General features: G+C 33.3%; 50 protein-coding genes (2 of these 50 cut by a window edge). 20 read left to right on the top strand and 30 right to left on the bottom strand.

The features are described from left to right. Nucleotides 1-261: the 3' end of a transcription termination factor Rho gene (gene rho, locus FEM21_RS03255; RefSeq protein WP_035657734.1), read on the top strand. It extends 1,539 nt beyond the left edge of the window; the window shows 261 of its 1,800 coding nt (coding positions 1,540-1,800); its start codon lies off the left edge, out of view; its stop codon occupies nucleotides 259-261. Nucleotides 262-352: 91 nt separating this feature from the next. Here the strand turns inward: rho and FEM21_RS03260 are convergent, their stop codons facing one another. The 4 genes from FEM21_RS03260 to FEM21_RS03275 all read right to left on the bottom strand — a co-directional run bounded on the left by FEM21_RS03260 (nucleotide 353) and on the right by FEM21_RS03275 (nucleotide 6,704). Continuing rightward, on the bottom strand, nucleotides 353-1,567 hold the full coding sequence (locus tag FEM21_RS03260) for an RsmB/NOP family class I SAM-dependent RNA methyltransferase (protein ID WP_035657736.1): 1,215 nt from the start codon (nucleotides 1,565-1,567) through the stop codon (nucleotides 353-355). A 224-nt stretch (nucleotides 1,568-1,791) separates the two neighbouring features. Then, a complete protein-coding gene (locus FEM21_RS03265) occupies nucleotides 1,792-2,679 on the bottom strand; it encodes a dienelactone hydrolase family protein (protein ID WP_035657739.1) in 888 nt (295 codons plus the stop codon). A gap of 128 nt (nucleotides 2,680-2,807) precedes the next feature. Then, a complete protein-coding gene (locus FEM21_RS03270) occupies nucleotides 2,808-5,123 on the bottom strand; it encodes a TonB-dependent siderophore receptor (RefSeq protein WP_035657741.1) in 2,316 nt (771 codons plus the stop codon). Nucleotides 5,124-5,303: 180 nt separating this feature from the next. After that, a complete protein-coding gene (locus FEM21_RS03275) occupies nucleotides 5,304-6,704 on the bottom strand; it encodes an alpha/beta hydrolase family protein (protein ID WP_035657744.1) in 1,401 nt (466 codons plus the stop codon). 176 nt (nucleotides 6,705-6,880) lie between these two features. Here FEM21_RS03275 and pafA point away from each other — a divergent pair, with 176 nt between their 5' ends. After that, nucleotides 6,881-8,494, top strand: a complete 1,614-nt coding sequence (gene pafA, locus FEM21_RS03280; protein WP_035657746.1) for an alkaline phosphatase PafA — start codon at nucleotides 6,881-6,883, stop codon at nucleotides 8,492-8,494. Between the two features lie 57 nt (nucleotides 8,495-8,551). Here the strand turns inward: pafA and lysA are convergent, their stop codons facing one another. The 3 genes from lysA to gltB form a co-directional block, all read right to left on the bottom strand. After that, complete coding sequence (lysA, locus tag FEM21_RS03285; protein WP_035657747.1) at nucleotides 8,552-9,772, bottom strand: diaminopimelate decarboxylase; 1,221 nt, start codon at nucleotides 9,770-9,772, stop codon at nucleotides 8,552-8,554. A gap of 202 nt (nucleotides 9,773-9,974) precedes the next feature. Next, entirely contained in the window at nucleotides 9,975-11,435 is a 1,461-nt protein-coding gene (locus FEM21_RS03290) for a glutamate synthase subunit beta (protein ID WP_035657750.1), read from the bottom strand. Nucleotides 11,436-11,439: 4 nt separating this feature from the next. Then, the gene (gene gltB / locus FEM21_RS03295) at nucleotides 11,440-15,954 is read right to left on the bottom strand and encodes a glutamate synthase large subunit (protein ID WP_035657752.1); all 4,515 of its coding nucleotides are present in this window, start codon (nucleotides 15,952-15,954) and stop codon (nucleotides 11,440-11,442) included. Between the two features lie 423 nt (nucleotides 15,955-16,377). Between gltB and sucC the strand changes: the two genes are divergently transcribed. The 3 genes from sucC (at nucleotide 16,378) to FEM21_RS03310 (ending at nucleotide 18,914) form a co-directional block, all read left to right on the top strand. Next, a complete protein-coding gene (sucC, locus tag FEM21_RS03300) occupies nucleotides 16,378-17,571 on the top strand; it encodes an ADP-forming succinate--CoA ligase subunit beta (RefSeq protein ID WP_035657754.1) in 1,194 nt (397 codons plus the stop codon). A 333-nt stretch (nucleotides 17,572-17,904) separates the two neighbouring features. Further along, nucleotides 17,905-18,243, top strand: coding sequence for a hypothetical protein (locus FEM21_RS03305; RefSeq protein ID WP_035657756.1), 339 nt, complete (start codon nucleotides 17,905-17,907; stop codon nucleotides 18,241-18,243). Nucleotides 18,244-18,575: 332 nt separating this feature from the next. Then, nucleotides 18,576-18,914: a hypothetical protein gene (locus FEM21_RS03310; protein ID WP_035657759.1), complete on the top strand. Its 339-nt coding sequence runs from the start codon at nucleotides 18,576-18,578 to the stop codon at nucleotides 18,912-18,914. 78 nt (nucleotides 18,915-18,992) lie between these two features. On the opposite strand, the gene FEM21_RS03315 is transcribed toward FEM21_RS03310, so the two are convergent. Genes FEM21_RS03315 through FEM21_RS03325 form a run of 3 tightly spaced genes read right to left on the bottom strand, consistent with a single transcriptional unit; the run spans nucleotide 18,993 to nucleotide 21,502 of the window. Continuing rightward, nucleotides 18,993-19,406, bottom strand: coding sequence for a DUF1456 family protein (locus FEM21_RS03315; RefSeq protein WP_035657761.1), 414 nt, complete (start codon nucleotides 19,404-19,406; stop codon nucleotides 18,993-18,995). Between the two features lie 39 nt (nucleotides 19,407-19,445). Continuing rightward, a complete protein-coding gene (locus FEM21_RS03320; RefSeq protein ID WP_035657762.1) occupies nucleotides 19,446-20,486 on the bottom strand; it encodes an aminotransferase class I/II-fold pyridoxal phosphate-dependent enzyme in 1,041 nt (346 codons plus the stop codon). Nucleotides 20,487-20,491: 5 nt separating this feature from the next. Continuing rightward, nucleotides 20,492-21,502: a dipeptide epimerase gene (locus FEM21_RS03325; protein ID WP_035657765.1), complete on the bottom strand. Its 1,011-nt coding sequence runs from the start codon at nucleotides 21,500-21,502 to the stop codon at nucleotides 20,492-20,494. Between the two features lie 311 nt (nucleotides 21,503-21,813). Between FEM21_RS03325 and FEM21_RS03330 the strand changes: the two genes are divergently transcribed. Beyond that, complete coding sequence (locus FEM21_RS03330; protein WP_035657766.1) at nucleotides 21,814-22,218, top strand: hypothetical protein; 405 nt, start codon at nucleotides 21,814-21,816, stop codon at nucleotides 22,216-22,218. Here FEM21_RS03330 and uvrB read toward each other — a convergent pair. The 12 genes from uvrB to trmD all read right to left on the bottom strand — a co-directional run bounded on the left by uvrB (nucleotide 22,215) and on the right by trmD (nucleotide 38,369). Then, complete coding sequence (uvrB, locus tag FEM21_RS03335) at nucleotides 22,215-24,206, bottom strand: excinuclease ABC subunit UvrB (protein ID WP_035657768.1); 1,992 nt, start codon at nucleotides 24,204-24,206, stop codon at nucleotides 22,215-22,217. The genes FEM21_RS03330 and uvrB overlap by 4 nt on opposite strands. Nucleotides 24,207-24,363: 157 nt before the next feature. Beyond that, nucleotides 24,364-26,886 carry a glycoside hydrolase family 95 protein gene (locus tag FEM21_RS03340; protein ID WP_035657771.1) on the bottom strand — a complete coding sequence of 841 codons (2,523 nt, stop codon included), beginning with the start codon at nucleotides 26,884-26,886 and terminating at the stop codon, nucleotides 24,364-24,366. A 161-nt stretch (nucleotides 26,887-27,047) separates the two neighbouring features. After that, entirely contained in the window at nucleotides 27,048-28,010 is a 963-nt protein-coding gene (rlmF, locus tag FEM21_RS03345) for a 23S rRNA (adenine(1618)-N(6))-methyltransferase RlmF (RefSeq protein WP_035657773.1), read from the bottom strand. Nucleotides 28,011-28,175: 165 nt separating this feature from the next. Continuing rightward, on the bottom strand, nucleotides 28,176-28,838 hold the full coding sequence (locus tag FEM21_RS03350) for a thiamine diphosphokinase (protein ID WP_035657776.1): 663 nt from the start codon (nucleotides 28,836-28,838) through the stop codon (nucleotides 28,176-28,178). Nucleotides 28,839-29,002: 164 nt separating this feature from the next. Continuing rightward, a complete protein-coding gene (locus FEM21_RS03355; protein WP_035657778.1) occupies nucleotides 29,003-29,821 on the bottom strand; it encodes a DUF4249 family protein in 819 nt (272 codons plus the stop codon). 27 nt (nucleotides 29,822-29,848) lie between these two features. Continuing rightward, nucleotides 29,849-32,230: a TonB-dependent receptor gene (locus tag FEM21_RS03360; protein ID WP_035657781.1), complete on the bottom strand. Its 2,382-nt coding sequence runs from the start codon at nucleotides 32,228-32,230 to the stop codon at nucleotides 29,849-29,851. A 98-nt stretch (nucleotides 32,231-32,328) separates the two neighbouring features. Continuing rightward, nucleotides 32,329-33,594: an MFS transporter gene (locus tag FEM21_RS03365; RefSeq protein WP_035657783.1), complete on the bottom strand. Its 1,266-nt coding sequence runs from the start codon at nucleotides 33,592-33,594 to the stop codon at nucleotides 32,329-32,331. A gap of 6 nt (nucleotides 33,595-33,600) precedes the next feature. Beyond that, on the bottom strand, nucleotides 33,601-33,828 hold the full coding sequence (locus FEM21_RS03370) for a hypothetical protein (RefSeq protein ID WP_035657785.1): 228 nt from the start codon (nucleotides 33,826-33,828) through the stop codon (nucleotides 33,601-33,603). Between the two features lie 11 nt (nucleotides 33,829-33,839). Beyond that, nucleotides 33,840-34,430 carry a TetR/AcrR family transcriptional regulator gene (locus FEM21_RS03375; protein ID WP_035657787.1) on the bottom strand — a complete coding sequence of 197 codons (591 nt, stop codon included), beginning with the start codon at nucleotides 34,428-34,430 and terminating at the stop codon, nucleotides 33,840-33,842. A 257-nt stretch (nucleotides 34,431-34,687) separates the two neighbouring features. Then, complete coding sequence (locus FEM21_RS03380; protein ID WP_035657791.1) at nucleotides 34,688-36,919, bottom strand: NADP-dependent isocitrate dehydrogenase; 2,232 nt, start codon at nucleotides 36,917-36,919, stop codon at nucleotides 34,688-34,690. A gap of 236 nt (nucleotides 36,920-37,155) precedes the next feature. Beyond that, nucleotides 37,156-37,506: a 50S ribosomal protein L19 gene (gene rplS, locus FEM21_RS03385; protein ID WP_035657793.1), complete on the bottom strand. Its 351-nt coding sequence runs from the start codon at nucleotides 37,504-37,506 to the stop codon at nucleotides 37,156-37,158. A 182-nt stretch (nucleotides 37,507-37,688) separates the two neighbouring features. Beyond that, the gene (gene trmD / locus FEM21_RS03390; RefSeq protein WP_035657796.1) at nucleotides 37,689-38,369 is read right to left on the bottom strand and encodes a tRNA (guanosine(37)-N1)-methyltransferase TrmD; all 681 of its coding nucleotides are present in this window, start codon (nucleotides 38,367-38,369) and stop codon (nucleotides 37,689-37,691) included. Nucleotides 38,370-38,548: 179 nt separating this feature from the next. Between trmD and FEM21_RS03395 the strand changes: the two genes are divergently transcribed. The 3 genes from FEM21_RS03395 to FEM21_RS03405 all read left to right on the top strand — a co-directional run bounded on the left by FEM21_RS03395 (nucleotide 38,549) and on the right by FEM21_RS03405 (nucleotide 41,754). Next, nucleotides 38,549-39,544 carry an alpha/beta fold hydrolase gene (locus tag FEM21_RS03395; RefSeq protein ID WP_035657799.1) on the top strand — a complete coding sequence of 332 codons (996 nt, stop codon included), beginning with the start codon at nucleotides 38,549-38,551 and terminating at the stop codon, nucleotides 39,542-39,544. Nucleotides 39,545-39,623: 79 nt separating this feature from the next. Continuing rightward, nucleotides 39,624-40,778 (top strand): MFS transporter, encoded by a 1,155-nt coding sequence (locus tag FEM21_RS03400; RefSeq protein ID WP_236353510.1) that lies wholly within the window; start codon nucleotides 39,624-39,626, stop codon nucleotides 40,776-40,778. A 43-nt stretch (nucleotides 40,779-40,821) separates the two neighbouring features. Next, nucleotides 40,822-41,754 carry a peptidylprolyl isomerase gene (locus tag FEM21_RS03405; protein WP_035657803.1) on the top strand — a complete coding sequence of 311 codons (933 nt, stop codon included), beginning with the start codon at nucleotides 40,822-40,824 and terminating at the stop codon, nucleotides 41,752-41,754. Between the two features lie 131 nt (nucleotides 41,755-41,885). Here the strand turns inward: FEM21_RS03405 and FEM21_RS03410 are convergent, their stop codons facing one another. After that, nucleotides 41,886-42,275, bottom strand: coding sequence for a GreA/GreB family elongation factor (locus FEM21_RS03410; RefSeq protein ID WP_035657805.1), 390 nt, complete (start codon nucleotides 42,273-42,275; stop codon nucleotides 41,886-41,888). A 338-nt stretch (nucleotides 42,276-42,613) separates the two neighbouring features. After that, on the bottom strand, nucleotides 42,614-43,171 hold the full coding sequence (locus FEM21_RS03415) for a thioredoxin family protein (RefSeq protein WP_035657807.1): 558 nt from the start codon (nucleotides 43,169-43,171) through the stop codon (nucleotides 42,614-42,616). An 86-nt stretch (nucleotides 43,172-43,257) separates the two neighbouring features. On the opposite strand from FEM21_RS03415, the gene FEM21_RS03420 reads away from it, so the two are divergent. From FEM21_RS03420 to FEM21_RS03435, 5 genes are all read left to right on the top strand, one after another. Further along, the gene (locus FEM21_RS03420; RefSeq protein WP_035657811.1) at nucleotides 43,258-43,599 is read left to right on the top strand and encodes a tRNA-binding protein; all 342 of its coding nucleotides are present in this window, start codon (nucleotides 43,258-43,260) and stop codon (nucleotides 43,597-43,599) included. 144 nt (nucleotides 43,600-43,743) lie between these two features. Continuing rightward, a complete protein-coding gene (locus FEM21_RS16535) occupies nucleotides 43,744-43,911 on the top strand; it encodes a hypothetical protein (RefSeq protein ID WP_160171305.1) in 168 nt (55 codons plus the stop codon). Nucleotides 43,912-44,445: 534 nt separating this feature from the next. Beyond that, the gene (locus FEM21_RS03425; protein ID WP_035657812.1) at nucleotides 44,446-44,817 is read left to right on the top strand and encodes a hypothetical protein; all 372 of its coding nucleotides are present in this window, start codon (nucleotides 44,446-44,448) and stop codon (nucleotides 44,815-44,817) included. A gap of 85 nt (nucleotides 44,818-44,902) precedes the next feature. Then, on the top strand, nucleotides 44,903-45,436 hold the full coding sequence (locus tag FEM21_RS03430) for a hypothetical protein (RefSeq protein ID WP_035657813.1): 534 nt from the start codon (nucleotides 44,903-44,905) through the stop codon (nucleotides 45,434-45,436). 309 nt (nucleotides 45,437-45,745) lie between these two features. Beyond that, nucleotides 45,746-46,306: a biliverdin-producing heme oxygenase gene (locus tag FEM21_RS03435; RefSeq protein ID WP_035657816.1), complete on the top strand. Its 561-nt coding sequence runs from the start codon at nucleotides 45,746-45,748 to the stop codon at nucleotides 46,304-46,306. Between the two features lie 352 nt (nucleotides 46,307-46,658). On the opposite strand, the gene FEM21_RS03440 is transcribed toward FEM21_RS03435, so the two are convergent. The 3 genes from FEM21_RS03440 to FEM21_RS03450 form a co-directional block, all read right to left on the bottom strand. Then, on the bottom strand, nucleotides 46,659-47,462 hold the full coding sequence (locus tag FEM21_RS03440) for a sulfurtransferase (protein WP_035657820.1): 804 nt from the start codon (nucleotides 47,460-47,462) through the stop codon (nucleotides 46,659-46,661). 151 nt (nucleotides 47,463-47,613) lie between these two features. Then, on the bottom strand, nucleotides 47,614-47,994 hold the full coding sequence (locus FEM21_RS03445) for a PUR family DNA/RNA-binding protein (RefSeq protein ID WP_035657823.1): 381 nt from the start codon (nucleotides 47,992-47,994) through the stop codon (nucleotides 47,614-47,616). A 72-nt stretch (nucleotides 47,995-48,066) separates the two neighbouring features. Beyond that, on the bottom strand, nucleotides 48,067-49,827 hold the full coding sequence (locus tag FEM21_RS03450; RefSeq protein ID WP_035657825.1) for an ABC transporter ATP-binding protein: 1,761 nt from the start codon (nucleotides 49,825-49,827) through the stop codon (nucleotides 48,067-48,069). 225 nt (nucleotides 49,828-50,052) lie between these two features. Between FEM21_RS03450 and nusB the strand changes: the two genes are divergently transcribed. Together nusB and yajC are read left to right on the top strand one after the other, a co-directional pair. Beyond that, nucleotides 50,053-50,964, top strand: a complete 912-nt coding sequence (gene nusB / locus FEM21_RS03455; protein ID WP_035658137.1) for a transcription antitermination factor NusB — start codon at nucleotides 50,053-50,055, stop codon at nucleotides 50,962-50,964. Nucleotides 50,965-50,993: 29 nt separating this feature from the next. Beyond that, nucleotides 50,994-51,266: a preprotein translocase subunit YajC gene (gene yajC, locus FEM21_RS03460; RefSeq protein ID WP_035657828.1), complete on the top strand. Its 273-nt coding sequence runs from the start codon at nucleotides 50,994-50,996 to the stop codon at nucleotides 51,264-51,266. A 72-nt stretch (nucleotides 51,267-51,338) separates the two neighbouring features. On the opposite strand, the gene pepT is transcribed toward yajC, so the two are convergent. From pepT to FEM21_RS03475, 3 genes are all read right to left on the bottom strand, one after another. Further along, nucleotides 51,339-52,739, bottom strand: coding sequence for a peptidase T (pepT, locus tag FEM21_RS03465; RefSeq protein WP_081824626.1), 1,401 nt, complete (start codon nucleotides 52,737-52,739; stop codon nucleotides 51,339-51,341). Between the two features lie 63 nt (nucleotides 52,740-52,802). Then, nucleotides 52,803-53,210, bottom strand: coding sequence for a DUF1003 domain-containing protein (locus tag FEM21_RS03470; protein ID WP_035657831.1), 408 nt, complete (start codon nucleotides 53,208-53,210; stop codon nucleotides 52,803-52,805). Between the two features lie 125 nt (nucleotides 53,211-53,335). Beyond that, complete coding sequence (locus FEM21_RS03475; RefSeq protein WP_035657835.1) at nucleotides 53,336-53,860, bottom strand: hypothetical protein; 525 nt, start codon at nucleotides 53,858-53,860, stop codon at nucleotides 53,336-53,338. Nucleotides 53,861-54,171: 311 nt separating this feature from the next. Between FEM21_RS03475 and FEM21_RS03480 the strand changes: the two genes are divergently transcribed. From FEM21_RS03480 to FEM21_RS03495, 4 genes are all read left to right on the top strand, one after another. Then, the gene (locus tag FEM21_RS03480; RefSeq protein ID WP_035657838.1) at nucleotides 54,172-55,191 is read left to right on the top strand and encodes a quinone-dependent dihydroorotate dehydrogenase; all 1,020 of its coding nucleotides are present in this window, start codon (nucleotides 54,172-54,174) and stop codon (nucleotides 55,189-55,191) included. A gap of 108 nt (nucleotides 55,192-55,299) precedes the next feature. Continuing rightward, the gene (locus tag FEM21_RS03485; RefSeq protein ID WP_035657841.1) at nucleotides 55,300-56,163 is read left to right on the top strand and encodes a hydroxymethylglutaryl-CoA lyase; all 864 of its coding nucleotides are present in this window, start codon (nucleotides 55,300-55,302) and stop codon (nucleotides 56,161-56,163) included. A 31-nt stretch (nucleotides 56,164-56,194) separates the two neighbouring features. Next, a complete protein-coding gene (locus FEM21_RS03490) occupies nucleotides 56,195-56,746 on the top strand; it encodes a hypothetical protein (protein WP_035657844.1) in 552 nt (183 codons plus the stop codon). Continuing rightward, nucleotides 56,743-57,671, top strand: the 5' portion of a protein-coding gene (locus tag FEM21_RS03495) for a DUF5723 family protein (RefSeq protein ID WP_035657847.1). 478 nt of this gene lie beyond the right edge of the window; 929 of the gene's 1,407 nt are visible here — the first part of the coding sequence; its start codon is at nucleotides 56,743-56,745; its stop codon lies beyond the right edge, outside the window. Before FEM21_RS03490 ends, FEM21_RS03495 begins: the two co-directional genes overlap by 4 nt.

Here is a 57,671-nt window from a genome sequence, read left to right on the forward strand (position 1 = left end):
GAAGAATTTAAAGGTACAGGTAATATGGAATTGCAATTGGATCGAAAAATTGCAAACAAACGTATATTCCCTGCTGTTGATTTGACTTCATCAAGTACACGTCGTGACGATTTACTTCTGGATAAAGATACGCTTCAAAGAATGTGGATTATGAGAAAATACCTTTCTGATATGAATCCGGTAGAAGCAATGGAATTTATCAATGATAGATTTAAGAAAACCAGAAATAATGAAGAGTTTTTGATTTCGATGAATGACTAAAATAATATCAATTTTAATATCAATAAAAAACTCCAATTTCAAATTTGAAATTGGAGTTTTTTTATTTTGCAAATTTATTTCTTTTTGAAATTTAAGCTTTTCTTTCTAATAACGCCATGTAAAAACCGTCAAAACCAGATTCTGAAGCCAGAATTTTATGATCCTTTATAAAAGTAAATTGTTTTCCAATATCAGTAGTTAAAAAACGCTCAACTTGTTCCTGATTTTCAGATGGAAGAATAGAACAGGTTGCATAAACTAATTTTCCGCCTGGTTTTACAATTTTAGAATAACTTTCTAAAACTTCCGATTGTACTTTTCGAATATTATCAATAAACTCAGGTTTCAATTTCCACTTAGCATCAGGATTTCTTTTTAAAACACCTAATCCGCTACAAGGTGCATCAATCAATACACGATCTGCTTTTTCGTGCAGTTTTTTGATAACTTTAGTAGTATCAATGATACGGTATTCGATATTGAAAGCACTGTTTCTCTTAGCTCTTAATTTTAATTGTTTTAATTTGCTTTCGTACAAATCCATCGCAATCAATTGTCCTTTATTTTCCATTAAAGAAGCAATGTGCAAGGTTTTTCCGCCAGCACCAGCACAAGTATCTACCACACGCATTCCCGGTTTTACATCCAGAAAAGCAGCAACCAATTGTGAATTAGCATCCTGAACTTCAAATAAACCTTGCTTGAAAGCATCGGTCATAAAAACATTGGCGCGTTCTTTTAAAACTAAAGCATCAGGCTGGTCTTTTAGATATTCGGTTTCGATATCTAAATCCATTAAGATAGCTCTTAGAGCTTCTTTGGTTGTTTTTAAGGTATTGGTTCTAAGAATTACTTTGGCAGGTTGATTTTGAGCTGTGATTTCTTTTGCCCAAACTTTTTCGCCTAACTCTTTCACACCTAATTCATCCATCCAGTCAGGAATAGATTCTTTGATAGCTCTGGTTTTTGATAATTCGTCAAAACGTCCTTTAATTTTTCTTTCAGGAGTTCCTTCCAGCTGACGCCAATCTGGAATTGGGTAACCTCTTAAAACTGCCCATACGGCAAACATTCTCCAAAGATTATCTCTGTCAAATGGTTCTTTTACTTCTGCAATTTCAGCATATAATCTTTTCCAGCGAACAATTTCGTAGATAGTTTCGGCAACAAATTTTCTGTCGGCACTTCCCCAGCGTTTGTCTTTTTTTAATGCTCTTGCTACTACTTTATCGGCATATTCTCCTTCATTAAATATTGCATTTAGAGAATCGATAGTAGTATATACTAAGTTTCTGTGTAATCTCATTTTAATTATTTGAACTGCAAAGGTACTATTAAATGATTTGAAAGTGAATTAAATTTTTAATTCTGTGAAAATGATTTATTCTTTTAGGAGTATTGATTTTTTTTGGGTTGTATTGAAGAAAAATTACCGCAAATTCGCAAATTTTATATTACAGTTATTCTTGAAATAATTTGCGAATTTGCGGTAAATAAAAATGAATTTGTTTTATCTGTTATTGGAATTTTTTATTTTAATTTTTCTTTGAAAAAATCAATTGTTCTTGTCCATGCTAAAGTAGTTGCTTTTTCATCATAACGAGGTGTGGTATTATTATGAAATCCGTGATTGACATTGTTATAAAAATAAGCTGTATGAGGAACTTTATTTTTGTTCAAAATAGCTTCAAAAGCTGGCCAGCCTTCGTTTACCCGAGTATCTAAACCTGCATATTGTAATAATAGTGGTGTTTTGATCTGTTCGGCTTCTTCGGCTGTGGGTTGTCCACCATAAAAAGGAACAGCAGCATTGAGTGTTGGAATTTTTACCGCCATCAAATTGGCAATCCAGCCTCCAAAACAGAATCCAACTACGCCAATATGACCATTACAATCAGGATGATTTTTTAAATAATGGTAAGCAGCAATAAAATCTTCTAGCATTTCGTAACGGTCTCTTTTTTTCTGCAATTCTCTTCCTTCATCATCATTCCCAGGATAGCCCCCTAGAGGAGTTAAAGCATCAGGAGCCAAACTAATGAAGCCATCGACGGCTGTTCTTCGACCAACATCTTCAATATAAGGATTTAAACCACGGTTTTCGTGAACAACAATTACTCCGGGTAATTTTTTATTTGTTTTGCTTGGTTTCGAAAGTAGTCCTTTGATTTTTCCGCCTCCTTTGGGTGAATCATAAGTAATATAATTAGAATCTATCCTTGGATCGTCTGGATGGATGGTGATTGAATTGACATAATCAGGAGTGATGAAACTTAATAAAGAGGGTAATGTTAAAGTGCCTATGGCAAATACCGAAAGCTTTTCGATAAATTGTCTCCGTTCTATTTTATTGTGAGCGTAATCGTCATATAAGTCAAATATTTCCTGACTGATATCTTCTTTGGTGATTTTTTTCATAGTTTAATGAGTTGGTTTTCAAAACAGTTTAAATATACTTATTTATTTGATTGATTAAAAAAGCAAAAGAGCTCCTAAAAATAGGAGCTCTTTCTCAAAAAAAATAAAAGATAATAATCCAATAGCGATTATAATTTATATTTAAGGCTTGCCATTACCTGACGAGGAGCAATTGGGTTTACACTGTAGTTTTCGTGGACAGTGTAATTCAACTCATTTGTAATGTTAGATAATTTACACAAGATTGAGAATTTTTTCCATTCGTATCCTGCAGAAACGTCAACTGTAGTATAACCTTTAACAGGTATTTCTCTATACCAAATTCCTCCTGGTTTAGTTGAATCATATTGATTGTTCCATCCTCCAATTCTGTCGCCAATGTAGTTTCCAATTGCTCCTACAGAAACTCCCTTTAATATTCCAGAAGGAATTTTATAGAAGAAACTTAGGTTTGCTGTGTTTTGAGGTGTTCTTGCTACACGATCACCTTCAATAAAACTACCATTAAGTCCTGAAGTTTTTGTGTAACGCATATCGTTGTAGCTATAACCTGCATGGATATTGAATCCTTCAAAAGGTCTAGCAGTAACATCTACTTCAACACCATCACTTTTTGTTTCTCCACTCATTATTTTAATGTCAGTATTAGTGTTTGGGGTAACACCGTCTTGCATAAAGGCAGCTGTTTGAACTAAATTGTTATTTTTAATTCTGTATACAGTAACATTAGTACTTAAAATACCTTTGAATAAGTCGGTTTTAATACCAGCTTCATATTGATCTATGATAGAAGGTTTTAGTGGTTCTCCACCGTAAGTATTCCCTGTGTTAGGAGTAAACGAGTTAGAGTAACTTCCGAATAAAGAAATTTCTTTTGTAGGTTGTAATACTAATCCAACTTTAGGAGAGAAAGCATTATCTAAACGTTTCGCAGCAGCTGTAGGAGTTGCATTTTCATAAGCTATTTTAATTTCGTTTTTATTAGTAACTTGATTTTTTGCAATTAGTTCGCTAGTTGTTGTGGCCTGACTTTCTTGCCAAGACCAACGAATACCCGCTAATACTTTGATGTAATCAGTAATTGAAATTAAATCTTGAAAATAAGCTCCAAAACGTTTTGAATCTGTAACTACTAATCTGGTTGTTCTGGATGGAAATGGTACAATAGTGCTTTGACCATCATAACTATAATCTAATAGATTTGTAGGATCAGTTTCAGTTGTAATCAAAGTTTCTGGAGAATCAGGATTGTAGAACCCAAAAGTATAACTAGAAGCGATTGAATTTTCCCAATCAGCACCAGTAAATATTTGATGCTTTATACTTCCTGTGTTGAAAATTCCTTGTAAACTCAATTGGTCTCCAAATATTCTTTCTAGGTTTTTGTTTCTTGTTAAACCTCTTTTCCAATTAACTTCTTGTACGCCGTTATTTGTTGTGAAAGCTAAATTTGATAATTGAGCTGTAGATAATTGTGTTCTATTGTAGTTTTGGAATGATGAATTGAAAGATAATTTCCAATTGTCATTAAAATCGTGGTTGAATAATACCGATGCACTAGCTGATTTAGTATTACCAGTTGACCAAAGTGCTCCAAAATTTATATTACGAGGAATATCTAATATTTCTGTTCCTACTATTCCTGTTCCAAAATCAGGAGTCCAATCAGCGTTTAAGTAATCTCCTTGTGCAGTAATTTGAGTTTTTTCGCTTATTTTGAACAAAAATGATGGATTGAAGTAGAAACGTTCATTTTTAACATAATCTCTGAAGCTTTTTGCGTTTTCATAAGATCCTACAAATCGGTAAGCAATTGAATTGTTTAAAGGACCATAAAAATCTAAAGTTGGTTTGTAGTAATTATAGCTTCCTGTTTGCATACTAATTTCTCCTCCTCTTGTAAACTTAGGAGTTTTGGTTACTAAATTTAAAATTCCTCCAGGAGCAACGTTTCCATATAATAAGGCAGAACCTCCTTTTAAGAATTCTACCTTTTCTAATGACGCAACTTCTGGAATAGATCCTGAATTGAAACGGAATCCATTTTTGAACATATTGTTAGCTCCCATATCATAACCTCTCGACCAGAAAGATTCCTGAGCGCCACCACGAGCTGAACCTACATAAACACCATTAGCATTTTTGATAACTTCGCTTAAACGAATAGCTTGTTGTTGTTCGATTACCTGTCCATCAATTACCTGAACGCTTTGCGGTAAATCCATTGGTTTGATACCTGATCTTGAAGCCGAAACTGGTTTTTGCAGTTTGTTACTTGTTACTGTAACTTCTTTAAGGATGTGTCCTTTTTTGTTTTTTATAGTGTCAAAAGGAGTTGAGAAGGCTCCTTTTGTACTATTGTGCTCTACTGAAGCAACTATTTCTTGTGCTTGCGACGATAGAGAAAATAATAATACTAGTGAGGGTAGTATAATTTTTTTCATGATTTAACTTATTTGGATTTATTTAAAATAACGCCGCGAAAGTACAACCAGATTTCGATATGACAATGGATTATTTGGAATAAATAAAAATAAATTTTAACAAAACATTTAAAAATTGTTTAACGTTTTTTAACATCTGATTTTCTGATGTGAAAAACTTACATTTTGTTTCCGAATAATTTATTTACTGATTTTAGGAGGACTTAAATAGTTTTTAAAGAAGCTATAAAGGACATTCAAATCAGATGGTTTTTGTGGTAAAGCATGTCCTTTTCCATAATCTATCAGAGTAGAAGTAGGAACAGTTAAAAGCTCTAATTTATTTTTTAGATGGGTAATTTGGTCTCGATAATAAGCATCATCATCATTATTGTAGAAAAATAGAGTAGGAGTAGTTGCTTTGGTTTCAACCAAAAATGAAGAACCCATTGATTCCCATAATGCTTTGTTGTTATCTAAAGATCCCCAAACCCAAGGACATCTTTGTTCTAAATTTTTATCACCATCATCAGGAGTATTGTAAATGAGAGTGTAATCAAAAACACCTGGACCTAATGCTGCTGCCTGAACATCATCAGAAATTCCAATATGAAAACCTGAATTTTCAAACTCGGTTACTTTTTTATCTCCAATGGCCATCGATCCCGCTGTAGAACCACGGGAAAAACCAAAAATTCCGATTTTTTCCGAAAGCCCCATTTCTTTATTAAAAACTCGCAATGTTCGTATAGCTGATTTTACTTTTTGTGCAGCATCCGGATTAGTCTGAAATGATTTGTAAGCATCATTTGCTCCGTTTACAGGTTTTCCTTTTCCCCAAGGACAGTATTTTGGATGATCGGCAATTGCCCAGGCCATACCATTTGCAGGAGCACCTTCAAGAAAAGAATCATCAAAACCCGCAAAAGTGTAGTCCAGATTTACTCTTTGATCTTTATAAGCATCGTTAAGTGTTTTTTTGCTTTGGTCATAATTAGCATAACTGTTGCTGTAAGAAAAAGATAAAATAGTAGGTACTTTGACTTTTGGATTAGCAGGATAAATAATATCCATGTGCAAAGAATCTCCAATAATATACTGTTCAGGTGTATTGTAAACTTTTGGGTCATCAATAAAGTAGCTTACATCTCTGGCTATGCGATATCCTTCAAATAAAATATAAGATTTATATAAGGAGCAGTTTTTATAACCGCAAAAGTTTTTTGACGCAATTGCATTGTTAATAGCAATAATATCCTGATTTATTTTTAGTGCTTTTGCATTAATGTTTTTAGCGTAATCTAATTCGATTACACGATACCCTTCATTTAATAACCAGTTTACGTCTTTTTTTACACTATTTCTGCCAATTTTTTTTAGCGACAAATTTTTCAAGTACACTACTGTGATGTAGTTTCCATTGAAATCTTTGATAGGGTTTTTGGATTCAGTTACAGTAAAATCGATATTTCCAGCTGTAACTGTACTTGCCCATTTTCCAGAATTAGCCCATGAATTAATAGCTGTAAAAATGCTTAGAAGAATGATAAAAAAAGATTTTCTAAAGGATAAGATAAAAAGAGTGATAGAAGTAAATTTCATTGTATTCTTATTTGGCAGGTATTTTAAATATATGTAATTACAAAAGTAAGTTTTTTAAAATTTGATTTGATAATTAGTATAGGTTTTAGGATTTACATTTTCAAATTTTAGATAACAATTTCCTAATATAGACTCTTTTTTAAATTTGTATTTTTGTCTTTATATCAAATTTTATCATGAAAAAAATATTTTTATTTTTTGCTACAGCGGCAATTTTTAATGCTTATGGACAGCAAAGACCCAAGTTAGTAGTAGGAATTGTTGTTGACCAAATGAAGATGGAATACCTTTATCGATTCTCGGATGACTTTTCAGCTAACGGTTTTCTTAGATTAATGAATAATGGTTATGTTTTTCATAATACACATTATAATTATATGCCAACAATTACAGGACCTGGGCATGCATCAATTTATACCGGAACTACTCCGGCTGTTCATGGGGTTGTAGGAAATACTTTTTTTGATAAATCGCAAGGAAAATACAGGTATTGTACTGACGATGCATCGGTTTCAATTTTAGGAACAGGTGATTTAGATGAAGGGAAAATGTCTCCGTTAAATTTAGAAAGCACTACCGTGACTGACGAATTACGTCTGGCAACTAATTTTAGAGGAAAAGTAATTGGTATCAGTGTGAAAGATCGCGGAGCTATACTTCCGGCGGGACATTTTGCTAATTGGGCATTTTGGATGAGTGATTCCGGAAATTTTATTTCGAGTACATTTTACGGCAAGCAGTTGCCAAATTGGGTTACTGAATTTAACAACAAAAAACATTATGAGAATTATCTAAATAAAGACTGGACTTTGTTGAAGCCGGAATCGGTTTATAATAAAAGTTTAGCCGATGATAATCCGTATGAAGGTCTTTTGTACACAAGTAAAAAACCTGTTTTTCCATATAATTTAAAAGAGATGTATGCGAAAAAAGGAGCAAAAGTAATTAAGACGACTCCTTTTGGGAATGATATATTAGCTGATTTTGCAAAAGAAGCCATTGCTAGTGAAGATTTAGGTATGGATAATGAAACTGATTTTTTAGCAGTAAGTTTTTCATCAACTGACAAAATTGGACATTTGACTGGACCGCGTTCCAGAGAAATTCAGGATACTTATTTACGCTTAGACGAGACTATTGCTGACTTTTTAACTTATTTGGATAAAAAAGTAGGAAAGGGAAATTATTTATTATTTTTAACTGCTGATCATGCCGCTGCTGAAAATGTGAATTATTTAAGAGATAATAAATATGCTGTAGGAGCAATAGATGATAAAAATTTATCTACTCAGTTGCATGAATTTTCTAAAACTACTTTTGGTTCAGATTTGGTATTGAATTATTCGAATTCGAATGTGTTTTTTGATAAAAAACAAATTCAGCAAAAAGGACTTTCTTTGGATAAAGTAAAATTAACTTTCAAAGAGTATTTAATGTCTTTACCTCAGATAAAACGAGTTTACACTGAAGAGGAAATTATTGCGGCAGGAAATTCAGATATTTATTTAAATTTTGTGATAAAAGGATATGATCCTAAATTAAACGGGGAATTGGTTATTTTAGATAAACCCGGTTATATTGAAAATGAGGGAACAGGAACTTCTCATGGAACTCCGTATAATTATGATACGCATGTGCCATTGTTGTTTTATGGCTGGAATATTAAAAAAGGAGAATCATTTGATAAAAAATCGATTACTCAGATAGCACCCACAGTTGCTCAGAAAATTAAAATAGATTATCCTAATAGTACTGAAGCTATTCTTCTGACGGAAATTTTAGCAAACTAAAGAAAAACAAAAAAGGGACTTAATTAAGTCCCTTTTTTTATAATTGGTTTTGAATGCTTATTGTTTAGCTACCGAAGCAGGTAATGAAATTTGATTTCTTAATAAATCTTCAAATGTTTCGTGAGCTCTGATTAAGTGACCTTCTCCATTAATCCACAATACTTCAGCTGGTTTGTATCTTGAATTGTAGTTAGAAGACATAGAGTAGCAATAAGCACCTGCGTTTCTGAAACAAAGGATATCACCTTCGGCAATTTCCTGAATTCTACGGTTGCTGGCAAAGGTATCTGTTTCGCAAATATATCCTACTACAGAGTAAAAACGCTCTTTTCCTTTTGGATTTGAAATGTTTTCAATGTGGTGTGATGAACCGTAAAACATTGGACGAATCAAATGGTTGAATCCGGAATCAATTCCTGCAAAAACAGTAGAAGTAGTTTGTTTTACTACGTTTACTTTTGCTAAGAAGAAACCTGCTTCACTCACTAAAAATTTCCCTGGTTCAAAAATAAGTGTCAAATCTTTACCGTATTCTGCACAGAAAGCATTGAATCTTTTAGATAATTTTTTACCTAATTCTTCAATATCTGTTTCGATATCGTCTTTTTTGTAAGGCACTTTGAATCCACTTCCAAAATCCAGGAATTCAAGATTTTTGAAATTTCTTGCAGCATCAAATAAGATTTCAGCAGCATAAAGGAATACTTCGATATCTAAAATATCAGAACCTGTGTGCATGTGAATCCCTGCAATGTTCATATTTGTATTTTCAACAATACGAACTAAATGTGGTAATTGGTGTACCGAAATACCAAATTTACTATCGATATGACCTACAGAAATGTTTTCGTTTCCACCTGCCATAACGTGCGGGTTAATACGAATACATACCGGAACTGTAGGATGTTTTGTTCCAAATTGCTCTAGAATAGACAAGTTATCAATATTGATTTGAACGCCTAAAGCATGTACTTCTTCAATTTCTTCAAGAGAAACACCATTTGGCGTGAAAAATATTTGATCCGGAGAATATCCAGCGTGAAGTCCTAATTGTACTTCCTGAATAGAAACAGCGTCTAAGCAAGATCCTAAATCTCTTAATAATTGTAGAATAGCAACGTTAGACAATGCCTTCATAGCATAATTGATACGCAGTTTTTCTACTTTAGAAAAAGCCTTAGTTAATCTCTCGTATTGTGATTTTATTTTCTCGGCATCGTATACATATAACGGACTGCCAAATTGTTCTGCTAACTGAAGTAAATCTTTTGATTGCATTGTTGTAATTTTTACACAAATTTATTATTCTTTATTGATACTACAATAGATAAATATATTTCTAACAAATTGTAACAATAAGTTATATAAAGATTATTATATGGTTTTTTTTATGTTTTTTGTCACAATTTGTCACGAGTAAAAAGTAAAAAGGCTATCTGAAATTACTTCCAGATAGCCTTTTTGAATATTTATTGATTTCTTACAATGCAGGTAAATCACCACCTTCTTTAGTAGGTAAGTTAGTTGACCCCATTAAGTATAAATCTACTTGTCTTGCAGCTTCACGACCTTCTGAAATTGCCCAAACAATTAAAGATTGTCCACGACGCATATCACCAGCTGTAAAGATATTTGGAATATTAGTTTGGTATTTACCATATTCCGCTTTGTAATTACTTCTAAAGTCAAGTTCAATACCTAATTGACTGCTTAATGTTTTTTCAGGACCTGTAAAACCTAAAGCTAATAAAGCTAAGTCACATGGCCAGGTTTTTTCAGAACCAGCAATTTCAATTAGTTCAGGACGTTGTCCAGGAACCATTTTCCATTCTACATTAACTGTTTTAAGAGCAATTAATTTACCATTAGCATCTTTGATGAATTCTTTGGTGTTAATTAACCAGTTTCTTTCAGCTCCTTCTTTATGAGAAGAAGAAGTTTTTAATTGTAGCGGCCAGTAAGGCCAAGGAGTAGAGGCACTTCTCTCTACTGGAGGTTTTGGCATAATCTCAAAGTTAGTAACTGATTTAGCACCGTGACGGTTTGATGTACCCACACAGTCAGAACCTGTATCTCCACCACCAATTACGATTACATCTTTACCAGTTGCTAAAACTTGATTTTCAATTTTTTCTCCAAAAACAACTTTTGTTTGTTGTGTTAAGAAATCCATTGCCTGAACTACACCATCTGCATCAGCACCAGGAGTAGGTAAGCCTCTTCTTTCTGTTGCTCCACCACAAAGTACGATGGAATCAAAAGCTTTCAAGTCATTGATGTCATAGTTTACACCAACATTAGTGTTTACTTTGAAAGTGATTCCTTCAGCTTCTAAGATAGCTACACGACGATCGATAATTCCTTTTTCCATTTTGAAATTAGGAATTCCGTAACGTAATAGACCACCAATAGCGTTGTCTCTTTCGAAAACAGTAACAGTGTGTCCTGCTCTGTTTAATTGTTGTGCAGCAGCTAAACCAGCAGGTCCAGAACCTACAATGGCAACTGTTTTACCAGTTCTTGTTTTTGGAGGTTGAGGTTTAATCCATCCTTCCGCAAACGCACGCTCCACAATATTTTTTTCTATGTTCTCAATAGAAATTGGGTCATTAATAATCCCTAATACACATGCTTTTTCACATGGTGCAGGACATAAACGTCCTGTAAATTCAGGGAAGTTATTTGTTGAATGTAGTATCCACGAAGCTTTTTGCCATTCTCCCTGGTGTACCATGTGGTTGAAATCAGGGATTAAATTCCCTAACGGACATCCACTATGGCAAAATGGAATACCACAATCCATACAACGTGATCCTTGTTTTGTAATTTCAGCTTCACTCAAAGGAACTGTAAATTCTTTATAATGTCCTACACGCTCTTGTACTGATGTGTATGATTCATCTTTTCTTTCGAATTCTTTAAAACCTGTTACTTTTCCCATTGTATTATGCTGTTAATTCTTCTACCATTTGTTCCTCAGTTTCCAAACGCTTTAATGCTTTTTTGTACTCTGTAGGCATTACTTTTACAAAATTTTCTAAGCTAGTCTCCCAATTGCTTAATAATTCGATACCTTTTGTACTGTTTGTGTACTCTACGTGTCTTTCTATTAATGTTTTCAATTCGTTAGCTTCTTCTCCTTCAACTGTCTCAAATTCGATAGTTTCAGTATTACATAAACCATTTTTGAATTTGTGTTGAGGATCATAAATATAGGCGATACCACCACTCATACCTGCTGCAAAGTTTCTTCCTGTTTTACCAAGAACAACTACTTTACCACCGGTCATGTACTCACAACCGTGATCTCCCACACCTTCAACTACTGCAATAGCACCTGAGTTACGAACTGCAAAACGCTCTCCTGCAATACCGTTGATGTAAGCTTCTCCTTCAATAGCTCCAAATAAACAAACGTTTCCTACGATGATGTTTTCTGAGGCAACAAAAGTAGATTTTGCTGGTTTTTTGATGATTAATTTGGCTCCAGATAATCCTTTTCCTAAATAGTCATTTGTATTTCCTTCAACAGTAAAAGTTAATCCGTGTGCACTAAATGCTCCTAAACTTTGTCCTGCAGAACCTGTGAAATTAATGTTCAAAGTATCTTCTGGTAAACCTAAGTGGCCATATATTTTAGAAATTTCGTTACTAACAATAGCTCCCACTGAACGGTCGGTATTTTTAATAGGATATTCTAAGGTCATTTTTTCTTTTCTGTACAAAGCACGGTGAGAATCTTTTAGGATTTGGAAATCCATTACGTTGTCTAATCCGTGATCTTGTTTCTCTGTATTACGAACCGTTTTGTATTTATAAGTATCAGGTCTATGTAAAATAGATGATAAATCTAAACCTTTTGCTTTGTAGTGGTTAATCGCTTTATTAGAATTGATTTTGTGTGTTTGACCAATCATTTCTTCTAAAGTTCTGAATCCAAGTTGCGCCATGATACCTCTTAACTCTTCAGCAACATAGTAGAAGAAGTTAATAACGTGCTCAGGAGTTCCTTTGAAGTTTTTACGTAATTCTTTGTCTTGAGTAGCAATACCTACAGGGCAAGTATTCAAGTGACATTTACGCATCATGATACATCCTGAAGCTACAAGTGGAGCAGTAGCAAAACCAAATTCTTCAGCACCTAATAAAGCAGCGATAGCTACGTCACGTCCTGTTTTTAACTGTCCGTCACATTCTACAACAATACGGCTTCTTAGGTTGTTTAATACTAAAGTTTGTTGTGCTTCGGCCAATCCAAGTTCCCAAGGAAGACCTGCGTGTTTCAATGAAGTTAATGGAGAAGCTCCTGTACCACCATCATAACCAGCAATTAATACAACGTCAGCTTTTGCTTTAGCAACACCCGCTGCAATTGTTCCAACACCTACTTCAGATACTAATTTCACGTTGATACGTGCTTCTCTGTTAGCATTTTTCAAGTCGAAAATTAATTGCGCTAAATCTTCGATTGAGTAAATATCGTGGTGTGGCGGAGGTGAAATCAATCCTACGAAAGGAGTTGAGTTACGAGCCGATGCAATCCAAGGCAATACTTTCTCACCTGGTAATTGTCCACCTTCTCCTGGTTTAGCACCCTGAGCCATTTTAATCTGAATCTCTTTTGCACTAGATAAGTAGTGAGAAGTTACTCCAAAACGTCCAGAAGCTACTTGCTTGATAGCCGAGTTACGGCTGTCACCGTTTACGTCTGGCTGGAAACGAGTTCTGTCTTCTCCACCTTCACCTGAATTAGATTTTCCTCCAATACGGTTCATAGCGATAGCTAAGTTCTCGTGTGCTTCTCTAGAGATAGATCCGTAAGACATCGCTCCGGTTTTGAAACGTTTTACGATATCAGTCCATGGTTCTACTTCGTCTAATGGAATTGGATCTAAGTTATCGAATTCAAATAAACCACGAATAGTCATTAAACTCTTAGCCTGATCGTTTACAGTTTTTGCATAAACATCATAACTATCCTGATCACTTAAACGTACTGCCTGTTGCAATTTAGCAATAGTAGTAGGGTTGAACATGTGTCTTTCCCCGTTACGTCTCCATCTGTACTCTCCACCAATGTTTAATCCTAAACGGTTAGGAATTAATACATCCGGGTAAGCATAGTTATATCTTTCGCTAATTTCTTTTTCAATTTCATACAATCCAATACCTTCAATTCTTGAAGCAGTGTAAGGGAAGTATTTTTGAACAAATTTAGAGTTGAAACCAACAATTTCGAAAATTTGAGAACCTCTGTAGGAATGTAAAGTAGAGATTCCAATTTTGTTCATGATTTTTAATAATCCTGAACCAATTGCTTTGTTGAAGTTATCAACTGCTTTTTGTTCGCTAATTCCAGTGATAAAACCTTCCTGTACTTGTACACGAATGATTTCGTTTACCATGTAAGGGTTAATTGCACTTGCACCGTAACCAAATAAAGTTGCAAAATGGTGTGGTTCACGTGGTTCAGCTGATTCGATTATGATATCGAAGTAAGAACGCTTACGTAAACGGTTCATTTGGTGGTGAACATAAGAACAAGCTAATAAAGCAGGAATTGGAGCGAATTCTTTATTAACACCTCTATCAGATAAGATAATGATGTTAGTTCCTCTGTCAACCGCTTTACTGATTTGTGTGATGATATCTTCTAAAGCATTTTCTAAACCATTTAAACCTTTTTCTTTTTTGTATAAGATTTCAATAGTTTCAGCCTTGAAGTTATCGATATCAATGTTTCTGATTTTTTCTAAGTCATCGTTAGAAATAACCGGATTTTGAATTCTTAATTTTCTACATTGTTTGCTTGAAATATCAAAAATATTTCTGTCCTGACCTAAAGCTAAACTGATATCAGTTACAATTTCTTCACGGATACCATCCAAAGGTGGGTTAGTAACCTGAGCGAATAATTGTTTGAAATAGTTAGGGATTAATTGTGGTCTGTCTGACAATACAGCAAGAGGAGTATCGATACCCATAGAACCCAAAGCTTCTTTTCCAGCCTGAGCCATTGGAGTAATCATATCCTGAATATCCTCTAATGTATAGTTAAATAAACGCTCTCTTGTAGGTAAATCGATAGTTTCTATTGGACAAGCCTTAGTTGTAGTAGGAACGTCTTTTAAGTTCAAACGGTATTGTTTCAACCATTCCTGGTAAGGTCTTTCAGAAACAATTTTGCTTTTGATTTCCTCATCATTAATAATACGTCCTTCGTTCATATCTACCAAGAACATTTTTCCTGGCTCTAATCTACCGTGGCTTTCTACATCTTCCGGTTCAACAGTTACAACACCAATTTCAGATGCCATAATCAATTTACCACTCTTAGTTACAGTATAACGAGAAGGTCTTAAACCGTTACGGTCTAATAATGCTCCTACGTAATCTCCATCAGAGAAAGGTACAGAAGCTGGTCCGTCCCATGGCTCCATGATACAAGCATTGTACTCGTAGAATGCTTTTCTTTCTTCTGACATGGTTTTGTGTTTTTCCCATGCTTCAGGAATCATCATCATCATTACTTCTGGTAATGAACGTCCTGTATGTGTTAATAATTCAACAACCATATCCATAGAAGCAGAATCTGATTTTCCAGGAAGAATAATTGGGAATAATTTTTCGATTTGTGGTCCAAAGACATCACTTTTCATGATTTCTTCACGCACACGCATTCTACTTACGTTACCTCTTAATGTATTGATCTCACCATTTTGACACATGTATCTAAAAGGCTGAGACAATTCCCATGTAGGCATTGTATTTGTAGAAAAACGTTGGTGTACTAACGCTAAACGGGTTACTAAATCCGTTTGTTGTAAGTCAGTATAATATGGCCCAATATCCTCAGGCATAATGATACCTTTATATATTAAGGTAGTAGTAGATAAACTAGGTAAGTAAAAATAAGAACTTTGCGATATTTTAGAATTAGCAATAGCGTGTTCTGTAATTTTACGTGCAGCATATAATTTCGCTTTAAAAGTAGCTTCTTCAATAGCTTCACTTTTACCTACGAAAATTTGTTCGATAGTTGGTTCAGAAGCCAAAGCGATTTCACCTAACTGGCTAGAATCTACAGGAACTTCTCTCCATCCTAAAACAGTAAGTCCTTGTGCTTTGATTTCTTTTTCAAATACGTCTTTGCAAAAAACATATTGGTTTTTGATTTTTGGCAAAAACACCATTCCCACAGCATACTCACGAGCAGCAGGTAATTGGAAATCACAAACTCTATTGAAATATTCGTGAGGAATGTCAATCAAAAGTCCAGCTCCATCTCCCGTTTTTCCGTCAGCACTTACACCACCACGGTGTTCTAATTTTACTAGAATTTCTAATGCGTCGTGAATAATTTGATTTGTCTTCTCACCTTTAAGGTTGCAGATAAAACCAGCTCCACAGTTTTCATGCTCGAATTCTGGCAAATAAAGGCCTTGTTCTTTAACTTTCATGCTTGATAATTTTTTTTACAAAAGTAGCTATTTCATTAAATATAATCCATCGATTAAATGCATTATGAGCTACTTTTACAGGAATAATAGAAAAAAGTATAATAAATAATAATTATTGCATTATTTGAGCTATGTATTAACAAATTGTTAATGTAACTACGGTTTTTGGTCAATATTTTGACAATTATTTCTTATTTTTTTAAATTCATTTTTGTTATATTCAATGAAAAAACGTCTTTTTGCTTCTTTTTCTTCTGCAAAATCTTTTTTTCGCTGAAAAAAAGAACTCAAAAGCATCTTTTTTTAACTTTATTTATAAGATATTTTAAATCGTTAAAAAGTTTTCAGTTTTAAGTTCATTTTTGCTACTTTTGTCGGACTTATTTAATAAAAATAAAATCAGATTCAGACAAATTCTATATTATGAACATACACGAATATCAAGGAAAAGAGATTTTAGCTAGCTATGGAGTTCGCGTTCAACGCGGTATTGTTGCTAATAGTCCAGTAGAAGCAGTTGCTGCTGCTAAACAATTAACAACTGAAACAGGAACAAGCTGGTATGTTGTTAAAGCACAAATTCACGCAGGTGGACGTGGAAAAGGTGGTGGAGTTAAACTTGCCAAAGGAATTGATAAGGTAGAAGGAGTTGCTAGCGAAATTATCGGAATGCAATTAATTACTCCTCAAACTTCTGCAGAGGGTAAAAAAGTTCACAAAGTTTTAATCGCTGAGGATGTTTACTATCCAGGTGAATCTGAAACTTCTGAATTTTATGTTTCTGTATTATTAAACAGAGCAACAGGTCGTAATATGATTATGTATTCTACTGAAGGTGGAATGGATATCGAAGATGTGGCTGAACACACACCACATTTAATTTTTACTGAAGAAATTGATCCTGCTGTAGGATTACAAGGTTTCCAGGCTAGAAGAGTTGCTTTTAACTTAGGTCTTTCAGGAAACGCTTTCAAAGAAATGGTGAAATTCATCGATGCATTATACAAAGCTTATATTGGTTCTGATGCTTCTATGTTTGAAATCAACCCAGTTTTAAAAACATCTGATAATAAAATCTTAGCTGTTGATGCTAAAGTAAATATTGATGATAACGCATTATACAGACAAAAAGCGTATGCTGAAATGCGTGATATTCTTGAAGAAAACCCAATTGAAGTTGAAGCTAAAGAAGTAGGATTGAACTATGTAGATCTTGACGGTACTGTAGGATGTATGGTAAACGGTGCAGGTCTTGCAATGGCAACTATGGATTTAATTAAATATGCAGGTTTTGAACCAGCGAACTTCCTTGATGTAGGAGGAACTGCTGATGCAAAACGTGTTGAAACAGCTTTCCGTATTATCTTAAAAGATCCAAACGTAAAAGCTATCCTGATTAACATTTTTGGAGGAATCGTTCGTTGTGACCGTGTTGCTCAGGGTGTTGTTGATGCTTACAAAAACATGGGTGACGCTATTAAAGTGCCAATCATTGTTCGTTTACAAGGAACTAACGCTGAAATTGCAAAAGAATTAATCGACAATTCTGGAATGCCAATTTTATCAGCTGTTCAATTCCAGGAAGCTGCTGATCAGGTACAAGCTGCACTTTCTTAATTAAGAAACTTAGTTATATATCTAAATCCTGTTCGCCGCGGCGAACAGGATTTTTTATTTTCAATCAATTCTAAGCTACATTATTATTGTTTGTATTAATTTAATATTATCGGGCTGATTAATGCTTTTTTTGATGTTTTATTTCTTTTTATGAGATTAATATAATTTTAGAGATTATTTTTTAGAAAGGACTCACTTTTTATACTGATAGTTTTTAGAACTGATAAAAAGATAAAAAAGTAGTTTTTTATCTTTAGGTTAAGTAATTGTTTTTGTGGTTTTTATGATGGAGTTCTGTAGTAATTTTGAACTGTAATTAAAAACAAAGAAATCATGAAAAATTTATTTTTATCTGTTATCGTTACTTTATTTATGGGTACAGCATTTGCTGCGGATAAGTCTCCAAAAACAGCAAAAAATTTTGATGAGACTTACAAAGAATTAACAAGATTATTAAATACGTATCCTAATTTAGGAGGATTAGACCAGGACGTTTTGGTAAAAGTGAAAATTGCAATCAATGAAAATCATGAAATTGTAGTTTTGAGTACTAATGCTGAAAACGAAGATTTGAATTATTATATCAAAAATACTTTGAACTATCAAAAGTTATCTGCTCAAGAATTAGAAACAGGAAAAGGGCTTGTATTTTTAGTTCGATTTGCTAAATAATTCAACACACTTTTTAACTTAAAAAATCCTGATTTCGTTTTAAAACGGAGTCAGGATTTGTTATTTAGAGTGATTTTAAACTGAATATTTCATAAGTTATTTAATAAATCGACGAAATGCAATGATTTTTATTTAATGTATTTCTAATATTTATGATAATAATAAAAAAATAGTATGTTTTTTTTATTCAGCTGTTATTTTTTCTAATTTATTTTTCTTCAAATCGTAAATCGCACGTTATCAATGATTTATTTGTTTTTTGAATAGGTCTTTTCTTTACTTTTACAAATGAAATCTGGAAACAATTTAATTCTAATTAAAACGAAGAAATCATGAAAAAATTAATTTTATCAGTTGTTGTTACTTTATTTTTAACAACAGCGTTTGCCGCAGAAAAGCCAGCTAAAGATCCAGTAGCTTTAAATGATACTTATAAGGAAATAACTAAGTTGCTTAATAATTATTCCTCATTTAGCGGATTAGAGCAAGATGTTATAGTTAAAGTAAGAATTACAATTAATGAGAATAATGAAATAGTAGTATTAAGTACTAATGCTGCTAATGAAGATTTGAATTATTACATTAAAAACACTTTGAATTACCAAAAACTATCAAGTGCAGAATTACCTGCCGGTAGAGGACTTAGCTTTTTAGTTAAGTTTACTAAATAATCCAAAGGTACAATTAAAGTAAAATCCCGTTTCGATAGCTATCGGAACGGGATTTTTTATTTTGAAAAACAAAAGTATTTAAGACTTTTTATTTTTACCATTATTGTATTTTACTTTTTCTACAACTTGAATTTTTGGTGCTGCTTTTTTTGAAGAAGGCTTTTTCTTAAAATCAGGTTTACTGGTTATTGCCTGGGTTTTAGGTATTTCTTTAGCTTTTGCTGGAATTTCAGCTTTGTGTTTTGCTAAAACTTCATTCGGATTCTTAGGGTTTTCTTTTGTTCCACGCAAATGAATAACTAATCCGTTTAAAAAATTACGCAATACCTGGTCACCACATTCTACATAATTAGGGTGTTTTTCATCACGGAAAAAAGCGCCTAATTCTGATTTAGAAATTCTAAAATCGACTAATTCTAATATTTCTACAATTTGGTCGTCACGCAACATTAAAGCTACGCGTAGTTTTTTAAAGATATCGTTATTTGTCATTGTTGTATTTTTTACAAAGGTACATTATTATAGCATTGGCTACTCATCTTTGTTTTGGTATTGATTGAGGATTTTAATTATTTTATCCAAATCCTTTTTTTTATGATTAGCAGTAATGATAATTCTATTCAGGTAATCTTCTTCTGAAGTGTACTTAAAATTGGTTATAATGATTTTATTCGAAGTAAGAACAGCGTTTATATTATCGATTTTAGGATAAATTACAGGGTAATTTTTGTCGAAAAGGATATTGTTATTGGGAAGTAATTTTGAATCGATATACTTCAAATTTTCTTGCAGTTTTTGATGTTGTTTTAGATATAGTAATTCAGCATCGGCGAAGGTTTTTACAAATGCTGGATTCATTCCTGCGCTTGCTGTAAAGATATTGTTTTGTTTTATTTTTTTGATAAAATCAATATCGCTTGCAATTACACCTCCCGATAATCCCATGGCTTTTCCTAATGAAGCAATCATTATTTTTCGTTTGATATTCGATAAATTGCTATTCGAAAAAATACCACAACCATTATTACCTAAAATTCCTAACGAATGAGATTCGTCAATAACTAAAGTAATTTCTTTGTATTTTGAAATTTGTTCTAAAGCCGAAAGAGCAACCGGAGTTACAGAATTTGTAGCCACAGCATCAGTTAAAATCGCAATTTTTTCAGGTTTATCATCTAATAATCGTGGATTTATTTGATTATTGATGAAAAAAGGAAGACTTGCTGTTTTTGAAATTGCAATATGAGTATCAGGAAAATGATAAAAAATAGCGGTTTCGGATTCTAAGGTGTTAATGACTAATTGTCCGGCAAGCATTCCTGATGAAACGGTAATTGCAGCTTCGGATTTGATAAATTCAGCCAGAAATTTTTCTCCTTTTTCATAGGCGGTCAATTGGATATTAGCATTTCTGGAACTTCCATAGGCTGACCCCCATTGAATAATATTTTTGCAAAGTATTTTTTGGAATTTTTTATTTGGCGGTAAGCCTAAATAAGCAGTACCGCCAAAATATAAATATTTTTCATTGTCGATTTTTACAACACGATCCGGAAATTGGTTTACTTTCATCAATGTTATTTTAGAACAACACCTGTACCATTAAGATGAGAATAGCCTACTTTTCCATCTTTAATCAAAACACCGCTGGCAATATCTTCAGATAAAAGTAAAGCGCCATCCATGTCAACATAATCTAATTGCGGTAATAAATGAGCAATTGCCGAAATTCCAACCGAAGATTCTGTCATACAGCCTACCATTGTTTTTAATCCTAATTTCTTGGCTTGCTGAATCATTCTTCGGGCAGGAGTCAAACCGCCACATTTTACTAATTTGATATTGATTCCATGAAAATGATGGTAACATTTAGCAACATCTTGTTCGATAATACAGCTTTCGTCAGCAATAATTGGTAAAACCGAATGTTTAAAAAGAATTTCATGTCCTTTCCAGTCGTCTGCTTTTAAGGGTTGCTCCAGAAATTCTACACCAAGTTTCTTTAATTCTATAGCATTATTGAGTGTTTCTTCTATTTCCCAGCCACAATTAGCATCAATTCTAAAAATAGCATCAGTATGTTCTCTTAATGCTTTAACGATAGCAATATCATCTTTGGTTCCTAATTTTATTTTATAAATAGGCCAGGGAAGTTCTTTCATTTTAGCCACCATTTTATCAATAGAATCAATCCCGATGGTGTAATTTGTCAACGGATTTCTTTCGATATTGTAATCCCATAACTCATGCAGTTTCTTTCCTTTTTGACGGGCATATAAATCAGTATAAGCTATGTCTAAAGCACAAAGCGCAAACATGTCATGTTTTAAATGAGGATATACTTTATCCCAAAATTGCTCCGGAGTTTCATCGGTAGTAGATTCAATTAAAGGTTTGATTGCTTCTAAATCCTGTTTCATCATTGCAACCGTAATATTGTAATAAGGATTAGAAGTTGCTTCGCCGTATCCAGAGAATCCACCATTTTTTAATTGTACAATTAAAGAAGGCTGAATGTCAATTGACTCTCTGGATATTGTAAAAGTGTGCCTTAATTTTAGCTCGTATTCTCTAATAATCAATTCCATAATAGTCTTGTTTTTGATAAAATTAAGCTATAAAAATGAATATTATTTGATGCAGATGCAGATTTCTGATTTTCTGATTTTTGTTTACCTCATTTTAAACATATAATAAAAAAGTATAGGCATAAAAGATTTTTCTTTAAAATGCTGTTTTTTGTTCTAAGTATTTACAAGCTTAAAAGTTAATTTTTTGTGATTTTTAGCTTTTTTTAGTTATGAAAAAAATGTGATTTTTCAATTAAAATGTTTAATTAGCAGATTTTCTTTGGGTTATTATTATAAAAAATGATATTTTAGCTAAAATTATTTATGATATGGATACTTGTGAAGAAAAAAAGAAATTGCTTTTGGAGATGATTGCTTTTGCAACAGTTGATGGTCAATTGAATAAAAAGGGATATGATTTTTTATTTTTAATAGCCAATGAATTGGATTATGAAAAAGGAGGTTTTATTGATTTATTAAATCATGAATTGCCAAAATTACCTGAAAATCTCAAATTAGCCCGAATTAAACAATTTTATAAATTAGTTGTTTTCTTTCAAAACGATGGTGTTTTATATACACAGGATCCAGATTTGATTGTTCATATCGCAATTAGTATGGGATTAGATACTGATGCAATTAAAAAGTTAATAAAAAAGGTCAAAAATGCACCTAATAACATTATTTCGGATGATGTTTTATGGGATATTTTTAGTGACGATGTGAATTATTAGGCAAGTTGTTCCTGTAATTTTTTTATTTCATCACGTAATTTTGCTGCCTGCATAAAATCAAGTTCTTTTGCGGCTTTCTCCATTGATTTACGCTTTTCGCGAATGCGTTTTTCAATTTCTTCTTTCGATAAATATTCGTTTACAGTTTCTGCTGCAGTATTTAAAGTGTGCCCAAGTTCATATTCTACCAAAGGATTTTTGGTAAATGCACTGTCGATTTTCTTGTTTAATGCCTGTGGAACAATATTGTTAGCCGTATTAAAATTAGATTGTTTGGTTCTTCTGTAAGTGGTTTCGTCAATAGTTTTTTGCATACTGTCTGTAATTTTATCAGCATACATAATTGCTTTTCCATTTAAGTTTCTCGCCGCACGACCAATAGTTTGTGTCAGCGAACGATGCGAACGTAAAAATCCTTCTTTATCTGCATCCAGAATAGCTACTAGTGAAACCTCAGGTAAATCCAGACCTTCACGCAATAAGTTGACACCAATTAAAACGTCGAAGATTCCTTTACGTAAATCCTGCATAATTTCTATTCGTTCTAAAGTATCTACATCAGAATGAATGTAACGGCAACGAATATTAACTTTGGTCAAATATTTAGCCAATTCTTCAGCCATTCTTTTGGTTAAAGTAGTGACCAAAACACGTTCGTCTAATTCGCAGCGTTGCTGGATTTCCTCAATCAAATCATCAATTTGATTTAAACTTGGACGAATTTCGATAATAGGATCTAATAAACCTGTTGGTCGAATAATCTGTTCTACATAAACTCCATCTGTTTTTTGCAATTCGTAATCAGCAGGAGTTGCTGAAACGTAAATTACCTGATTTTGCATGGCTTCAAATTCTTCAAATTTCAACGGACGGTTGTCCATAGCAGCAGGAAGTCGGAAACCATATTCTACCAGATTTTCTTTTCGGCTTCTGTCTCCACCATACATAGCGTGTACCTGTGAAACCGTTACGTGACTTTCGTCAACAACCATTAAATAATCTTTCGGGAAATAATCTAACAAACAGAAAGGTCTTGTACCTGCTTCACGGCCGTCTAAATAACGCGAATAATTCTCAATTCCGGAACAATATCCTAATTCACGAATCATTTCTAAATCGAAATTGGTTCTTTCTTCCAGTCGTTTTGCTTCGAGATGTTTGCCAATTTCTTTGAAATAATCCACTTGTTTAACCAAATCCTGTTGAATTTGCCAGATAGCATTTTGTAAAACATCTGGCGAAGTCACGAACATATTGGCGGGATAAATAGTAAGTTGGTTGAAACGTTCAATAACTTTGGAAGTTTTAACATCGAAAGATTCTATTTCTTCGATTTCGTCTCCAAAGAAATGAATTCTGTAAGCGTCATCAGCATAACTTGGAAAAACTTCGACTGTGTCACCTTTGATTCTGAAATTTCCAGGATTGAAATCAGCTTCCGTTCTGGAATACAAACTTTGTACTAAGGAATGTAATAATTTGGTTCTGGAAATTTCCTGATCCCGTTCAATTGCAATTACGTTTTTCTGAAATTCGACAGGATTTCCAATACCGTACAAGCAAGAAACTGATGCTACGACCAGAATATCTCTTCGACCTGAAAGCAATGAAGAAGTTGTGCTTAAACGCATTTTTTCGAGTTCTTCATTGATAGATAAGTCTTTTTCGATAAAAACGCCTGTAACCGGCATAAAAGCTTCGGGCTGGTAATAATCGTAATAAGAAACGAAATATTCCACAGCATTATTAGGGAAAAATTGCTTGAATTCTGAATACAATTGCGCTGCCAGGGTTTTGTTGTGTGCCAATACCAGAGTGGGACGCTGTACTTCCTGAATGACATTGGCCACCGTAAATGTTTTACCAGATCCCGTAACTCCTAAAAGGGTTTGGAATTGTTCTCCATCAATAATGCCCTGAGCTAATTTTTCAATGGCTTGAGGTTGGTCTCCTTTAGGTTTGTAATCAGATACGACTTGGAATTTCATTTGTTTAGGGACAAAAGTTAGGGCTACAAAGTTACGAAGTTTATCTACAATTTAATGTTAACTAAAATTCTAATAAATCATAATAGTACTTTAAAAAATAGAGCCGCTTTATAAAATAAAACGGCTCTTTGAAAATCTTGAAAAATTATTATTTCAATTATATTTTGACTATTTGGTATGCTTTACCTTTTGTTGTTTTAAATGAAAGTTGGTAACCATTGTCAGTTTTTTGTGAAACGATATCAGAATTTTTTATTTTCACAGGAACTTTGGTAACAAGGATACATTCAGCTCCATTTAACGATTTTATTGATGCATTATTTAATTGCTGTTTGCTCCAATTCATATCAATTTCAAATCCTCCTCTTGCAATAAGTCCTTTTATATTTCCTTCGCTCCAGGCTTTTGGTAAGGCTGGTAATAATTGAATATAATTGGCTTGACTTTGCAAAAGCATTTCAGCCATTCCGGCCGTACCAGCAAAGTTTCCGTCAATTTGGAAGGGTGGATGTGCATCAAAAAAGTTAGGATAAGTTCCTCCGGCACGAGAATTACCGCTTGAAGGATCAACGTAATTTAATAATTGTCTGATTAAAGAATAAGCATGATCACCGTCCTGTAATCTTGCCCACCAGTTAATTTTCCATCCTTTGCTCCAACCCGTTCCTTCGTCGCCACGCACTTCAAGCGATTTTTTGGCAGCATTAAAAAAGTCAGTCGTCAAAGGAGTGATTTCTCTTCCAGGATGCAAACCAAATAGGTGAGAGGCATGACGGTGGTGGATATCTGTTTCTTCAAAATCCTTGTACCATTCCATCAATGTTCCGTTTTTGCTAATTTGTAATGGATACAGCTTAGCTCGTTTTGCAATTAAGGTTTCTCGGAAGGCTTTATCTGTTCCTAAAGTTTCAGAAGCTTCAATTAAATTATCGAATAAATCCCTGATGATTGACATATCCATTGTAGTTGCAACCGATACTGATTGTTCTTTGCCTTTGCTGTCTTTGAATTTATTTTCAGGAGAAGTAGAAGGAGCCGTAACCAAATAGCCATTTTTATCTTCGACTAACCAGTCTAAAGAAAAAAGTGCGGCATCTTTCATAACAGGATAGGCTTTTTCAGCCAGGAATTTTTTATCTCCTGTAAAACGATAATGCTCATAAAGATGTTGTGTGAGCCAGTTTCCGCCCATCCACCAGTTAGCCCAAACAGGATCGCCATTGCCTTTATCGCCCACAGGATTACTCAATGCCCATAAATCGGAATTATGATGTGCAACCCAGCCATTGGCATTATAAAATTCGCGTGCAGTAACTTTTCCGGTTTTAGCCAGACTTTGAATCCAGTCTAAAAGGGGTTGGTGCATTTCAGAAAGATTGGTCACTTCTGCCGGCCAATAATTCATCTGGGTATTGATGTTGATGGTGTAATTAGAACTCCATGGCGCACGAAGTTTTTCATTCCAAATTCCCTGTAAATTAGCAGGAGGCCCGCCTGGACGTGAAGAAGAAATCAGCAAATATCTTCCGTACTGAAAATATAAAGTTTCTATTTTAGGATCATAAGCACCATTAGAATAGGCTTTCAATCGTTCGTTAGATGGTAATTTTAATTTAGTTGGAGTATTCACTGTATCTTTTACAGCAAAAGAAACGCGATCGAAATACTGTTTATAATCAGCAATATGTCTGTTGAATAATTGAGAATAGCTCTTTTTTACTGCTTTGTTAATTCGGTCCGAGGCAATTTTATTCTCATCTTTTCCGTCTTTATCCGGACATTTATCAAATCCGTTGAAACTGGTTGCGGCAGCGATGTAAAGAATTACTTCGCTGGCATTTTTGATTTTAATTTCAGAATCAGTTGTTGTAACACTTCCATCTTTGTTAACCGCTTTAATACGATATTGGTAACGCATACCGTCACATCCTGTAGGATCTTCATATATTACAGGTTCTCTCCCTTTTACGTTATAATAAGAAGGATCTACGTTAGCAGGCGCTTTTCCGCTAATAATAAGTTCGTTGTTATCTTGAGTTGAAGGAGAAAATTTCAATTGACTTTTCGAAGAAATATCAAAAGTAAGCGCTCCTTTTTTATTTGTCGAAATTCGAATCAACATTATATTGTCTGGGGCAGAAGTGAAAATTTCCCGGGTATATTCGACACCATTAATAATGAATTTTGTGGTTGCTACAGCATTTTCAATATCTAAATCACGATAGTAAAACGCAGGTTTTACATTATTGAAATTCTGTTTGATAATAATATCGCCCAAAGGCAAATACGATTGCGAATACAAGCCCTGCATTTTTCTTGTAAGCTGATTAGCCTTAGAATAATCTTCCTCCTGAAGTAAGGCTTCTCTAATTTTGGGTAAATAATCTTTTGATTCCGGATTGACATTTGTTTTTACTGGACCACCGCTCCATAAAGTACTTTCGTTAAGTTGTAATAATTCTTCTTCAACACCGCCAAATATCATTGCGCCAATTTTTCCGTTTCCTACAGGTAATGCTTCCACCCATTTTTCAGATGGCTTGTCGTACCATAATTTTAGATCTTGCGTATTGGAATTGGTTTTGTTTTGAGCTTCACAAAAAGAAGCAAATAGAATTTGGACAGCTATAAAAGAAACAACTTTTAGCTGATTGGGTTTGGTTTTGAAAAAAAAGAACATAAATGGTTTGGTTAAATAGTGTTAGATTTTTTTGAATTGCTAAAAATAGCGAAAACATATCGTTTTAGAATAAGTTATGATTAGAAATCAGTAAAAAAATAATAATTGTAAACGTAAAAAATAAATATTGAATTCCGTTGTAATTAGAAACTATTGAAATGCTAAAAAACAGCTTGTTCTACTTCGAATTTCCAGTTTTTTAATTGAGTTTCAGTCAGGAAAGTCCAGGCGAGAATGCGGCTTGTTTTTTGTCCTTGCGCCATATCGATGGTTTTTATTTTACCAACATTGACCTTGTTTAAGGTCTTGTAAAGACTTTTAAGATGCGATTGTTTAGAAACCAAAGTAGTGAACCACAAGCATTGCATTGGGTATTTAGCACTTTCGTAAATTATTTGGGTAATAAAACCCAGTTCGCCACCTTCACACCATAATTCAGAACTTTGACCACCAAAATTCAAAACGGGTTTTGTTACTTTGGTTTTTTCTAAATTATTGATTTTTCTAAGGCTGCCTTTACTGGCTTCATCAGCTGATTTATGAAATGGCGGATTGCAGATTGTAAAAGCAAATTTATCTTCGGGAGTAATGATATTTTTAAAAATAAATCGAGGTTCTACCTGTTGTTGCAGACTGATTGCTTCAATTAATTTAGGGTTAGATTGAATTATTTCGTTACAATTGTTGAGCGCTTTTTCGTCAATATCAGTGCCTACAAAACTCCAGTCGTAAACTGAATTTCCAATTATAGGATAAATACAATTGGCTCCCAGACCGATATCTAAACCTTCAATTTCGATTCCTGTTGGGATAATTCCGTTATTGCTTTCGGCTAATAAATCGGCGATGTGATGAATATAATCGGCTCTTCCGGGAATAGGCGGGCAAAGGTAATTTTGAGGAATATCCCAGTTTTGAATATCGTAATAAGTAGCTAACAATGCCTTATTTAAAGTTTTTACAGCTTCAGGATTACTGAAATCGATAGACTCAATTTTATGTTCGTTGATGAAAACAAAAGGTTTTAATTCGAAACAATTTTCAATTAGTAAATTGAAATCATAACGCAACCGATGTTGGTTTCTAGGATGTAAAGTGACCTTCTCTGTAATTGTTTTAGACATTGTATTTTAATTTCGCTGCAAAGGTAGTTAATTAAAACGGCTTTAATATTTATAAAAGGTTATTTTATAATGAATTAAGCTTGTTTTTTCAGTCTAAAATGTAAATAAATTACAATCCTGAAGTAAAGTTGTGGTAGGTTATTTTTATAAATGGTAATTTTATGTTTAATCCATGCATTCCATAAGCAATAAATCGCCTTCCTGATATTCAATAACAACCAGACCGTCTTCGATAACATGATTACTGGTTCCGGTGCGGTAACCTATCGTAAGGCTGTCATTTTCTAAGGGATAAAAAAGATTTTTAGAATAAATTCCGGTTACCTGACCTACCGGAACTAATGAGATAATTGAATTGGCAGTGTACCATTTTTCGAATTTTTTAGGTAATAAAAAAACTTTAGAATGGTCGTCCAGAATTACAATTTTCAATTTATCGCGGTAACGAACAATATTCGTGAGATTCGTAATGGTATGATCGGCTCTTTTTCCTGTTGCCCAAACTACATTTGCCGCAGGAATATTTCTTTCGCACAAATAATCAAAAGCTTTTTCTAAATCCGTTTTGTCTTGATTTGGAGTATGTACAATTTCCAGTGGATATTGTTTTTCTTTGTAATAATTGGTATCAAAATCACGGTCGAAATCACCTAATAAAACATCTACTTTGATTCCTAATTCAATTACTCTTTCAATAGCTGAATCAAGTACAATTACCAGCGGAGACCATTCGAGCAATTGTCCTAATAATTCGGGATTACAGGCAGCACCATTGGCAATAATTAAAGCAGGTTCTTGATCGTCCCGAACTATATGATGTGATGACAAAGGAATGTAGATTTTTTAATTAACGATTTCAGCAAAGATAGCTAATAGTTTTTTGTTTTTTAGCCAGAGACAGAATGTTCGTTTTTAAAAATTTCAACCACAAATTTCATAGATTTTTTCTTTAGAAACGTTTTGAAAAACTTAGTTCCTTTGCGGTAAAAAAATTATTGAACAACGTAACGACGCATATCGGTTTCGCCTAAATAAAAATAACCTAATGGATAATTTTCAGGATTTGTAATGTTCTTAATGTTTCCTCTCACGGTTGCAGGCGGCGTTTGAAATGGACCTCCTGAACTGCCAATAATTCCAATTAAGATATTCATGTAATTGTAATATTGTTTAGAAACTCCGTAATGTGTAAGTTCTATTACATCGCCTGCTTTTAAATCGTCACTTTCAGAACGGCTGGAATTTTCGTTGCCTTGAAAAAAACGGTCATCATCAACATTGTAGCTAAGTTTAGCTTCATTAGAATATTCATAACGATAAAGATAATAGTTATCAACATTATCAGGATCATTATAGAATGCTTTGATTTCAATATCTTTTCCTGTAAATCCTCCTTGGTTATTTTGCTCGATTCGGGTAATAGGTGCTAATGATTGAAAGGTTTCGGTTCCAGTATAAGTTTCCCCATCGTTAATAACGGTTAGAGTATAATTTTTACCAATTTCAGGTTCGAAATCATTACAAACATATTCTCCTGAATTTGGAATTTCGGTGAAATTAAAAACGGTGTTTTCACTATTTGTTATAAAAATAGTTGCTCCGGTTACAATAGGAACTTCGGTTTCATAATAACCAGTTGTAGTTGTAAGTTTTATTTTTTGAGCATTTCCTGTACTGCCTTTGATCCATACAATAGAGGCGTCAATCACTAATCGGGGTGGAGCACTATCTAAGTCAAGATCGATTACTTCTTCACAACTACTAAATAAGCCGATAAAGAGGATTAAAAGGAGATATAAACTTTTTTTCATTGTATTGTATTTTTTTCGAAATGAAATTTAGAATTTGAAATTATAACTTACCGCTGGAACCATTCCAAAAATGGATGTTTTTACCGCTTCGTTTACTGCAGTATCTTCATTTTGTCTAAAAGCGATAGAAGCAGCATTCATACGATTGTAAAGGTTGTAGATACTAAAAACCCATTCAGCCTGCCATTTTCTACCTTTATTTTTTCTTGGCGTTAAAGTAGCTGAAACATCTAAGTGATGGTAAAGCGGTAATCTGTTTTGATTACGTAAACCATAACTTGGAACAAAAACATCTCCATATCGGTATTTGTTATCAGGATAGGTAACTGGCTGCCCTGATTGTAGGGCAAAATTTGCTCCAAAATCCCATTTTTCATTCAGGTTATAAGCAGCAGTTATGGCTAAATTATGGGTTTTGTCGTAGGCCGAATTGTACCATTTGCCATAATTAATTCCTAATTCTTCGGGAGTTCTGCCAGGAGTTTGCTGTTCTGATTTAGATAGAGTATATGAAATCCAGCCATTTAAACGTCCTTCGTTTTTCTTGAACATCAATTCCAGACCATAAGAACGCATTCTTCCGTTTAGAATTACTTGTTCGATGGCTTCATTAGCAATTAAATCGGCACCATCAATATAATCCATACGGTTTTGAATCTTTTTGTAGAAACTTTCTATTTCTAATGAGTAATCTCCGTCTTGAATATTTTTGAAATAACCAATAGCAACCTGATCGGCAATTTGAGGTTTGATATAATTGTCACTTGGCATCCAGATATCCAGCGGAGTAGGAGAGGAAGTATTAGAAACCAGTTGTAAATATTGTACCATTCGGTTGTAACTGGCTTTTACAGCTTGGTCTTCGTTGAGTTGGTACGAAATTGAAAATCGTGGTTCAAAGTTGTCAAAACTTTTTATCGTTTTGTTTTTACCATAATATTTAGTGCCTATAGGAGTTGCTTTTTCATAAATCTGAAAATCAGAATTAAAAATAACCGGATTATCATTTTCATATAAATTAACTGTCGAATTTCCTATTCGGGAAAACATACTATAGCGCACACCATAAGCGACACTAATTTTTTTAGATAACTTATTTTCGGCTTCAACATAAAGCGATGGTTCAAAAGCATATTTTCGATCTAACTGATCAGGATTTATATTAGATGTTTCGCTGGACGGTTTAATTGTTCCCGGATTAAAATTGTAATACAACGCGTTAACACCATAATTTAATTTAAAATTATCCGAGATATAGTGCTTAAAATCATACTTGATATTGTAGTTTTTTATACCAGAATCCCAGTTGAAGCCTATGAAATCCAAATCTAATCCATAATAGTAATCACTGTAAATTACCGAAAGATTCGAAAATAATTTATCAGAAAATAAATGATTCCAGCGCAGGTTTAAAGTAGTGTTTCCGTAAATATTGCTAAAACTTTTATTGATGGCAAAAACATCACGACCAAAATAACCCGATAAATAAATATTGTTATTGTCGTTAATTTTATAGCTTAATTTGGTATTCAAATCATAAAAATAAGCCGAATTGTCTTTTTGATCTTCTGATAATTTCAGGAATAAATGAGCGTAAGAAGCCCGACCTCCAATTAAAAATGAACCGCGGTCTTTTACCAGCGGACCTTCGGCAAGAAGTCGGCTCGAAATTAATCCAATTCCGCCATTCATATGAAAATCTTTGCTGTTTCCGTCTTTTTGATAAATATCTAAAACAGATGAAGCTCTTCCGCCATAACGAGCCGGAATTCCGCCTTTGTATAATTTTAAATCTTTAATCGCATCGGGATTAAAAACAGAGAAAAATCCAAAAACATGTGAAGAATTGTAAATCGTAGCTTCGTCTAAAAGAATTAAATTCTGATCAGCACCACCACCGCGAACATTGAATCCTGAAGCGCCTTCGCCAGCATTAGTAACTCCTGGCAGTAATAAAATGGATTTAATTACATCGACTTCACCTAAAACTACCGGCATTTTTTTTATAGCTGCAATCGAGAGTTTGTTGACACTCATTTCAGGCGTTCTGGTGTTTGCACGACCTTTATTATCGGTAATTACTACTTCGTTGAGCATTTCACCATTTTCGGTCAGAGCAAAATTCATTTTACTGCTTTTTGTAATCGAAATGGTTTTTTGAACATTTTGATAGCCAATATAACTAATGTTTATATTCTGGTTTCCTTTAGGAATGCTAATCGAATAAAAACCATATTCGTTAGTCGTCGTTCCTATTTTTAATTCCGGAAAATAGATGTTAACACCAATTAATGTTTCGTTATTTTTAATATCACTAACAATTCCGCTTAAGGTGAATTTTTCTTGTGCAAAAGTGCTTAAACTAATAAAGAGAACGGAAAAAAGAAGAATGTTTTTTTTTGTAATCATTTTAAGATGTTTGAATTGCAAATTTCAAGTATTATTACAGAAAATTCAACTACAATACTGTTAATTAATATTTAATATTCTATCCTGGATTATGTTAGTTAAATTTCTGAAACTGATAAAATAGCTTCTGAATCTTGTTCAGGATTTTTTCTTAAATGTTGGTTTACCCTGTTCAATAATACAATTGATACAATAGATATTCCGATGATTATTAATCCTAATGTGTTGTAATGTTCTAATGGACTAAAAGTGTCTTTTTGTACCACAATTGTCCCTGCAAAAGCTGCTGCGATTCCTCCCGAAATTTGTTGTAAAGAAGAATTAATACTCATAAAAGCACCTCGGTCTTCTTTAGCCGGAATAGAAGTAACTAAAGCTGTAGAAGGAACCATTCGGCTCATTACCCCCATCATCATCAATACATTTACAATTCCCACTAACCAAAACGGAGTTTGAGATAAATTAGTATAAATAGCAACAGTCAAAATTGTCCAGATTGAAGCTACAGTGAAAATTTTAAATTTGTCTATTCTGTCACTTAATTTTCCAATAATAGGCATAATTATCAAGGTTGATAAACCTGAAATCATGAAAAGAAGCGGAAGTTCTTCTTCTGTAATTTTTAAATTATTGATAGCAAAAGCGCTACCAAAAGGCATTAGCATAAAACCACCTACTGAAAGAATGGCTGTTGCAGCAAATCCTATTCTGTATTCCCGTTTTGAAATCGTATGGATTAAATGCTGAAAAGGTGAATTGTTATTTTGAATAGCTAAATGTTCAGTTAGCGGTTTTAGTTTTATTGCAATAAGAATGGCAATAATCACTGCCATTGCCGCTACCCATAAAAATGGAGCGTGCCAGTCCCAGGCAGTTGCAATGTAAAGTCCTAACGGAATCCCAAATATTTGGCTGGCACCAAAAGCCATTTGGATAAACCCCATCACACGACCACGTTGTTGCATCGAAAATAAATCAGTTACAATGGCCATTGAAATAGATCCAATTACTCCGCCAAATAATCCTGTAAAAATTCGGGCTGCTACTAATAAAGGATAAGATGTTACGACTCCGCAAAGAATGGTGCCAATAATAAATCCGGTGTAAAAGAAAAGCAGCAGTTTTTTTCGATCAAATTTATCGGCAAAACCGGCTGTAAGCAAGCCTGAAATTCCTGCGCTAAAAGCATAAGCAGAAACTACTAATCCAAAGTGTGTTGGTTTTAGCTGCATGGTTTTCATTAAAATATCGCCTAACGGAGAAATTACCATAAAGTCTAATATTACTGTAAATTGAGTAATTGCCAGAATAAAAACAGCAAATTTTTGATAAGATGTAAAAGGAATTGTTGAGTTGTTTTTCATTTTTTATTAGCTTAGTTCAAAACATTTAAAATCCTGTTCTGTTATCATCTTGATAATTTCTGGAATTGTTAAGGTTTTGGTTTCTATTCGCAAAACTGAATCAATATCTTCTAAATCGATATTCCATTGGTCAATTTCAGAATTAGTATTCAGTATTTTGCTTATTGTTTCTTTATCTCTTTCGGTTTTGATATTCGTACCAAAAATTAAAATGTTGTTAAAATCAGTTTCCATAAGTTTGAGATTTACGGTGTTAATGCTTTTATAACTAATTCAAATGCTTCTCTAGTAATATTTTGGTTGAGTTTAAATGGTCCTCCACCAAAATTTTTGCCATCTCTTTCAAAACGTAATAAGGAATACAAAGGACCGTAGGCAATACTCCAGAAGACTTCTTTTGAAATAGGAATTAATTCTTTTTTCTCGATGGCATTTTTAAAGAAATTTTCCATAATTGACTTGAATTCTAATAAGCTTTCGTCGATAATTGATTCGCTATAGCTTGAATGAGTTAATAATTCCCAGCAGCTTACTTCTAAAGGAAATTTTTGTGTAAAGCGTGCTCTGTTTTCCCATTGTTTGTACAAGCCTTCACTAAAAGACATTGAGGTTGTGAAATCGTTAGTCATTTCGGAAAAGAAATTTTTGCCAATTTCAATACCAATTTTCCGAATTAGATCGTCTTTGTCAGAATAATAAATGTATAAAGTAGCAACAGATATTTTACTTTCTTTAGCCAAGCGATTCATACTAAAACCTTCGATACCTTTTTCGACTAGTAATTGGATTGCTTTTTGTTTGACGATTTCTTCTTTATTAGTGTCTCTGGTTCTCATTACTTTTTTATTACGAGCCAAAAGTATAAATTATAAATGAATGTTCGTTTATTTATAACGAAAAAATATTTTTAAATTTTAAATTCAAAAGATATTTGAAATAAAGAGAAAAGGAACACTGATTAGAGAAATTGATAAAGTTATTCTAATTTCATAAATCTGGGTTGCTAAAAAGAGGGGTTTGTGAATGATAATTAAAAAGCAAAAAAAAAAGACAACCCTTTCGAGTTGTCTTTAGTTTATGAATTAGAATAAAATTAAGCTGTTACAGCGATTTTATCTAAAATAGTATTTAAAGTTGTGCTTGGACGCATCGCTTTGCTCGCTAAAGCAGGATTTGGTTGGTAGTAACCGCCAATTTCCTGAGCTTTACCTTGAGAAGCAATTAATTCAGCATCAATTTTAGCTTCGTTTTCAGTAAGTTCTTTTGCAATAGGAGCAAAAATAGCTTGTAATTCAGCATCTTTAGTTTGAGCTGCCAAAGCTTGTGCCCAGTATAAAGCTAAGTAAAAGTGAGAACCACGGTTATCAATTTGACCTACTTTTCTAGCCGGAGATTTATCATTTTGTAAGAAAGCGTCGTTAGCCTGATCTAAAGTTTCAGAAAGAACGATTGCTTTTTCGTTGTTTAATGTTTGTCCTAAATGCTCTAATGAAGCACCTAAAGCTAAAAATTCTCCTAATGAATCCCAACGTAAGTATCCTTCAGTTACAAATTGCTCAACGTGTTTAGGAGCTGATCCACCTGCACCTGTTTCGAATAAACCACCACCATTCATTAATGGAACGATAGATAACATTTTAGCTGAAGTTCCAACCTCAAGGATAGGGAATAAGTCAGTTAAGTAGTCGCGTAATACGTTTCCTGTAACTGAGATAGTATCTTGTCCTTTAACGATACGCTCTAATGAGAACTCAGTAGCAGCAATCGGGTTTAAGATACGGATGTCTAATCCTGTCGTATCGTAGTTTTTTAAGTAAGTGTTTACTTTTTCGATTAATTGTCTGTCGTGTGCTCTGTTTTCGTCTAACCAGAAAACAGCAGGAGTGCTTGATAGACGAGCTCTGTTTACAGCAAGTTTAACCCAGTCCTGGATAGGAGCATCTTTAGTTTGACACATTCTGAAAATGTCATTAGCTTCAACAGCTTGTTCCATTAAAACGTTTCCGTTTAGATTCACTACACGAACAACTCCGTTAGCTGCTAATTGGAAAGTTTTATCATGTGAACCATACTCTTCAGCTTTTTGAGCCATCAATCCTACGTTAGGAATACTTCCCATAGTTGTTGGGTTGAAAGCGCCATTCTTTTTACAGAAATCAATTGTTGCTGTATAAACTCCAGCGTAAGAACGGTCTGGAATGATAGCGATAGTATCTTGTTGTTTTCCTTCTTTGTTCCACATTTGACCAGAAGTACGAATCATTGCCGGCATAGAAGCATCAACAATTACGTCAGATGGTACATGAAGGTTAGTGATTCCTTTATCAGAGTTTACCATAGCAAGAGCTGGTCCGTTTTCGATAGCCTGATCGATAGCAGCTCTTACTTCAGCTTCTTTTGCGTTACCTGCAATTTTAGCGTAAACATCACCTAAACCATTTTTAGTGTTTACTCCAAGTTCAGCAAATAAATCAGCGTATTTAGCAAATACATCAGCAAAGTAAACTTCTACAATAGCTCCAAAGATGATTGGGTCAGAAACCTTCATCATAGTAGCTTTTAAGTGAACAGAAAGTAAAACTCCTTTGGCTTTAGCCTCAGCAATTGTTTTAGTAACAAAAGATTTTAAAGCGTTTAAGTGCATTACTGAACTGTCAATAATTTCACCAGCTTTTAATGGAGTACTGGCTTTAAGAACTTTAGTAGTTCCGTCTTGTCCTACGAATTCGATTTTTACATCAGTTGCTTCAGCTACAGTAACTGATTGCTCGCTTCCGTAAAAATCACCGCTTTCCATAGAAGCAACTGCAGTTTGAGAATCGGCAGTCCATGCTCCCATAGAGTGTGGATTTACTTTAGCGTAGTTTTTTACAGCTTTAGGAGCTCTACGGTCAGAGTTTCCTTCACGTAAAACAGGGTTCACAGCTGAACCTAATATTTTAGCATATTTAGCTTTGATTTCTTTTTCAGTATCGTTTTGTGGATCTTCAGGGTAGTTAGGAACCGCATATCCGTGAGCTTGCAATTCGGCAATAGCTCCTTTTAATTGAGGTACAGATGCAGAAACGTTTGGTAATTTAATGATGTTTGCTTCAGGAGCAGTAGCTAATTTTCCTAATTCAGCTAATGAATCTTTTACTCTTTGCTCTTCAGTTAAAAACTCAGGGAAATTAGCAAGGATACGAGCAGCAACAGAAATATCTTCTGTTTCAATTTCGATTCCTGCAGTAGCAGTAAAAGCTTCAACAATAGGTAAAAACGAATAAGTAGCTAACAAAGGTGCTTCGTCAGTTAATGTGTAAACAATCTTTGATTTTTGTGTCATTTTTTAAATTTTATAGTAGTAATTCTTCAAAGAAGAATGTGAAATGTATTGTTTGCTTTGAATAAAGCGGTGCAAATATATGCAAATCAGTCTGAAATACCGTCCTGTTTGTTATAGAAATAAGCGGTTTAAAGGATAACTAACGACAAGACTTTAAATTGTTATTTTTTTGTAAAAAAAAGTCTCGATTCCGAAAATTTGGAATCGAGACTTTTTTATGATAAAGAGAAAAAGAATTATCTTCTTTTATCTTTGATTTTTGCTTTTTTACCAGTAAGTTCTCTGAAGTAGAAAATTCTAGCTCTACGTACAGCACCTTTCTTATTGATTTCAATTTTTTGTAAAGCTGGTAAGTTGATAGGGAAGATACGCTCAACACCCACTGAACCTGACATTTTACGAATTGTAAAAGTTTCAGTACTTCCAGTACCTCTTCTTTGAATTACAACTCCTTTAAAGAACTGAGTTCTTGTTTTTTCACCCTCTTTAATTTCGTAGAAAACTGTGATAGTATCTCCAGCTCCGAATTCAGGGAAATCTTTTCTTGTAACAAATTCGCTATTAACGAAATCTACTAAATTTGCCATTTTAAATGCTAATTATGGTTTTAAATCTAACCAACATTCACGGGTATCGCCAGAGGTTAATTAAATGTGGGTGCAAAAGTATAAAAAAGTTTTGAGTTATGAGTTATGAGTTATGAAATATTTTCGTTAAAAAGTTATGAGTTGTTTAAATTCTTATACGCTTAACTCTTAACGTATAATTTTTAATTTTCCTCCAATAAATCCGGACGACGGTTTTTAGTATGTTCAAATGCCATATCTTCATTCCATTTGTCAATTTTAGCAAAATTTCCGCTTAATAGAACTTCCGGAACTTTCCATCCTTTGTAATCGGCTGGTCTGGTATATATAGGTCCTGATAATAAATTATCCTGAAAACTATCTGTTAAAGCTGAGGTTTCATCACTCAAAACTCCTGGGATTAATCGAATCAATGCATCTGATAATACTACAGCACCTAATTCTCCTCCGCTTAAAACATAATCACCAATTGAGATTTCTTTGGTAATAAAATGATCACGCACTCTTTGATCAACACCTTTATAATGCCCGCATAAGATGATAATGTTTTCATACATAGACATCGTATTGGCCATTTTTTGGTTCAAAGTTTCTCCATCGGGCGACATATAAATGATCTCGTCGTAAGTTCTTTCGCTTTTTAAATGCGTGATACAGTCATCAATGGGTTGAACCGTCATTACCATTCCTGCGCCACCGCCATAAGGATAGTCATCTACACTTTTTTGTCGGTTAGTGGTGTAATCTCTTAGGTTGTGAAAATGAACTTCTACTAAGCCTTTGTCTATGGCACGTTTCATAATCGATGCCTCAAAGGGACTACGTAATAATTCCGGCAGAACGGTAATAATGTCAATTCGCATGGTAATCTTCCAAATAGTTAGGCTGCAAAGATACAATTTGGAACTGTTTTTATCAGATATTCTTTTTGTGTTGTTATAATTTTTTAAATTCTAAGAAATGGTAAAGTTTTCAAAATAGTTACTTTCTTACCATTCTTTATGGTTAAATTTACAACCCCAAAATAATTAAAACAATGAAGATGAAATTACAATTATCCATTAGTCTCTTTTTATTAAGCTTATTTTCATTTGCACAACAGGCTCAGTTAAAGGAATTAGATATTAATTTAAAAAACTACAATTATCCTTATCCAGTACATTTTAAGCATTTATGGGTGCAGCAGCAGGAACTAAAAATGGGCTATATGGATATAAAACCAGATAATTATAATGGTAAAAATATTATGTTATTGCATGGTAAAAATTTTAATGGAGCTTATTGGAAAACGACTATAGAAGCGCTGGCTAAAAAAGGATTTCGTGTTATTGTTCCGGATCAAATAGGTTTTGGAAAATCAGATAAGCCGTTACGATTTCAGTATAGTTTTCAGCAGTTAGCCGAAAATACGAAGCATATTTTAGATACTTTAGGAGTTCAAAAAACAGCGGTATTAGGGCATTCAATGGGAGGAATGCTTGCTACTCGTTTTACGTTGATGTATCCGGAAACAGTTGAGCAGTTAATTCTTGAAAATCCTATTGGTTTAGAAGACTGGAAACTAAAAGTGCCTTATAAAAGTGTTGATTGGTGGTTTGAAAATGAGTTGAATCAATCCTATGATAAGATAAAGAAATACCAATTAGAGAGCTATTATGATGGCAAATGGAAACCAGAATATGATCAATGGGTAAATTTATTAGCAGGATGGACATTGAATCCTGATTTTAAGAGATATGCCTGGAATGCTGCGCTGACTTATGATATGATTTTTAATCAGCCTGTGGTTTACGAATTTCAAAATATAAAATGTCCTACCTTATTAATTATAGGAACAAGAGATCGTACGGCTCTTGGAAAACCATTAGTAAGTGAAGCTGTTCAAAAAACGATGGGATTGTATGAAAATTTAGGTAAAGCTACACAGCGTAAAATTTCAGGCTCTAAATTAGTAGAAATTCCTAATATAGGTCACATGCCTCATATTGAGAGTTTTGATTTGTTTATCAAACCATTAGTTAATTTTTTAAAAAAATAAATAAGCTATTAAAATTGCTTCTGATTTTTTGTACTAGTATTTTTGCACAATGAATTTATCTCAAAAAAATGTTCTGTTTATGGCAGTAGCCACAGGACTAATCGTGGCTAATTTATATTATTGCCAACCTTTAATTGTTCTAATAGCTAATGAATTTAATATTCCTAATGCCGATGCTGGAACAATTACTTATTTAACTCAGGCAGGTTATGCCATTGGTTTGTTTTTTATGGTGCCTTTAGGCGATAAAATCGAAAGGAAAAGCCAAATTTTAATGACCACATTTGCTACAGTAATTGCGTTGATTATTGCCGCTACCGCACAAAGTTTCTTAATTTTAGAAATAGCTTCACTTTTAATAGGTATTACTTCGATTGTGCCACAACTTATTTTGCCTTTGGCCGCTTCGTTAAGCGAACCCGAACAAAGAGGGAAAGTAGTGGGAACAATTATGAGTGGTTTACTTGTTGGAATTTTACTTTCACGAACCTTAAGCGGATTCATTGGCGAAGTATTAGGTTGGCGTGCTATGTTCTGGATTGCTTCAGGATTATGTTTATTGTTGTTTTTTATAATCCAAAAACAATTTCCGCAGAATAAACCTGTTTTTAAAGGAACTTACGGACAATTAATCGGTTCGCTTTTTACTTTAATAAAGGAACAGCCATTATTGCGTGAAGCTACTTTAATCAATGTATTTTCTTTTGCTCAGTTTGGTGCTTTCTGGACTACAATGGTTTTGCTGCTTTCGGCTGAACCTTTTTCATTCAATAGTGCAACCATTGGACTTTTCGGAATTGTGGGAGCTTCGGGAGCTTTGGCAGCACCATTAGTGGGGAAACTAGGCGATAAAGGAAATTCCAGAATTGCTGTAGGTTATGGCTGTTTGTTTATTGCTTTGAGTTTTATGCTTTTTTATTTCTCAGGATCTAATATTATTGGAATTGTTTTAGGGATTGTTTTAATCGATATTGGTTTGCAGGGAGTACATATTTCGAATCAAACCAGAGTTTATTCGATACTGCCTGAAGCCAGAAACAGAATGAATACGGTGTTTATGTCTTTCAGTTTTCTAGGAACAGCAGCTGGTTCGGCTTACGGGTTGCTTTTATGGCAATTAGGCGGATGGCATGCCGTAACTTTAGGATGCTTGCTTTTATCAGCCTTAGCTTTTATAGTTTATGGAGCGACTTATAAATCCAAACGGAAAGCTTTAGAAAGCACTAACGGATAAAAAATTAATTTGTAAATTTGCGCTTCAATAAAAAAAATAAAAAATGGAAAACGGAATATACGCTAAATTTAATACCTCAAAAGGTTCGGTTTTAGTAAAATTAACTCACGATTTAACGCCTGGAACTGTAGGTAACTTTGTTGCTTTAGCAGAAGGAAATTTAGAAAACAAAGTAAAACCTCAGGGAACAAAATATTACGATGGTTTAACTTTTCATAGAGTGATTCCTGATTTTATGATTCAGGGAGGTTGTCCTCTGGGTTCAGGAACTGGTGATCCGGGATATAAATTTGATGATGAATTTCATCCAAGTTTAAAGCACGATAAACCAGGAGTACTTTCTATGGCTAATGCAGGACCTGGAACTAATGGTTCTCAGTTTTTCATTACTCACGTACCTACTTCTTGGTTAGACGGAAAGCACACTGTTTTTGGTCATGTAGTAGAAGGTCAGGATGTGGTTGATGCAGTAGCTCAGGGTGATGCTTTAGAAACTTTAGAAATCATCAGAGTAGGAGAAGAGGCTGAAAAATGGAATGCAGTTGAAGCTTTCCGTACATTCGAAGGAAATCGTAAAAAACGTTTAGAAGCAGAAAAAAATGCTGCTGAAGAAGCAATGGAAAAATTAGCTGCCGGATTTGAAAAAACAGAAAGTGGTTTGCGTTATCAATTCATTCAAAGAGGTGAAGGTAAAAAAGCAGAAAACGGAAAAACTGTTTCTGTACACTATACAGGACAATTGCCTGACGGAAAAGTTTTTGATAGCTCTTACCCACGTAAAAAACCAATTGAATTTCCATTAGGACAAGGAAATGTAATTGAAGGATGGGATGAAGGTATTGCCTTATTACAAGTAGGAGATAAAGCTCGTTTTGTAATTCCATCTCATTTAGGATACGGATCTCGCGGAGCTGGAGGTGTTATTCCACCAAATGCTACTTTGATTTTTGACGTAGAATTAATGGACGTTAAATAGTCTTTTTAATCTTGTTGATTATAAAATTGAAATCTCATCTTGTTGAAAAAAACGAGATGGGATTTTTTTTTGAACCGAATATTTTTGACATAAAAAAACACCTTCAAAACAGGAGGTGTTCAAAATAGTATTTAGGTATTTTTAGAATTATTTACAGCAATTACTTTTAAAGTTTTAATTCCGGATGGTAATTGCCATTCTACTTCATCATTTTCTTTAAAGCCAATTACGGCAACGCATAAAGGTGCTAAAATAGAAATTTTTCCTTCTTTAAGATTAGATTGTGAAGGCATTACAATTTGAATACTCATTTGTTTATTTGTCTTAAGATCTTCAATTACAACATGCGAATTAATTCGGATGATGTTTTCGTCTAAAATGTTTTCTTTGTTAATGATAGCGCGGTCTAATTCCTGTGTTAATAATGCTATTTCTCTAATGTTAGTGCTGTCTTTTGCATTTTTAGTTAATTCACGCAAAATGTTGTAGTCTGTAATTGTTAAAGTGGGTATTGGTTTCATAATATAAAATTTAAAATTATTTACAATAAAAAATATTATTAGTCCTCAATAGCTAAAATGGTGCTTTTGATAACTAAAAAAGGATTAAATAAAAAAGTTGCTGGAATAATGACCAGTCAAAAAAATAGAATTAAAAAAGAAATCCTCCGCTCTGAAGAAAAATTAAAATGAACGGAGGCCTAATTAATAAAGGCTTTATTATGAGGAAAAAGTGCAACAACATTTTGTTTTCCTGAAGGAGAAAACAAAAAAGAAGATGTTGTAACAAATGTAATAGTAATCATAAATGATAATTTTCCTTAAAAAACAAAGTTAACTAAAGATTTTGTTTTTTAGGGTTATTTCCACTTAATATTACAGCCAATACTTGGTTTTTGCTCAGGATTTATTGTTCTATTGTATAAAATTCCATCAATTGCACCACGCAAATCACTTCCGCTTAACGGAATTCCATTTCCTGGACGGCTATCATCAAGCTGACCGCGGTAAACTAATTTATCCTGGTTATCAAATAAATAAAAATCAGGTGTGCAGGCAGCATCATAGGCTTTAGCAACTTCCTGTGTAATGTCGAATAAATAAGGAAATTCAAAATTATTTTCGAATGCATATTCTGTCATTAACTCTGGACCATCCTGCGGATATTTGACTACATCATTACTCGAAATAGCAATAATTCCAATGCCTTGAACTCTATAGTCATTAGCAACTCGAATAATTTCCTCCATTACATGATGTACAAACGGGCAATGATTACATATAAAAAAGACTAATGTTCCTTTTTCTCCTTTTAAGTCAGCAAAAGAAAAAAAATGGGTATTAGAGGTAGTGTCTTTTAAATAAAATTCAGGAGCTGTAGTTCCTAAATCAAGCATGTTTGATGGTGTTCTTGCCATTGTTTTTTATTTAGAGTTTAAAGTTACTAAAATAGATGGCTATTCAAATAGTAAAAAGTAAATTTGAACAGTAATGATTATAAAGTATGGAAAATAATTTGACCTGGACTGAATTTGAAAAAGTGGCAATGCATGTAGGAACTATAATAAATGTAGCTGATTTTCCCGAAGCAAGGAAGCCTGCATTTCAGCTGACAATTGATTTTGGAGAAGCAATTGGCATTCGAAAAACCTCGGCACAAATTACTAAACGATATACAAAAGATGTTCTTTTAAACAGACAGATTGTAGCCGTTGTAAATTTTCCTAAAAAACAAATAGGAAAATTTATGAGCGAATGTCTGATTTTGGGAGCAGTGGGAGAAGAAGGTGATGTTATCCTGTTAGCGCCCGATTTTAAAATCGAAAATGGATTACGAATAGGTTAGTTAATAATTGAATTTTTATTAGAATCTAAAATTTGTAATTCTATAAGTAAGTAAAAAAGCTTTATTATTTAGAATCTTTACAAATAAAAACAATATATTTGTATTTACTTACAAATGCTGTAATTCGAGAATAAAAATTTAAAAATGTTAATTCGAGCTAGAATAGAAAATTATAATGAATGGCTTTTTTTGGAAGAAATTCCAGAAACTTATGTTGCTGGTCATCGCTTATCTGAGCGCCAGATAAGTATTAAGCATGCTCCGGTTGATATGAGTGCTCAAGGAACGTTGGTACGCTTAACTTTGGTTTAGGTTATTATACCTATGCATCACAAGCCTTTAGTATTACTAAGAAAATCGTAATCTGGAAAGATAATTCAGAGACAGATGCAGACGCAGTTACCAGTCCTTCTAGTGCATCAGAAGCTTATTTAATAGAAGTAACAAGTATTGTGCCTACTTTTGGTACGCCTCCTTTCTATGGTACAGTAAGTTATACTTATACTAAAGTAAAGTAGTATAAAAAAATGCCCGAACTGGCGGTTCGGGCAAAAATGTCTAATAAAAAACCGCCGCCCGATAGTTTAAAAAAATAACAGGCTTTAGTTTGAGTCTGTAAAAATACTAAAAAAAGTCTGCCCTCTTTTTTTAAACAGATAATTTAGAACCGTTTTAAATTTAGATTACGTCCTTAGTATAAGAAAACATTTTTTTAACATATAAGTCATATAAGATAAAAACTTAAGTGAACTTATGTAAGACTTTAGAAATAAAACAAAAGACTTACATGTCTTATATGTTTTAAAAAATTAGACGTTAAATAAACAACACTTAATAAAAAATAAAATGAAACAGAATCAATATAAAAATAACTTTTTTTCTTTTGTAGCGGTGGCTATTACAGCACTGGGCTTTATGACCTCCTGCGATACTGAATACAATACTACCTATGTATCAGGAGATGCTTATATAAAAAGCTTTACCGTTCAGGCATTTGAAGACCAGGAACCTATTCAGGCAGCCATAGTTAATGATACGATAAAGGTTATATGGACAAGTTATCATGAAATGCCCGAGACTATTACACCTGCAATTGAATTAGCCGATAAAGCAGCAATAAGCCCTAAAGCAGCTGTTGAAATTCCTTTTAAAACGGGTGAAAAATATACCGTAACTTCTGAGGCAGGTACTACTATAGCAATATACGCTACAGGTTGATTTTCGTCAATCTCCGCCTAAAGTTACTGGAGGTGTTAATACAGGCGTTTTAGGAGGTTGGCATAGTTTTACAGCAGCGGATTTATTGTATGACTTAGAACAAACCCGTGTATATTTCGTTTCGGCAGCAGATCAAACTACGGAATACGATTGTGAAATTGTGTATTTTGGAAAGGGGACAGGTATAGAAAGTGATCCTTTTAAATCAGCAGGTCTTTATTTTTATATACCTACTATTATGCCAGTAGGTAAATATGATTTGCGTGCAAAAAACGGAGCATACATTTTAAATAATTCTTCTGTAACTTATTATTTTAATTTTACAATTACTGAGCCTATTAAGGTAGCACTTTCCCAATGGAATCCTTCTAGTTATACGGTAAAAGGAGGTGATACGTTTAGTGTTCGAGGTGCAAAATTAGATACTGGTGTGAAAGTGTCTATTGCAATAGGTAATAATGGTGAACAAATGCCGTTGGAGATTGTTTCACGTACAGCGTATAAAGCTACTTTTAAGATACCAGTAGGTACACCAGCAGGTGCATATAATAGGATCTTTTTTATTGATGAAAATGGAGTAGCAGTAAAAGTATCTAAACAGATTGATGTGATAGAATGAAAAAGTGAAAACCGCTAATCTTTAATAAGGATAGTGGTTTTCTGTTATGCAAACATAGCTTAAAAAAGATTAGGTTACTCATTAAGAGCCTGTTTAAATTCATCAAAATTAATTTCCCCAAACCTTTAAAGGGTGAAATTTTGATGAATTTTTAGGAAATTTTCCGCCCTTTAGGTACGGGGAAAAGAAAATTTCTTTAAACAGGCTCTAAATAAATTTGTGTAACCTGCGATTAAAAAAAACACAGATTACATAGATAATAAAAATCCGCTTAGCGGTTAGTCAAGAAACAAATTAAAATAAATCAATATGTTAAGCACACAAATTAAAGAGGCTACAAAAGCAGGCCATCAGGAAACGGAGAAAAAAGTAGTTCTTCGTATCAAAAACATTAGTAGTAATGAAGATTATGTAGAATTATTAAAATGCTTTTATGCTTACTTTACTACAGTAGAAAAAGCAATTGCACCTTATATCAATTCGGTATTACCGGATTATAAAGAGCGTCGTAACTCATCGTACATCAAAGCTGATATTGAAGAGTTGGGAGGTAGTATAGATAAACTACCTGCAGCAACAGCAACAGATGTAAACGATGTTTTACAAGCTATGGGCGCTTTGTACGTATTAGAAGGTTCTATTATGGGAGGGCCATTTATTGTACAAATGCTACAGAAAAAAGGAATCGAAAAAGGATTTTCTTTCTTTAGCGGTTACGGAGCTGAATCAGGACAAAAATGGGCTTCATTCACAGCAGCATTAAATATTCTTCCTAAAACAGAATCAGACAATGCAAAAGCAGTCGATGCAGCCAGAGAAACTTTTACCAGATTTGGTGATGTATTTGAAGCAGCCTTGATTCAGGCATAATAGCGCTCATTTTATAAAACAGTTAGCCACGGATTATTCTGTGGCTAATTGTTTTTTAAGTTATATTTTCGCAAACTTGTTATCCTGACGTAGGAAGGATCTCATTACGTTTTTCTTTGTGTTGTATTTTTTTTACCGCAAATTGCTTCGCCTGTTCGCTATCGCTCGGGTCACAAATTTATATATTAAAATATGACAGAATAAAATCTGTGTAAATCAGCTGAATCAGTATCATCCGTGGTCTAATGGAGCATCTACGTTAAACTATGAAGAAATATTGAAGAAATATTGAAGAAATAATCTTTGTGTATCTCTGTGAAACCTTTGAGTGGCTCTGTGTTATATTTGAGAATTACTTTTCTATTGGTAAATCATGATCCTGACCCCATTCGGTCCAGGAACCATCATACACGGCTTTTATATTGTTAGAACCAATTAATTCGTAGGCAATTAAATCAATACAGGCTGTAATTCCTGATCCACAGGAAAAGTATAGTGTTTGGTTTTGCAATGGCAAAATTTTCTCTAATTCTTCTTTTGGCAAATACTTTCCATCTTTTAAAACTTTCGAAAATGGTAAGTTGACAGCTCCGGGAATATGTCCGCTTCTTAAACCTTCTCGGGGTTCTTCTGTTTCAGCATGAAAACGGTCAGATGAACGTGCGTCGATAACAGTTGCTTCTTTCGAATGAATATTTTCTAAAATGTGTTGCTTGTTTTTAAACATTTCAGAATTAAAATGAGCCTGAAAATCTCCTTCAGGATAGGATTGTTTCTTAATATTTTCTGTAGGTAAATTTTCTTCTACCCAGGCCGGAAATCCGCCATCGAGTACCCAAACCTTTTCGTGTCCCATACTTTTGAATAAATACCAGGCACGCGGACTGGAATAAATTCCTTTAGTATCATAAACTACAATTTTACTGTTTTTATTGATGCCTAATCTTCGGGCTTCGTCAGCAAAACCTTGTGGTTTAGGTAAGGTATTAGGTAAGGAATTTGAGGTATCACTAAATTTATTTTTAATGTCAAAGGTGCGTGCGCCCAGAATTTGCAATTCATGTGGCGGACTGTCTAGAACAGCATCGAGGATTATTAATTCTGGGTCTTCAAAATTTTCTTTAAGCCAGCTTACAGATACAATTGGGCTTTTCATATTGTTGTTTTTTTGTAGTTAAATGGATGTACTAAGATACAAAAATGATAGGCTATTTTTGATTTATAATGATACTTTTATTAATGCAAAAAGGTCTAAAAACCATTTGATTTTTAGACCTTTTTATTTTTTGTGTTTTGTTCCTGAACGATTAAATATCGTCAAAATCAATATCGGTAAAACTAGCTACGCCAGGTACTATTTCTTCACTGGCTCTTTCAGTAGCATACTCTTTTTTGAAATCTTTTTGATGTCTTTCAGAGATTACTTCTTCTCCTTTGTGGTTTAGAACATAAGAGGTCATTTCGCCTAAAATTTCAGCAAATGCAGTAAAATCTTCTTTGTATAAGTATATTTTATGTTTCTTGAAGTGAAATGAACCATCTTCTTCAGTGAATTTTTTACTTTCGGTAATGGTGATATAATAATCATCAGCTTTTGTAGCTCTCACATCGAAGAAATAGGTTCTTCGTCCTGCACGTAAAACTTTAGAAAAGATTTCTTCTTTTTCTAACATGTCATTTTCTCTCATAATCCGTTCTATACAATAATATGGTTGTTAATTGAACCCAAAAATGATAAAAATATATGTATTAAGCAAGATTTATAGTAATTCTTTTTCAGAAAGTTGTTTTAAATAAAGCGATGCATAATAACCTTCCTGATTTATTAACTGGTTATGAGAACCTTGTTGAATAATTTCTCCGTCTTCGAGGATAATAATTTTATCAGCATTCTTAGCCGAAGAAACTCTATGGCTAACAATTATAGTTGTTTTGTCTTTAGAAATGGTATTTAAATTGTTTAAAATCGCTTCTTCGGTTTCTGTATCAACTGCCGATAAACAGTCGTCAAATAATAAAATAGGCGGATTTTTGATAATAGCTCTGGCAATAGAAACACGCTGTTTTTGTCCGCCTGAAAGCGTAATTCCTCTTTCGCCAAGAATCGTATCGTATTGCTTGTTAAATCCCATAATATTGTCGTGAACTACAGCGTTTTTGGCGGCAGCCATAACTTCTTCAATTTCGGCATCTTCTTTACCAAATTTGATGTTGTTTTTGATACTATCGGAGAACAAAAAGGCATCTTGAGGAACAATTCCGATACTGTTTCGTAAATCAAATAAATTCAAACGGCTTATTTCCTGTCCGTCAACTTTAACAGCACCATTAGTCACATCATACATACGGGAAATAAGTGATAAAATAGTCGATTTTCCAGATCCTGTTTTACCAAGTATTGCTAAAGTTTCTCCTTTGTTTACCGTAAACGAAATATTTTTAAGTGCTGTAATATTAGTGTCCTGATAAGTGTAACTTACATTGTCGAATGTGATTGTTCCTTCGATTATTGATTTTCCAGGATTATTGTTTTTGATTTCCGGTTCGATTTTTAAAAATTCGTTCAATCTTTTTTGAGAAGCTTCGGCTTCCTGAACCATTGACGAAACCCAGCCTAATGAGGCTACCGGCCAGGTAAGCATATTGACGTACAAAATAAACTCGGCAATAGTTCCAATGCTTTTGATACTGCCATTAATGTACATGATTCCACCAAAATATATTACAACTAAGTTGCTAATCCCGATAAGCGCCAGCATTAAAGGGCCAAACAAAGATTGAACTTTGGCCAAATCCAAACTCTTACTTTTACTTTCTAAAGCCAATGCGTGCATATTATCCTGATGCTGATTTTCTAACGAATAGGCTTTTATAACGCGAACACCAGAGAAAATTTCCTGGGTAAAACTGGAAACTTTCGATAAATATTCCTGAAAAGTCGTGCTTCGAATATTGATTTCGTTACTTAATCTAAAAATAGCATAAGACAAAATAGGTAATGGTAAAATAGTGTAGAGCGTCAATAAAGGAGAAACTCGATACATGAACAAAATTACTATTGCAAAACGAATAAAGGTGTTAATCGTATACATTACCGCTGGTCCTACATACATTCTCACTTTAGAAACATCTTCGCTAATTCTGTTCATTAAATCTCCGGTACGATTTTGTTTGTAGAAATTTTGCGAAAGATTTTCATATTGTCTAAAAACTTCATTTTTTAAATCAAATTCTACGTGGCGCGACATTACAATTAAAGTCTGACGCATTAAAAAAGTCAAAAATCCAGCAATAATAGTTGTGGCAATAATCAATAAAATATTATTTACTAATTCGTCTATAACAATATCATTTGATATGGTTTTGTCTTTTGCAAAAGCTTCGATTGACGCAAAAGATTTACTAATTAATTTAGGCGTAAAAAGAGAAAATATCTGAGCAACAATGGTAAATACAATTCCTAGAATAAAACGGTATTTGTATTTGATAAAATATTTATTGAGATAGAGTAATTCTTTCATTTCAATATTTGGCTGGATTTAAAAAAAACAAAGATAAAGCTTTAAAAGTAATAATTGTTTGTGCTTATCGCTACACAATCGGTATTTAACTTTTCATTAATGAATGATCAAACATTTTTTGCGGTTTTAAATTTTATTTTACAAAAGGAAATCCTTATTTTTGCAGCCTAATTTTTTAAAAGTTCTTACAAGGTGGTAAATAGACGACACATTCGCGTTAAAGTTATGCAAACCATTTATGCGATGCATCAAAACGGTTCTGATAATATGGAAAAAGAAGAAAAATTCCTTTTTTACAGTATCGATAATATTCAAGATTTATACCTTACAATGATTTCTTCTTTGTTAGAAATATGTAAAAAAGAAACACAATTTTTACATTTATCCAGCCAAAAACATCTGGCAACTGCTGCTGAACGTAATCCGAACGAAAAGTTTATTAAAAATAGTATTTTCGAAATTCTGGCCGAAAACAATTCTTTGAGTATTGCTCTGGAAACCAGAAAAATTAATGCATGGCATTTACACGAAGATTACATTACTTTATTATTGTCAGCCATAAAAGAAAGCTCGTATTATCAAAAATACATGAGTAATCCAGCTCGTTCATTTGAAGAAGACCGACAATTGATTGTCGATTTGTTTACTGAAGTAATTGTTCCAAATGAAAAATTATACGAGTTTTTAGAAGACGATAAGTTAACCTGGATTGATGATATCCCGATGGTGAACACACAAATCATCAAACAATTGAAGGCAATGAAGCCTATTGAAAACGATAATTTCAAAGTGCCAAAATTGTACAAAGACAATGAGGATAGAGATTTTGTTAAAGATTTGTTTCGTAAAACGATTTTAAACGAAGAGGCATTAGCAAAAGAGTTTGTAGACAAAACACCTAACTGGGATAGCGATAGAATTGCAGAAGTTGATACTATTATTTTAAAAATGGCTATTTGCGAATTTTTGAAATTCCCATCTATTCCGGTAAAAGTAACTTTGAACGAATATTTAGAATTAGCCAAAGAGTATTCTACTCCTAAAAGTAGTATTTTTATCAACGGAATTTTAGATAATCTGGTTAAAGAATTAGAAACTAGTAAAAAAATGATAAAAGCCGGTCGCGGTTTAATGTAATATTTATAACTAAAAAAAGAATTAAAATCATGGGTCAATTAAATCAGTTTTTACCGTTTGTATTAATGTTTGTAGTAATCTATTTCTTTATGATTAGACCACAACAAAAAAGAGCTAAACAAGAAAAAGAATTTGAAGGAGCATTAAAAGTAGGTGATAAAATCATTACTAAAAGTGGTCTTCACGGTAAAGTAGCTGAGTTAGCCGAAACTACAGTAGTCGTTGAAACTATGGCTGGAAAATTGAAAATGGAGCGTTCTGCAATTTCTATGGAATTGAGTGCTTCATTAGCTAAAAAATAATATTCAGGTTCAATCCTAAATTATAAAAAGAAGCAGTTTCCAATTGGAAACGGCTTCTTTGTTTATTGAAAATTATTTCTTCTTTTTCTTTTTGTCCTTAGATTTTGATTTAGCCTTTGCTCTCGCTTTAGCCTTTTTCTTGTCTTTTTTCTCTTTCTCTTTTTTAGACTTTTTTTCTTTCTTAGGTTTTATTTTTTCTTCAGTTTCAATTTCTGCTTTTTCTTCTAAACCAAAGTTAGGCAAAGCAGTCAATTCGGCGATTTTAACAATTACTTCCACAGCTTTTTGCATGCTTTCTACAGGAACATATTCGTATTTTCCATGAAAATTATGTCCGCCGGCAAAAATATTAGGACAAGGTAATCCCATGTAAGATAATTGAGAACCATCAGTTCCGCCACGAATAGGTTTAATGATTGGCTTGATGTTCAATTCAAGCATGGCTTTTTCGGCAATATCAACAATGTGTTTTACTGGAAGTACTTTTTCCTTCATGTTGTAATATTGATCTTCAATTTCGACAATTGCAATTGCTTCGCCAAATTGCTTCTCAAATTTAGCATTGATTTTATCTACTATTTTCTGAATATTCTTTTTTCTTTTTTCGAATAATTTGCTGTCATGATCTCTAATAATCAATTCAACAACGGTTTCTTCGAGACTTCCATTGAAATGATGCACATGATAAAATCCTTCATAACCTTTAGTTTTTTCGGGAACTTCATTAGCAGGTAACTGGCTAATAAAATCATTAGCAATTAACATCGAATTGATCATTTTTCCTTTGGCATAACCTGGATGTACACTTTTTCCTTTAAAAGTAATTTTGGCTCCGGCCGCATTAAAATTTTCATATTCTAATTCGCCTATCTGACTTCCGTCCATCGTGTAAGCCCATTCGGCTCCAAATTTTTCTACATCGAAAAAATGAGCTCCACGACCAATTTCTTCATCTGGTGTAAAACCAACCTGGATTTTTCCATGCTTAATTTCAGGATTATTGATAAGGTATTCCATTGCGGTAACAATTTCAGTAATTCCGGCTTTGTCATCAGCTCCCAAAAGCGTCGTTCCATCAGTGGTAATTAAGGTTTGTCTTTTGTACTGCAATAAATCTTTGAAATAATCAGGAGATAAAATAATGTTTTGTTCTTCGTTTAAAACAATGTCATTTCCGTCATAATCAGTAATAATTTGCGGATTTACATTAGTTCCGCTAAAATCTGGCGAAGTATCAAAATGAGAAACAAATCCTATTACTGGAACTTCGTGTTCTACATTGCTTGGCAAAGTTGCCATGATATAAGCTTTTTTATCAATGGTAACGTCCTGCATTCCAATAGCTTTTAGTTCTTCGACTAATTTATTGGCTAAATCCCATTGTTTTTTAGTACTTGGAGTCGATTTGAATTTTGGGTTTGATTGGGTATCAATAGTTACATAACTAATAAAACGATCGATAATATTTTGCATAGCGTGGAATTTTTATGTTGTCTAACAAATATAAGATTTATTTAAGCTTTTGCAGGGCTTGATTTACTTCATATTTTCGAGCATTTCGATTATTTTATCTAATTTTTCGACATCAATAGAGTTGAGTTTTGTTGCCAAAGCTTCAATTTCCAGTTTTGCTTCTTTATTAGTAATATAATCTTCCTGAGCCTGAACACGATCTCTTTCATTTTGGCGGTTTTGTGCCATCATGATGATAGGCGCAGCATAAGCCGCCTGAGTAGAAAATAAAAGGTTTAGAAGAATAAATGGGTAAGCATCCCAATGCTTGAAAAAAGCAACCAGATTTAATCCCATCCAGACTACTACAAATACTGTTTGCAGGATTATAAAACGCCAGGAACCCATCCCTTTGGCTACAGAATCGGCAATTCGACTGCCTAACTCCAGGCTGTCATAATGTTTTTCATGCCAGTTTTTATTTATTTTCATGATGCTATTTTTTATTAAAAGTAGTTAGAATTTGGTTTAAAAAAACCGCAAATTCTACCATTTTTTCAATTCCGTTTTCAGGGAATCTATTGGCGAATTTGCGGCTTAATTTAGATTACAGTTTCTTAATTTCTAGCTTTACTTAATTTATCTTCGGCCTTGATAAGGTCATCGTTTAAGTCGTTTATTTTAATTTGTTGTTTACTAATTTTAATATTTTCTTTTTCGATTTCAGTAGAAGTTAATTTTCCTCTTGATTTTTTCTTTTCAAATTTTTCTTTTTGTTTAACTAAGTTCTTTTCTTCTCTCGAAATTTTAGTTTTTATTTTATTTACTGATTTCTCGCCAGAAAGTATTCTGTCTTGTTGTTTGGTAAATGCTTTTTGTTCTTTTTCAAAATCTTTTTTCTCTTTCTCTAATTTTTCAGCTTCTTTAAATGCTCTTTTTTCTTCTCTCATTTTAGCCTTAAGCTGTTTGGTTTCTTCTTTCAAAGCTTGTTTATCTGCAACTGTAGTGCCTGCTACTGGAACAACACTGTTTTTAATTGTATCGGTGGCAGTAGAGTTTATAGTTTCGGTAGTTGTAGCTTGAGCTGAAATAAATTGAATGCCTGCAAGCATTAGGGTTGATAAAATTAATTTTAGTTTCATGAAGTTACGTTTTTAAGTTAATAAAATCGATTGAATTATATAATTGTTAATTACAAGGTAAGAAATATCATTTTAAATAAAATGTTTTTTTTCGAATTTGAAAATGGAAAAACGAATATTTATTTTGTAAATAATTGTTTTTTAGTTAATTGTGTAGTTTGTTTTTTTTGTCTTTTGTGCTTTATTTAACTTGTGTTTAGCGTAGTTATCCACTAATAATATTATCAGGATGATTTGCTGTCGATAATTTTTTTAGAAATATTTATTTATCCATTAGATAATTCTATTTTTGCAGCACAAATTAAAATCCTATGTATAAACAGCTTATTAGACCGCTATTTTTTTGTTTTGATCCGGAAAAAATACATCATTTTACGTTTTCGTTAGTTCGTGTTACTTCTAAAATCCCAGGTTTTTCAGCACTTTATAAATCACTTTATTTAGTAAATGATAAACGATTAGAAAGAGAAGTTTTTGGATTAAAATTTAAAAATCCTGTAGGTTTGGCAGCCGGTTTTGATAAAGATGCTAAGTTGTATAAGGAATTATCAAATTTTGGTTTTGGTTTTATCGAAATAGGAACTTTAACACCAAAAGGGCAGGACGGAAACCCAAAAACGCGTTTGTTTCGTCTTAGAGAAGATTCGGCAATTATTAACCGAATGGGATTTAATAATGGAGGCGTTCAGGAAGCAGTAGAAAGACTGAAATCAAATTCGGGAGTTTTAATAGGAGGAAATATTGGTAAAAATAAATTAACGCCTAATGAAGATGCAACTTCAGATTACGAAATTTGTTTTGATGCACTTTATGATTATGTAGATTATTTTGTCGTAAATGTGAGTTCGCCAAATACGCCTAATCTTCGTGAATTGCAGGACAAAGAACCGTTGACGCAGTTATTGCAGACATTACAGAATAAAAATTTGGCTAAGCCAAAACAAAAGCCAATTTTGTTGAAAATTGCTCCAGATTTGACTGACGAACAATTATTAGACATTATTGATATTGTAAAAGAAACTCAAATTGCAGGTGTAATTGCAACCAATACTACTATTTCGCGCGAAGGTTTACAATCGGAAAATAAAACGGAAATGGGAGGGTTATCAGGAAAACCGTTAACAAAACGTTCAACTGAAGTAATTCGTTTTCTTTCGCAAAAAAGCAATAAAGCGTTCCCAATTATTGGAGTAGGAGGAATCCATTCTGCAGATGATGCTATCGAAAAATTAGAGGCAGGAGCTAGTTTGGTTCAATTATATACTGGTTTTATTTATGAAGGACCAGCCTTAGTAAAAGCTATCAATAAAAAGATTTTGAGTCGTTTGTAAATCAATCTTAATTTTTATAATCAAAAAGCGTAATTCTTCAGCAGAATTACGCTTTTTTTATTGATTCTAAATTTTGCCACTTTACAAGTTTTAGTATCTTTGAAATCTATGGATTCAATAAAAATTATAGAATGTCCGCGCGATGCCATGCAAGGTATTAAAAGCTTTATTCCTACTGAGAATAAGGTGGCGTATATTCAGTCTTTATTGCGCGTAGGATTTGATACAATTGATTTTGGAAGTTTTGTTTCTCCAAGAGCAGTTCCGCAAATGCAGGATACGGCTGAGGTTTTAGATCAATTAGATTTATCTAATACAACCAGTAAATTGTTGGCTATTATTGCCAATACCAAAGGAGCAGAAACAGCCTCTCAATTTGAACCCATTCGATACTTAGGGTTTCCTTTTTCGATTTCAGAAAATTTCCAAATGCGTAATACGCACAAAACCATAGCCGAATCGATTATTAGTTTACAGGAAATTATTGAAATTGCCGATAAAAAAAATAAAGAAGTGGTCGCTTATTTATCTATGGGGTTTGGAAATCCTTACGGAGATCCCTGGAATGTAGATATTGTGGGCGAGTGGACCGAAAAATTAGCTGGAATGGGAGTGAAAATTTTGTCACTTTCAGATACTATCGGAAGTTCAACACCAGAAGTGATTCAATATTTATTTTCGAATTTAATTCCTAAATATCCTCAAATTGAATTTGGAGCACATTTACATACCACTTATGATAAATGGTTCGAAAAAATAGAAGCTGCCCACAAGGCGGGTTGTCGTCGTTATGATGGCGCTATTCAGGGTTTTGGCGGTTGTCCAATGGCTAAAGATGAGTTAACCGGAAATATGCCTACTGAGAAATTATTGTCTTATTTTACGGCTGCTAAAGAAAAAATCAACCTAAATCCGTTGAGTTTTGAAAGTGCTTATAACGAGGCTTCAAAAGTATTTAACCGCTTTTATTAATGATATGCATAATTGATTTGAAAATCTACAAATGAAAAATTATATAAATAGAATAATTGGGATTATACTTCTTATAGGCAGTACTTTTTCCTGTTCTAGCGATTTGGATTTTGATCAGGCTAATGATTTGAAATTGCAACCTACCGTTGTTGGTAATTTTAGTTATTTTAATATTGCTGCAGCTGACTTTGTAGGTGATGATGGCTCTCAGAGAAATATACAGTTTGACAATCAGGAATTTGATGTTTTTAGAGATAGAAATTTGAATAGCTATTTACAAAAAGCCGATTTTCATTTTGAAATAACTAATACCATCAATCGTGCTTATACTCTAATGGTACTTTTACAGGATGAGAATAATCAAACATTGGATTCAATATTATTTACTATTCCGGCTTACACAGGTTCGAATAATACAATTACCCGCACTGAAGTTTTTGAGAACCAAAGATTAGAGTTACTGAAAAGAGCAAGAAAAATGGAGTTTTTAATTGCTATGTCTCCCGGTCCGGCGCTGAATAAAAATAGTACAGGAAATTTAATTTTACGCTCTAGCGCTACCGTTTATTTAGAAATACAATGAGAAAAGGACTTTTAATTCTGGCGTTATTCGTTGTTGTCAATTGCTTTTCTCAAAATAAGCAGGTTTTATATAATATGACATCAGTACCGCAATCATTGATAATGAATCCCGGAGCTGATTTTAAGTATAAATATTATTTTGGAGTTCCATTACTTTCAGGAATGTCATTTAAAGTAGGTACTACCGGATTTTCGGCTTATGATTTATTTGCTAATAATGGTGTTGATTTTAATCAAAAGCTGCGTAATGTTGTTCACTCGACCAATAGACGGGATCATGTAGCGATAAACGAACAAATCGAAATTTTTAATGGCGGATTCAAATTAGGAGACTGGCTTGAAGACAAAGGTTATGTTTCGTTCGGGATGTATCATGAATTTGATTTATTTGGATACGTGCCTAAGGATGTTGCTGTTTTAGCATTAGAAGGAAATCAAAATTATATAGGGAAAAATTTTAATTTATCGGATTTAAACGGAAAGGCCGAAATGCTTTCGGTGCTACATCTTGGTTATCATAAAAATATTTCCGAAAAATTGGTAGTAGGAGCAAGAGGTAAAATTTATTTTAGCGGCTTTAATGCTACTTCAACTAAAAATTCAGGTTCGATAATAACTACAGTAAACCAAGATAATACTACAGTTTATAATCAGGAAATTAATTCTAATTTGTCTGCAAATACTTCGGGAGTTTCAAAATATCTGGCTGATGATTATGATGGAGATGTAGCAACAGATATACAAAAACAAGTTTTGTTTGGAGGTAATTTAGGATTAGGATTTGATTTAGGATTTACTTATTATCCTAAAAAAAATACTCAAATCACCGCAAGTATTCTTGATGTTGGTTTTATAAGACATACTAAAGATATTGAAAATTACACCTACAAAGGCTACTATAAATACGAAGGAATAAATCCTAATTT

The organism is Flavobacterium seoulense, from assembly GCF_000695795.1.
In the GTDB taxonomy this organism is placed as follows: Bacteria; Bacteroidota; Bacteroidia; order Flavobacteriales; family Flavobacteriaceae; genus Flavobacterium; species Flavobacterium seoulense.

What these genes read in the sequence shown, in the direction of transcription:
- FEM21_RS03260 (WP_035657736.1), bottom strand. Translation starts at nt 1,567, where the DNA reads ATGAGATTACACAGAAACTTAGTATATACTACTATCGATTCTCTAAAT.
- FEM21_RS03265 (WP_035657739.1), bottom strand. Translation starts at nt 2,679, where the DNA reads ATGAAAAAAATCACCAAAGAAGATATCAGTCAGGAAATATTTGACTTA.
- FEM21_RS03270 (WP_035657741.1), bottom strand. Translation starts at nt 5,123, where the DNA reads ATGAAAAAAATTATACTACCCTCACTAGTATTATTATTTTCTCTATCG.
- FEM21_RS03275 (WP_035657744.1), bottom strand. Translation starts at nt 6,704, where the DNA reads ATGAAATTTACTTCTATCACTCTTTTTATCTTATCCTTTAGAAAATCT.
- pafA (WP_035657746.1), top strand. Translation starts at nt 6,881, where the DNA reads ATGAAAAAAATATTTTTATTTTTTGCTACAGCGGCAATTTTTAATGCT.
- lysA (WP_035657747.1), bottom strand. Translation starts at nt 9,772, where the DNA reads ATGCAATCAAAAGATTTACTTCAGTTAGCAGAACAATTTGGCAGTCCG.
- FEM21_RS03290 (WP_035657750.1), bottom strand. Translation starts at nt 11,435, where the DNA reads ATGGGAAAAGTAACAGGTTTTAAAGAATTCGAAAGAAAAGATGAATCA.
- gltB (WP_035657752.1), bottom strand. Translation starts at nt 15,954, where the DNA reads ATGAAAGTTAAAGAACAAGGCCTTTATTTGCCAGAATTCGAGCATGAA.
- sucC (WP_035657754.1), top strand. Translation starts at nt 16,378, where the DNA reads ATGAACATACACGAATATCAAGGAAAAGAGATTTTAGCTAGCTATGGA.
- FEM21_RS03305 (WP_035657756.1), top strand. Translation starts at nt 17,905, where the DNA reads ATGAAAAATTTATTTTTATCTGTTATCGTTACTTTATTTATGGGTACA.
- FEM21_RS03310 (WP_035657759.1), top strand. Translation starts at nt 18,576, where the DNA reads ATGAAAAAATTAATTTTATCAGTTGTTGTTACTTTATTTTTAACAACA.
- FEM21_RS03315 (WP_035657761.1), bottom strand. Translation starts at nt 19,406, where the DNA reads ATGACAAATAACGATATCTTTAAAAAACTACGCGTAGCTTTAATGTTG.
- FEM21_RS03320 (WP_035657762.1), bottom strand. Translation starts at nt 20,486, where the DNA reads ATGAAAGTAAACCAATTTCCGGATCGTGTTGTAAAAATCGACAATGAA.
- FEM21_RS03325 (WP_035657765.1), bottom strand. Translation starts at nt 21,502, where the DNA reads ATGGAATTGATTATTAGAGAATACGAGCTAAAATTAAGGCACACTTTT.
- FEM21_RS03330 (WP_035657766.1), top strand. Translation starts at nt 21,814, where the DNA reads ATGGATACTTGTGAAGAAAAAAAGAAATTGCTTTTGGAGATGATTGCT.
- uvrB (WP_035657768.1), bottom strand. Translation starts at nt 24,206, where the DNA reads ATGAAATTCCAAGTCGTATCTGATTACAAACCTAAAGGAGACCAACCT.
- FEM21_RS03340 (WP_035657771.1), bottom strand. Translation starts at nt 26,886, where the DNA reads ATGTTCTTTTTTTTCAAAACCAAACCCAATCAGCTAAAAGTTGTTTCT.
- rlmF (WP_035657773.1), bottom strand. Translation starts at nt 28,010, where the DNA reads ATGTCTAAAACAATTACAGAGAAGGTCACTTTACATCCTAGAAACCAA.
- FEM21_RS03355 (WP_035657778.1), bottom strand. Translation starts at nt 29,821, where the DNA reads ATGAAAAAAAGTTTATATCTCCTTTTAATCCTCTTTATCGGCTTATTT.
- FEM21_RS03360 (WP_035657781.1), bottom strand. Translation starts at nt 32,230, where the DNA reads ATGATTACAAAAAAAAACATTCTTCTTTTTTCCGTTCTCTTTATTAGT.
- FEM21_RS03365 (WP_035657783.1), bottom strand. Translation starts at nt 33,594, where the DNA reads ATGAAAAACAACTCAACAATTCCTTTTACATCTTATCAAAAATTTGCT.
- FEM21_RS03370 (WP_035657785.1), bottom strand. Translation starts at nt 33,828, where the DNA reads ATGGAAACTGATTTTAACAACATTTTAATTTTTGGTACGAATATCAAA.
- FEM21_RS03375 (WP_035657787.1), bottom strand. Translation starts at nt 34,430, where the DNA reads ATGAGAACCAGAGACACTAATAAAGAAGAAATCGTCAAACAAAAAGCA.
- FEM21_RS03380 (WP_035657791.1), bottom strand. Translation starts at nt 36,919, where the DNA reads ATGACACAAAAATCAAAGATTGTTTACACATTAACTGACGAAGCACCT.
- rplS (WP_035657793.1), bottom strand. Translation starts at nt 37,506, where the DNA reads ATGGCAAATTTAGTAGATTTCGTTAATAGCGAATTTGTTACAAGAAAA.
- trmD (WP_035657796.1), bottom strand. Translation starts at nt 38,369, where the DNA reads ATGCGAATTGACATTATTACCGTTCTGCCGGAATTATTACGTAGTCCC.
- FEM21_RS03395 (WP_035657799.1), top strand. Translation starts at nt 38,549, where the DNA reads ATGAAATTACAATTATCCATTAGTCTCTTTTTATTAAGCTTATTTTCA.
- FEM21_RS03400 (WP_236353510.1), top strand. Translation starts at nt 39,624, where the DNA reads ATGGCAGTAGCCACAGGACTAATCGTGGCTAATTTATATTATTGCCAA.
- FEM21_RS03405 (WP_035657803.1), top strand. Translation starts at nt 40,822, where the DNA reads ATGGAAAACGGAATATACGCTAAATTTAATACCTCAAAAGGTTCGGTT.
- FEM21_RS03410 (WP_035657805.1), bottom strand. Translation starts at nt 42,275, where the DNA reads ATGAAACCAATACCCACTTTAACAATTACAGACTACAACATTTTGCGT.
- FEM21_RS03415 (WP_035657807.1), bottom strand. Translation starts at nt 43,171, where the DNA reads ATGGCAAGAACACCATCAAACATGCTTGATTTAGGAACTACAGCTCCT.
- FEM21_RS03420 (WP_035657811.1), top strand. Translation starts at nt 43,258, where the DNA reads ATGGAAAATAATTTGACCTGGACTGAATTTGAAAAAGTGGCAATGCAT.
- FEM21_RS16535 (WP_160171305.1), top strand. Translation starts at nt 43,744, where the DNA reads ATGTTAATTCGAGCTAGAATAGAAAATTATAATGAATGGCTTTTTTTG.
- FEM21_RS03425 (WP_035657812.1), top strand. Translation starts at nt 44,446, where the DNA reads ATGAAACAGAATCAATATAAAAATAACTTTTTTTCTTTTGTAGCGGTG.
- FEM21_RS03435 (WP_035657816.1), top strand. Translation starts at nt 45,746, where the DNA reads ATGTTAAGCACACAAATTAAAGAGGCTACAAAAGCAGGCCATCAGGAA.
- FEM21_RS03440 (WP_035657820.1), bottom strand. Translation starts at nt 47,462, where the DNA reads ATGAAAAGCCCAATTGTATCTGTAAGCTGGCTTAAAGAAAATTTTGAA.
- FEM21_RS03445 (WP_035657823.1), bottom strand. Translation starts at nt 47,994, where the DNA reads ATGAGAGAAAATGACATGTTAGAAAAAGAAGAAATCTTTTCTAAAGTT.
- FEM21_RS03450 (WP_035657825.1), bottom strand. Translation starts at nt 49,827, where the DNA reads ATGAAAGAATTACTCTATCTCAATAAATATTTTATCAAATACAAATAC.
- nusB (WP_035658137.1), top strand. Translation starts at nt 50,053, where the DNA reads ATGCAAACCATTTATGCGATGCATCAAAACGGTTCTGATAATATGGAA.
- yajC (WP_035657828.1), top strand. Translation starts at nt 50,994, where the DNA reads ATGGGTCAATTAAATCAGTTTTTACCGTTTGTATTAATGTTTGTAGTA.
- pepT (WP_081824626.1), bottom strand. Translation starts at nt 52,739, where the DNA reads ATGCAAAATATTATCGATCGTTTTATTAGTTATGTAACTATTGATACC.
- FEM21_RS03470 (WP_035657831.1), bottom strand. Translation starts at nt 53,210, where the DNA reads ATGAAAATAAATAAAAACTGGCATGAAAAACATTATGACAGCCTGGAG.
- FEM21_RS03475 (WP_035657835.1), bottom strand. Translation starts at nt 53,860, where the DNA reads ATGAAACTAAAATTAATTTTATCAACCCTAATGCTTGCAGGCATTCAA.
- FEM21_RS03480 (WP_035657838.1), top strand. Translation starts at nt 54,172, where the DNA reads ATGTATAAACAGCTTATTAGACCGCTATTTTTTTGTTTTGATCCGGAA.
- FEM21_RS03485 (WP_035657841.1), top strand. Translation starts at nt 55,300, where the DNA reads ATGGATTCAATAAAAATTATAGAATGTCCGCGCGATGCCATGCAAGGT.
- FEM21_RS03490 (WP_035657844.1), top strand. Translation starts at nt 56,195, where the DNA reads ATGAAAAATTATATAAATAGAATAATTGGGATTATACTTCTTATAGGC.